Source organism: Dysgonomonas reticulitermitis (genome assembly GCF_054601275.1).
The window spans coordinates 173014-230684 of record NZ_BAAHWU010000002.1 but is presented as its reverse complement, the minus strand read 5'-3'; the positions used below and the strand labels follow the sequence as shown (position 1 = coordinate 230684).

General features: G+C 40.6%; 41 protein-coding genes and 2 pseudogenes (2 of these 43 only partly in view). 35 read left to right on the top strand and 8 right to left on the bottom strand.

Annotated elements, in window-relative coordinates:
• The 5 genes from ACYPZI_RS02015 to ACYPZI_RS01995 form a co-directional block, all read left to right on the top strand.
• On the top strand, nt 1-388 hold the final stretch of the coding sequence (locus ACYPZI_RS02015; protein WP_459598088.1) for an FAD-dependent oxidoreductase. The gene continues 1628 nt to the left of window position 1, outside the view; the window shows 388 of its 2016 coding nt (coding positions 1629-2016); the start codon falls outside the window, past its left edge; its stop codon occupies nt 386-388.
• 18 nt (nt 389-406) lie between these two features.
• The gene (locus tag ACYPZI_RS02010; RefSeq protein WP_459598086.1) at nt 407-1534 is read left to right on the top strand and encodes a glycoside hydrolase family 43 protein; all 1128 of its coding nucleotides are present in this window, start codon (nt 407-409) and stop codon (nt 1532-1534) included.
• Nucleotides 1535-1560: 26 nt separating this feature from the next.
• Nucleotides 1561-3510: a sialate O-acetylesterase gene (locus ACYPZI_RS02005; RefSeq protein WP_459598084.1), complete on the top strand. Its 1950-nt coding sequence runs from the start codon at nt 1561-1563 to the stop codon at nt 3508-3510.
• Between the two features lie 240 nt (nt 3511-3750).
• Nucleotides 3751-5937: a glycoside hydrolase family 3 N-terminal domain-containing protein gene (locus ACYPZI_RS02000; RefSeq protein ID WP_459598082.1), complete on the top strand. Its 2187-nt coding sequence runs from the start codon at nt 3751-3753 to the stop codon at nt 5935-5937.
• A 109-nt stretch (nt 5938-6046) separates the two neighbouring features.
• The gene (locus ACYPZI_RS01995; RefSeq protein ID WP_459598080.1) at nt 6047-8500 is read left to right on the top strand and encodes a glycoside hydrolase family 2 TIM barrel-domain containing protein; all 2454 of its coding nucleotides are present in this window, start codon (nt 6047-6049) and stop codon (nt 8498-8500) included.
• A 208-nt stretch (nt 8501-8708) separates the two neighbouring features.
• On the opposite strand, the pseudogene ACYPZI_RS01990 reads toward ACYPZI_RS01995, so the two are convergent.
• A pseudogene (locus tag ACYPZI_RS01990) lies at nt 8709-9691 on the bottom strand (IS66 family transposase); the annotation flags it as partial.
• 452 nt (nt 9692-10143) lie between these two features.
• On the opposite strand from ACYPZI_RS01990, the gene ACYPZI_RS01985 reads away from it, so the two are divergent.
• Nucleotides 10144-11388 carry a hypothetical protein gene (locus tag ACYPZI_RS01985; RefSeq protein ID WP_459598078.1) on the top strand — a complete coding sequence of 415 codons (1245 nt, stop codon included), beginning with the start codon at nt 10144-10146 and terminating at the stop codon, nt 11386-11388.
• A 324-nt stretch (nt 11389-11712) separates the two neighbouring features.
• Here the strand turns inward: ACYPZI_RS01985 and ACYPZI_RS01980 are convergent, their stop codons facing one another.
• Nucleotides 11713-15252 carry an SNF2-related protein gene (locus tag ACYPZI_RS01980; RefSeq protein ID WP_459598076.1) on the bottom strand — a complete coding sequence of 1180 codons (3540 nt, stop codon included), beginning with the start codon at nt 15250-15252 and terminating at the stop codon, nt 11713-11715.
• A 301-nt stretch (nt 15253-15553) separates the two neighbouring features.
• Between ACYPZI_RS01980 and ACYPZI_RS01975 the strand changes: the two are divergent.
• Nucleotides 15554-16004: pseudogene (locus ACYPZI_RS01975) on the top strand (DUF4372 domain-containing protein); the annotation flags it as partial.
• A 181-nt stretch (nt 16005-16185) separates the two neighbouring features.
• On the opposite strand, the gene ACYPZI_RS01970 reads toward ACYPZI_RS01975, so the two are convergent.
• The 4 genes from ACYPZI_RS01970 to traN form a co-directional block, all read right to left on the bottom strand.
• The gene (locus ACYPZI_RS01970; protein WP_459598074.1) at nt 16186-16578 is read right to left on the bottom strand and encodes a hypothetical protein; all 393 of its coding nucleotides are present in this window, start codon (nt 16576-16578) and stop codon (nt 16186-16188) included.
• A 135-nt stretch (nt 16579-16713) separates the two neighbouring features.
• Nucleotides 16714-17145: a TraQ conjugal transfer family protein gene (locus ACYPZI_RS01965; RefSeq protein WP_459598072.1), complete on the bottom strand. Its 432-nt coding sequence runs from the start codon at nt 17143-17145 to the stop codon at nt 16714-16716.
• Nucleotides 17146-17171: 26 nt separating this feature from the next.
• The gene (locus ACYPZI_RS01960; protein ID WP_459598070.1) at nt 17172-17747 is read right to left on the bottom strand and encodes a conjugal transfer protein TraO; all 576 of its coding nucleotides are present in this window, start codon (nt 17745-17747) and stop codon (nt 17172-17174) included.
• A 3-nt stretch (nt 17748-17750) separates the two neighbouring features.
• Nucleotides 17751-18737, bottom strand: a complete 987-nt coding sequence (traN, locus tag ACYPZI_RS01955; RefSeq protein WP_459598068.1) for a conjugative transposon protein TraN — start codon at nt 18735-18737, stop codon at nt 17751-17753.
• 462 nt (nt 18738-19199) lie between these two features.
• On the opposite strand from traN, the gene ACYPZI_RS01950 reads away from it, so the two are divergent.
• The 6 genes from ACYPZI_RS01950 (at nt 19200) to ACYPZI_RS01925 (ending at nt 24346) form a co-directional block, all read left to right on the top strand.
• A complete protein-coding gene (locus ACYPZI_RS01950; protein WP_459598066.1) occupies nt 19200-20294 on the top strand; it encodes an NAD(P)H-dependent flavin oxidoreductase in 1095 nt (364 codons plus the stop codon).
• A complete protein-coding gene (locus ACYPZI_RS01945; protein WP_459598064.1) occupies nt 20287-21324 on the top strand; it encodes a GTP pyrophosphokinase in 1038 nt (345 codons plus the stop codon). Before ACYPZI_RS01950 ends, ACYPZI_RS01945 begins: the two co-directional genes overlap by 8 nt.
• Before the next feature lie 71 nt (nt 21325-21395).
• Nucleotides 21396-21635: a hypothetical protein gene (locus ACYPZI_RS01940; protein WP_459598062.1), complete on the top strand. Its 240-nt coding sequence runs from the start codon at nt 21396-21398 to the stop codon at nt 21633-21635.
• 88 nt (nt 21636-21723) lie between these two features.
• Nucleotides 21724-22170 carry a cold-shock protein gene (locus ACYPZI_RS01935; protein ID WP_459598060.1) on the top strand — a complete coding sequence of 149 codons (447 nt, stop codon included), beginning with the start codon at nt 21724-21726 and terminating at the stop codon, nt 22168-22170.
• Nucleotides 22171-22197: 27 nt separating this feature from the next.
• Nucleotides 22198-22476, top strand: coding sequence for an RNA recognition motif domain-containing protein (locus ACYPZI_RS01930; protein WP_459598058.1), 279 nt, complete (start codon nt 22198-22200; stop codon nt 22474-22476).
• Nucleotides 22477-23011: 535 nt separating this feature from the next.
• Entirely contained in the window at nt 23012-24346 is a 1335-nt protein-coding gene (locus ACYPZI_RS01925) for a KamA family radical SAM protein (protein ID WP_459598056.1), read from the top strand.
• Between the two features lie 76 nt (nt 24347-24422).
• Here ACYPZI_RS01925 and ACYPZI_RS01920 read toward each other — a convergent pair whose 3' ends face one another.
• The gene (locus tag ACYPZI_RS01920; RefSeq protein ID WP_459598054.1) at nt 24423-27113 is read right to left on the bottom strand and encodes a DUF4118 domain-containing protein; all 2691 of its coding nucleotides are present in this window, start codon (nt 27111-27113) and stop codon (nt 24423-24425) included.
• Between the two features lie 317 nt (nt 27114-27430).
• Between ACYPZI_RS01920 and ACYPZI_RS01915 the strand changes: the two genes are divergently transcribed.
• The 22 genes from ACYPZI_RS01915 (at nt 27431) to ACYPZI_RS01810 (ending at nt 57050) form a co-directional block, all read left to right on the top strand.
• Complete coding sequence (locus tag ACYPZI_RS01915) at nt 27431-29104, top strand: ATP-binding cassette domain-containing protein (protein WP_459598052.1); 1674 nt, start codon at nt 27431-27433, stop codon at nt 29102-29104.
• Nucleotides 29097-30695 (top strand): ATP-binding cassette domain-containing protein, encoded by a 1599-nt coding sequence (locus ACYPZI_RS01910; protein WP_459598050.1) that lies wholly within the window; start codon nt 29097-29099, stop codon nt 30693-30695. Before ACYPZI_RS01915 ends, ACYPZI_RS01910 begins: the two co-directional genes overlap by 8 nt.
• Before the next feature lie 243 nt (nt 30696-30938).
• Nucleotides 30939-32015, top strand: coding sequence for an NAD(P)H-dependent flavin oxidoreductase (locus tag ACYPZI_RS01905; RefSeq protein WP_459598048.1), 1077 nt, complete (start codon nt 30939-30941; stop codon nt 32013-32015).
• Nucleotides 32016-32747, top strand: a complete 732-nt coding sequence (locus ACYPZI_RS01900; RefSeq protein ID WP_459598046.1) for a lysophospholipid acyltransferase family protein — start codon at nt 32016-32018, stop codon at nt 32745-32747.
• A 55-nt stretch (nt 32748-32802) separates the two neighbouring features.
• A complete protein-coding gene (locus tag ACYPZI_RS01895) occupies nt 32803-33924 on the top strand; it encodes a DEAD/DEAH box helicase (protein ID WP_459598044.1) in 1122 nt (373 codons plus the stop codon).
• A gap of 104 nt (nt 33925-34028) precedes the next feature.
• On the top strand, nt 34029-34481 hold the full coding sequence (locus ACYPZI_RS01890) for a cold-shock protein (RefSeq protein ID WP_459598042.1): 453 nt from the start codon (nt 34029-34031) through the stop codon (nt 34479-34481).
• A gap of 26 nt (nt 34482-34507) precedes the next feature.
• Complete coding sequence (locus ACYPZI_RS01885; protein WP_459598040.1) at nt 34508-34819, top strand: RNA recognition motif domain-containing protein; 312 nt, start codon at nt 34508-34510, stop codon at nt 34817-34819.
• A gap of 166 nt (nt 34820-34985) precedes the next feature.
• On the top strand, nt 34986-35906 hold the full coding sequence (locus ACYPZI_RS01880) for a Ppx/GppA phosphatase family protein (protein WP_459598039.1): 921 nt from the start codon (nt 34986-34988) through the stop codon (nt 35904-35906).
• Nucleotides 35907-35980: 74 nt separating this feature from the next.
• Complete coding sequence (locus ACYPZI_RS01875; RefSeq protein ID WP_459598038.1) at nt 35981-36784, top strand: UDP-2,3-diacylglucosamine diphosphatase; 804 nt, start codon at nt 35981-35983, stop codon at nt 36782-36784.
• Nucleotides 36781-37866 (top strand): glycosyltransferase family protein, encoded by a 1086-nt coding sequence (locus ACYPZI_RS01870; protein ID WP_459598037.1) that lies wholly within the window; start codon nt 36781-36783, stop codon nt 37864-37866. The genes ACYPZI_RS01875 and ACYPZI_RS01870 overlap by 4 nt, the downstream gene beginning before the upstream one ends.
• A 496-nt stretch (nt 37867-38362) precedes the next feature.
• Complete coding sequence (locus ACYPZI_RS01865; protein WP_459598036.1) at nt 38363-40234, top strand: FAD-dependent oxidoreductase; 1872 nt, start codon at nt 38363-38365, stop codon at nt 40232-40234.
• 8 nt (nt 40235-40242) lie between these two features.
• Nucleotides 40243-41352 (top strand): DUF4434 domain-containing protein, encoded by a 1110-nt coding sequence (locus ACYPZI_RS01860; RefSeq protein WP_459598035.1) that lies wholly within the window; start codon nt 40243-40245, stop codon nt 41350-41352.
• 11 nt (nt 41353-41363) lie between these two features.
• Nucleotides 41364-42764, top strand: coding sequence for a sugar porter family MFS transporter (locus ACYPZI_RS01855; RefSeq protein ID WP_459598034.1), 1401 nt, complete (start codon nt 41364-41366; stop codon nt 42762-42764).
• A 33-nt stretch (nt 42765-42797) separates the two neighbouring features.
• The gene (locus ACYPZI_RS01850) at nt 42798-44015 is read left to right on the top strand and encodes a n-acyl-d-glucosamine 2-epimerase (protein ID WP_459598033.1); all 1218 of its coding nucleotides are present in this window, start codon (nt 42798-42800) and stop codon (nt 44013-44015) included.
• A 10-nt stretch (nt 44016-44025) separates the two neighbouring features.
• Complete coding sequence (locus ACYPZI_RS01845; protein ID WP_459598032.1) at nt 44026-45126, top strand: DUF4434 domain-containing protein; 1101 nt, start codon at nt 44026-44028, stop codon at nt 45124-45126.
• 30 nt (nt 45127-45156) lie between these two features.
• Entirely contained in the window at nt 45157-48291 is a 3135-nt protein-coding gene (locus tag ACYPZI_RS01840) for a SusC/RagA family TonB-linked outer membrane protein (RefSeq protein ID WP_459598031.1), read from the top strand.
• Between the two features lie 12 nt (nt 48292-48303).
• Complete coding sequence (locus tag ACYPZI_RS01835; RefSeq protein WP_459598030.1) at nt 48304-49947, top strand: RagB/SusD family nutrient uptake outer membrane protein; 1644 nt, start codon at nt 48304-48306, stop codon at nt 49945-49947.
• Between the two features lie 22 nt (nt 49948-49969).
• Nucleotides 49970-51715, top strand: coding sequence for a DUF5018 domain-containing protein (locus ACYPZI_RS01830; protein ID WP_459598029.1), 1746 nt, complete (start codon nt 49970-49972; stop codon nt 51713-51715).
• Between the two features lie 19 nt (nt 51716-51734).
• The gene (locus tag ACYPZI_RS01825; protein ID WP_459598027.1) at nt 51735-53141 is read left to right on the top strand and encodes an alpha amylase family protein; all 1407 of its coding nucleotides are present in this window, start codon (nt 51735-51737) and stop codon (nt 53139-53141) included.
• Between the two features lie 20 nt (nt 53142-53161).
• Nucleotides 53162-54409: a phosphodiester glycosidase family protein gene (locus ACYPZI_RS01820; RefSeq protein ID WP_459598025.1), complete on the top strand. Its 1248-nt coding sequence runs from the start codon at nt 53162-53164 to the stop codon at nt 54407-54409.
• A gap of 142 nt (nt 54410-54551) precedes the next feature.
• The gene (locus ACYPZI_RS01815; protein WP_459598161.1) at nt 54552-55880 is read left to right on the top strand and encodes an alpha amylase family protein; all 1329 of its coding nucleotides are present in this window, start codon (nt 54552-54554) and stop codon (nt 55878-55880) included.
• A gap of 90 nt (nt 55881-55970) precedes the next feature.
• Nucleotides 55971-57050, top strand: coding sequence for an SGNH/GDSL hydrolase family protein (locus tag ACYPZI_RS01810; RefSeq protein WP_459598023.1), 1080 nt, complete (start codon nt 55971-55973; stop codon nt 57048-57050).
• Between the two features lie 32 nt (nt 57051-57082).
• Here ACYPZI_RS01810 and ACYPZI_RS01805 read toward each other — a convergent pair whose 3' ends face one another.
• Nucleotides 57083-57671, bottom strand: partial view of a LytR/AlgR family response regulator transcription factor gene (locus ACYPZI_RS01805; protein ID WP_459598021.1) — the 3' portion only. The gene runs 227 nt beyond the window's last position; only the last 589 of its 816 coding nucleotides appear in the window; its start codon lies off the right edge, out of view — the gene reads right to left on this strand; it ends in the stop codon at nt 57083-57085.

The following is a 57671-nucleotide window of genomic DNA, read 5'->3' as shown; positions in this document are numbered from 1 at the left end:
AACCGTAACCGGAGAATGGAAAAGGGAAGGATGGAAAGCCTATGGGCCTGATTTCTTATCAGACAATTCGAGAGATACCTATAAATCAGTAAAATATGAGCCGGAAATAGCCAAAGAAAATAACTATGAAATATATATTTATATTCCTAAAGTAGATAAAGCGGCAACCCATACTCAAGTAACTGTTTTTGATGGACAGGAACGACACGTAATAACAATTAAAGCATCTGATGTTGTTGTTATCGGCCAGACATCGGGAGAATGGGTAAACATCGGAAATTTCCACCTGCCTGATGGAAAAAACAGTTATGTGGAAATCTCGAACGAGGGAGCTGATGGCGTGGTTGTCGCCGATGCGGTTTTGTTCAGGCCTGCTAACGTAAAATAATCAGTAAGGTTAGGTATTATGAAAAATATTGTTTTGGTTATTATACAAGTATCGCTATTGTGTCTTGTCGCATCATGTAGGGAAAAGGAAGTAAGGACATTCTATCCCAAAGAAATATGGCCGGACAACAATGGCGTACACATCAACGCACACGGAGGTGGGTTATTGTACAACAACGGTATTTACTATTGGTTTGGAGAACATAAAATTGAAGGCGATGCCGGAAATAAAGCCTATATGGGCGTACATTGCTATTCGTCGGAAGACCTGAAAAACTGGAAAGATGAAGGAATAGCCTTGTCCGTCGATCCCGAAGGGTCGGGTAGCGACGTCGAGACAGGCTGTATACTCGAACGCCCTAAAGTCATTTATAACCCCGGTACAAAGAAATATGTCATGTGGTTTCATCTGGAATTGAAATCGGAAGGATATAAGGCTGCGCGTTCGGGTGTTGCTGTCAGCGATAAAGCAACAGGGCCGTACAGGTTTATCAGAAGCATACGCCCCAATGCGGGGCGCTGGCCTGTAAATGTGCAGGACTTACATAAATCCGATTATATACCGTCGATGGGAAAAAGCTATACCGGCTCGGGAATGCCTGCGCATACCGATTCGTTGAACATTCTCGGACGCGATTTTCAGGGAGGGCAGATGGCTCGCGATATGACATTGTTTGTTGACGACGACGGCAAAGTATATCACGTCTATTCGTCGGAAGAAAACAGTACGACACATATCGCGGAATTATCAGACGACTATCTTTCCCACACCGGAAAATATGTACGCGTCTTTATCGACAGGTATATGGAAGCCCCGTCTGTATTTAAACGCAATGGCAAATACTATTTCATCGGTTCGGGCTGTACAGGATGGGCTCCGAACGCCGCGCGCTCTGCCGTGGCCGAATCTATCTGGGGGCCTTGGTCTGAGCTTGGTAATCCATGCCGTGGCGAGAACGCAGAACTCACCTTTGAAGGACAAAGCACTTATGTGCAGAAGGTTGAGGGCAAGGATGACCTCTATATCTTCATGGCTGATATGTGGAAACCCGAAAACGCCATCGATGGCCGGTATATATGGCTGCCTATCGCTTTCGAAGATAATAAGCCTGTCCTGGATTGGCAGAGCGAATGGATACTAGAGTAAAATGGTTTATATAAAATATTTTAAAAATGACGTATAAAAATTTATTTCTTCTTTTATTATTTCTCATAAATATATTATCAACAAAAGCAGATGTGAAACTACCCGGTTTTTTCAATGACCATATGGTTTTGCAACGCAACGCCCCTGTGAAGATATGGGGAACAGCTGATAAGGGAGAAAATGTAGAAGTGCGGTTCAATGGGCAAGTACTGAAAGCCCACAGCGACAAAGAAGGACAATGGGAGGTCATACTCCTGCCTATGTCGCATGGCGGCCCATATACAATGACTGTGAAGGGAAAAAATAATGCCATCGAATTAGATGATATCCTTATAGGTGATATATGGTTGTGCAGCGGGCAGTCCAATATGGAATGGACTGTTAAGCAATCGGCCAATTCGGACGAAGAAATAGCGAATGCCAATTATCCGGAGATTCGCTCTTTAAGAGTGCCAAAAGGAATAAAGGCAAAACCATTGGGTGACTATTCGGCCAAATGGCAGGTTTGCTCACCGGCTACAGCCGGAGATTTTTCAGGAGTAGCCTATTTTTATGCACGCGAATTATATAAGGAACTCAATATTCCTATTGGTATTATAAATGCTTCGTGGGGAGGAACAGGCATTGAAACATGGATGAGCATAGAAGCCTTCGACACCCTGCCGGAAGGGGTTAAAAAGTATTATAACCCTGAAGTTGCCGCTAATCTGGAGAAATATATAAACCAGAATACCGGAAGTAAACAGGCTTTCCTCGACGCCATGAAAACCGATCCGGCAATAGACGGCGGCTGGTTCAAGCCCGATTTCAATGCCTCCGATTGGAGTCTGATAGACGTTCCGCGCGAATGGTCTACTACTCCATTATCGCTGATAGATGGCCATATATGGTTTAAGTACGATATCACATTGCCTGCCGGAGCAGCAGGGAAAGCAGCCGCGATATCGCTCGGAACAATTGATGATATTGAAATCACATGGATTAATGGGGTAGAAATAGGAAGCTCGAAAGGCTGGGACACGCCCCGCTATTACAAAATACCTCCGGGAGTATTGAAAGAAGGTAAAAACAATATAACCGTCCGCATCACCGATAATGGAGGAAGCGGCGGCATGTGGAGTCCTGCCGAAGATCTGTATATAGAACTACAAAGCGGAGCAAAAGAAAAATTTCTGTTGGCAGGAAAATGGATGTATAAAGGTTCGGTGACCAATGCGGAATACAATGTTTTGGACGTATCGCCGAATATGATTAATTCGTCTCTGTACAATACAATGATAAATCCGATCACCCCATTCCGCGTCAAAGGCGCAATATGGTATCAGGGAGAGAATAATGTAGGGGAAGCCTATAATTACCGCACTCTTTTCCCGGCGATGATAAACGACTGGCGCGGCAAATGGGGATACGAATTCCCATTCTACTGGGTACAACTTGCTAACTTGTACCCAGTAGACAAAACTCCGGTAGAAAGTTCCTGGGCAGAGCTTCGCGAAGCCCAGACAATGACTTTAAGCCTGCCAAAAACAGGTCAAGCTGTGATTTACGATATAGGCAATCCGAACGATATTCATCCGTTGAATAAGCAGGACGTTGGGCACAGGCTGGCACGCATAGCCTTTAATAGGGATTACGGACAGGCTTCGCTTATCTGTTCGGGGCCTACATTCAAGTCTGTCGAGTTCGTTGGCGATAAGGCTATTATCACAATGGAGACTTATGGCTCGCCGCTTGTATCACACAACAAATACGGTTATCTGGAAGGATTTATCATTGCCGGAGCTGACAAAAAATATGAGTGGGCAAAAGCCAGAATAGATGGTGACAAGATCGTAGTATACAATGATAAAGTAAAAAATCCTGTCGCCGTAAGATATGCATGGGGAAATAATCCCGGAGCTACTCTTTTCAACGAAGAAGGCCTGCCCGCTACACCTTTCAGAACAGACGATTGGAAAGGTGTTACTGAAAAATAATATGGATCGGCACTATATGAAGGTGTGTCAAAAGTAAAATTACACTATCAAAATATTACTTTCTTTTGTCATTCTGAGTGTAACGAAGAATCTTGACCTTCAAAAAGAGATCCTTCACTCCGTTCAGGATGACAACCAACGGTCACAGGAGCGTAGCGTATGTAAAAAGATAGTAAAAAATACTTTTGACACAGCCCTATATAAAAACATGTACTTATCCCCCAATAAAACAAAAAGTAAATGAAAAAATATATAATACTACAACTCTTTTGTTCCATCATTATATCCGTATCGGCTCAGAAAACATTTGAGCAAAAAGCCGATTCCATTATAGCCTTGATGACTTTGGACGAAAAAGTAGGACAACTAAATATGGTAACAGGAAACTGGGAAGCCACCGGGCCTGTATTACGCGGTTCGGACGACAAAGTCAAACTACTGAAAGAAGGAAAGATAGGCTCGATGCTAAATATTCGTGGGACAAAGCACACACGTGATATGCAGGCTCATGCCCTGAATTCGAGGTTGGGTATTCCCCTTCTTTTCGGATTAGACGTGATACATGGCTACCGTACTGTTTTCCCTATTCCGTTGGCTATTTCATCGAGTTTCGACCCTGAAGCGATAAAACTATCATCAAGGGTTGCCGCCCGTGAATCGGTAGTATCGGGTATTCACTGGACGTTTTCGCCAATGATTGATGTATCGCGCGACCCACGCTGGGGCAGGGTAATGGAAGGCCCCGGCGAAGATACATACTGGGCGTCCATCATGGCTAAAGCAATGGTTGAAGGCTATCAGCAGCCATTCGACGACGGGCTGGAACTGATGGCCTGCGCCAAGCATTTTGCCGCTTATGGGGCTGCTATCGGCGGACGCGATTATAATACGGTGGATATTTCGATGCAAACACTCCACAATGTTTATCTTCCACCATTCAAAGCGGCTGCCGAAAGTGGTATTGCCAGCTTTATGTGTGCCTTCAATGAGATAAACGGAGTGCCTGCTTCGGGCAATAAATACCTCTATGATATATTATATAATACATGGGGCTATAAAGGGTTTGTTGTTTCTGATTGGGCGTCTATTGGGGAGATGGTGGTGCACGGATATAGCAAAGACCGCGAAATGGCAGCAAAACAGGCTATTGAAGCGGGAGTGACAATCGATATGGAAAGTAATTGTTACTCAGTGTATTTGAAACAGCTTGTTGAAGAAGGAAAAGTATCGGAGCAGATATTGAACAACGAAGTAAGAAAAGTCCTTGTTCAGAAATACAAACTCGGGCTCTTCGATGATCCATATAAGTATTGTAATCCCGAAAAAGAAGCGAATGAAATACTGACGCCAGCCAACCGTGAGGCTGCAAGAGACGTCGCCCGTAAATCTATTATCTTACTCAAAAACGAAGGCTTACTTCCTGTCATAATGCCGAAAAAAATAGCTGTGATAGGGCCATATGCCGATGCAAAGCGCGATATGGACGGTAATTGGACTGTGGCAACAGATAAAGATGTGGCCGTTACCTTGCTCGAAGCGTTGAAAACAAGGTATCCGGGTAGCGAAATATCTTTTGCGAAAGGATTCGACAGTAAAGGAAACAACGACAGATCGGGATTTGAAGAAGCTATCGCCATTGCCGGTAAAGCTGATATTGTGTTGCTGACCCTGGGCGAACACTGGGGAATGAGTGGTGAAGCCCGTTCGCGTGGAGACATCCATCTGCCCGGAGTTCAGGAAGAACTTGCATGCAAAATATATGAAACCAATAAAAATACTATAACGTTGGTTATGGGCGGAAGGCCTATGATTTTTAAGCAGGTATCTGAAAAAGCCCCGGCAATATTATATACATGGTGGCTGGGCACAGAAGCCGGAAATGCTATGCTCGATGTCATTTGCGGCGAGTACAACCCGTCGGCGCGTGTGCCTATGTCTTTTCCCAAACATCTGGGACAGATACCAGTGTATTACAATCGTAAAAATTCCGGGCGTCCGTCTGTGGATGCGGAAGGCAATTATTCGAACCGTTATATAGATATCGACTATAAACCCCAGTATCCTTTTGCCTACGGGCTTTCGTACACTTCGTTCGAATATAGGGATATTACCGTATCGAAAGATAATGATCGCATATTAATAAAATTAAATATTTCAAATACAGGAGATTACGATGGAAAAGAACTGGTACAGGTTTATGTGCGTAAATTATGGGGAGAGTCGACCCGCCCAATCAAAGAACTTAAAGCTTGTGAAAATATTTTCCTTAAAAAAGGAGAAAACAAGGAAATAGCAATGAGTATTCCGTATACCGATTTGCGCTACTACGGACAAAACGGATGGGAAGATGGCATAGGCGATTATAAGATATTTGTAGGCAAGAATGCCGAAGAGATGATTTTTGATACGGAAATTCCGGTATATTGATTTGTTTAGTCGTATAATCCTGTCTTGCGATACAAGGTATTCTTACTGTAAGGCAGGATTCTTTATTCTAGTATTTTTTGTGTAATTTTAGTAGCTAAAAACAATAGATATGAAATATATAATCCCGATTTTCCTTCTTGTTTTTTCATACAGTACCCTCAATTCTCAAAATACAAGGTCTGAATTTCTTTTGGAAAAAGGCTGGAAATTCTCCAAAGGAGACTATCCCGATGCCATAAAAAGGGACTTTAATGATAAAAACTGGGAAACAGTAACCATTCCTCACGACTGGGCTATATACGGGCCTTTCGACCGAAAATACGACCTGCAAACAGTTGCTATTACCCAAAATGGTGAAAAAACCGCAACTTCAAAAACAGGAAGAACGGGAGGGCTGCCTTATATCGGAATAGGTTGGTACCGCAATAGTTTCGATATCAAAAATTTCGGAAAAGGGGAAAAGCGGGTGAAGCTACTGTTTGACGGGGCAATGAGCGAAGCCCGTATATATATCAATGGGCAGGAAGCAATATTCTGGCCTTTCGGCTACAACTCATTTCATTGTGATGTAACCGATTTTCTGAATGCCGACGGCAAAGGAAATACACTTTCCGTTCGTCTCGAAAACAAACCTGAGTCGTCCCGTTGGTACCCCGGTGCAGGGCTATACCGCAACGTACGTGTGATTATAACAGACAAAGTACATGTACCTATTTGGGGCACTTATGTTACAACTCCTTATGTCTCGAAAGAATACGCCTCCGTCAACCTTAAAACTGAGATAGAAAATAGCGCCGGACAAGATATCCGTGTAGTAACGGAAATATATGACGCAAACAATAATTTTATCGTTAAAAAAGACAATACGCAGAAAATCAATCACGGCAAGTCGTTCGAACAGAACTTTATAGTCGAAAAGCCTCAACTCTGGTCACCCGAATCGCCTTACCTGTACAATGCCGTTTCGAAAGTATATGTAGCAGACAATCAGGTGGATGAATATACTACTCGCTTCGGCATCAGGAAGATAAGGCTTGTCGCCGATAAAGGTTTCTTCCTGAATGGAGAAAGGCGCAAATTTCAGGGAGTATGTAATCATCACGATCTGGGGCCATTGGGTGCGGCGATTAATGTTGCAGCCTTAAGGCGTCAGTTAACCCTACTCAAAGACATGGGATGTGATGCCATACGTACATCACACAATATGCCTGCTCCCGAACTGGTGAGACTGTGTGACGAAATGGGTTTTATGATGATGATAGAACCTTTCGACGAATGGGATATCGCCAAATGTAAAAACGGTTATCATCGTTTCTTCAACAACTGGGCTGAAAAGGATATGGTAAACATGCTTCACAATTACCGCAACAATCCTTGTGTAGTGATGTGGAGCATCGGTAACGAGGTACCTACTCAATGCGATACTGAAGGATATAAGGTTGCTTTATTCTTACAAGGCATCTGTCATCGCGAAGACCCGACCCGACCCGTTACTTGCGGCATGGATCAGGTCTCCTGTGTACTGGACAATGGTTTTGCCGCCATGCTCGATGTTCCGGGGTTGAATTACCGGACACAGCGTTATATGGAATCATACGAAAAGTTACCACAGAATCTTGTGTTAGGCTCCGAAACCGCCTCAACTGTCAGTTCGCGTGGAGTATATAAATTTCCTGTAGAAAAAAGAGCCAGTTTCAAATATCCTGACCATCAATCGTCTTCATATGATCTGGAAAGTTGTTCATGGTCGAATATACCTGATGAAGATTTTGCATTAGCTGATGATTATGAGTGGACTATGGGGCAGTTTGTATGGACAGGTTTTGATTACTTAGGCGAGCCATCTCCTTACGATACCGATTCGTGGCCCAGCCATAGTTCGCTGTTCGGTATTATCGATCTGGCAAGTATTCCTAAAGACCGATACTACTTATACAGAAGTGTTTGGAATAAAAACGAAAACACACTGCATATTCTTCCCCATTGGACCTGGAAAGGGCGCGAAGGTCTGGCAACCCCTATATTTGTATATACTAATCACCCTAGCGCGGAACTGTTTATCAATGGGAAAAGCTACGGTAAACAAAGCAAGAACAATTCTACACTTGAGAGCCGTTATCGCCTGATGTGGATGGATGCCGTATACGAGCCCGGAGATGTGAAGGTAGTAGCTTATGATAAACAGGGTAATGCCGTACAGGAAAAAACAATCCATACAGCAGGAAAACCGCATCATATAGAACTGATACCCGACCGTACTAAATTGTCTGCAGATGGGAAAGACTTAGCCTACATCAATATCAGGGTTGTAGACAAAGACGGTAATTTGTGTCCTACGGACAATCGACTGATAAAATTTTCGGTGACAGGTAATGGGAGATATAAAGCAGCAGCAAACGGCGATGCAACTAGTCTCGATTTATTCCATCTTCCACAAATGCCGGTTTTCTATGGGCAGTTGACAGCTATTGTCCAGGCTGCTGAAGAATCAGGGAGTTTAATATTTGAAGCTAAAGCTCAAGGTGTGAAAAATGCAGTTATTGAAATAGATGTAAAACCATAAGTTATATGTAACGTAAGCATTCGGCGAATCCCGCCAAGTAACATTTAAAAAAATATATGGAAGCAGATTCCGTACCATACACTATACAAGGCATAGAGCTAGTTATTCGGTTATTTTAGCCTGGTACACGGTAAACAAAGCATGTTTTAGGGTTTCCAAGCCGGTTTTTTGTGTATTTTAGCCAGTAACCAGGTTTTGGAGGCTGGTTTTACAGACGGTTGACAGTTTTCAGGTTCTCGGGTAATAATTCTGCCAGGTCTTTTGTGTAGTCATTGTCATAATCATGGACATGATCCAGGAAGTAAATGAGCCATGTGCGGAAGTCTACTCCGGTGGCTTTGCAGCAACCCATAAACGAGTAGATAACAGCAGCGTCTTCTGCGGCGTCATCATTTCCACAGAACAGGTAGTTACGGCGACCAACGGCTACAGGACGTATGGAGTTTTCGGCTAAATTATTATCGGGCCTGTACCTGCCGTCAAGGTGATACCTGGACAGCTTGCCGAACCGTTGATATACGTATTTTATAGCTTTGCCGATAGGACTTGTCTTTAACACCTTCGGATATTCGGCTACGAGCCATTTCTCGAATCGCACAAGTATAGGGTAGGCAAGGCGCGAGCGGAGTTCCGCCCGTGCTTGATGGCTAAGGTTCGCGTCATCTGCTTGCCTTTCCACATCGTAAAGGAGCCGGATCTGTTTGAGAGCGTATTCGGCAGATGGTCAACATATTTGCCCACAGTCAGGTCTGCCGGCAGGCAGGAGGAAGCATAGCTTTTGGCTATCGGCAGAACCGGCATCACACCGGTTTTTATTTCTTTTGTATCTTTCCGCTTCGCTGTATGGCGTATGATCCGCTTCACATAGAACTTACCGGGTTCATGCATCAGGAGTTCCGTCACCTCTTCTCCGGGAAGCAGCGTCCATTCCCCTTCATTATAGCCTTGAGGATAGATGTGGACTTCTTCACGGGGAAGTTCAGCAGGCAGGGGCTTGCGCACAGGCTGTTTCTTATTGGCCACCCGGCGGGCCGTTATAGCTGCCCGGGCTGCTTTTATTTCTTTTTCGGCAGCTTGGGCTGCTTGCGCTTCACCCGGCAGTATATCAAAACCTTCGAAGTCAAGCCGGCGGTCATGGGCATCGGATTTAATAAATCGTTCGGATTTTTTTCCGTATAGTTGACGTTGGAGTTCGCATACCTGTTTTTCCAGGTTACCTATCCTTGCATCTTTTTTTGCGATTATTGCATCTTTTTCCGACAGTTGCCGCTCATAAGCATCCTTTATAGCAAGCCGTTCCAACTTTACTGAGGAAAATATTCAAAAAATGACATTAATTCTATACTCAAACTTCGTTTTAGTGCATTTATCAGTAAAAGGACTATCATTTGAAAACTCAATTGCCGCTTACGGATAAAGGCCTTAGCCGAAATAGTATACTTGTTCCTTTTCTGCGCATCGTTGCTTATATCTTCTAAAAAAAAAATTCAACTCATGTATTATTTTTACATTTGATTCGGTCATTGATCTTTCCATCTTTTTAATTACATTTTGGGTGATGTCTTAATGTAATTAGTTTCGATGATTTGTCAATGGCTTTTTGATGTTTTTCCCTTAAGTTGACGACATTGGCCGTCACCTATATGAGCTTTGCAGCCAGGCCGCCATACTATTGCATGATGCATTACCCGGAATCCAACAACCATATCCTGCATTTTAGCACGATGCTGCCTTATACAGACCTCCTGGTGAAGGTAAGGATACCTGTTATCCTGTTATCATTGCTGACATGGCTGGTTTCGTGGTCGTTTCTAAAACGTTACTACAAAACCAATACCGCCCTTTTTGTCACCGGTCTGTACCCGGTGATATTTATGTCCCTGTTTTACGGCTTCTCATCGAGGGGATACTACCTTGTCCTGCTTTTTCTAATCATCGCCCTTTATGCGGCATATAACATCATCCACGACGGCAACAGGAAGAAATACTGGCTGTTTTTTTTCGTAAGCAGTATCCTGGGCTTTTATGCGATGCCTTCGTTCCTGTACCCCTTTGTTACGCTGAATGTGATGCTGCTCATTTTTTACCCTAAGGGCGTTAAACGGCAATTGCTGTCCAGAGCATTCATCTCGGTGGCCGTCCTGCTGTTGTACAGCCCGGTCATCCTGCTGGAGGGCTTCGCATCCATAGGTAATAACGGCTATGTTACACCCAGATACAGGCTTGCGGTACTGAAGGAATTGTTTCCCTTTTTAGGAACGGTGCTACGTGATATTTCCGGTGTGGAGTGGTATGTTGTACTATCCGTATTGGTCTTGTCTCTGATAATGCCGGTTATAAGCAAAGATAAGCGGCGGTTGTCTATGACGGCTATCTGGCTGTTGGCACCGGTATTCCTGCTGACCGTACATTCGGTCATCCCTTTTTTCCGTACCTTTTCCTATTACGGGTTCATACTCGTATTTATTACCGGTATCTCCTTTGAGAAATATATCGGTAAACTAAACCTGCGGGTTTTAATCTGTCTGATGGTTATCGTCCAACTGGCCTGCTGCTTCCATTTCAACAGTAAAGTCAGGGCATACCTGCCTTATGACTATCCCTTGGATGAAATGGCGGATTTCGTCTTACGCGACGCGGATTCCTGTTTTTACGCGTCCCACTACGGAAAGGTGCAGTTCGCCTTCCGGCAGTTAAGGAAGAACCCGGACATGCCGGTTCCCAATGAACGGCTGATCCGTACCAGCCGGGTCGGGTACACCGGCGCGGATACTATCGATAACTGCAAGTATGTGCTTATCGACAGGGATTTGGACAAAACGTACAGGCGGATGCCGGCTTACCAAAACAAGTATCAGAATGTATATGTGAATGAGGAGGTAAAGTGACAGGATATTCCTACCGGTCAGTAGGTATTTCATCATCCACACAAAAGACTTCGGGCGTTAAACCGCTTTCCGGATACCGCCCGTAAATGGACGAAAGGAATGACACCGTCCTTTTTTTACATTGCTGTAAATATTTACTGCATCCTGTCACGTAAGTATTTAAAGAATCGTGGAGCGACCCGAGAGTTAAGAAACAGGAACCCCCAGAGTATATACAGCGAAAGATACCCAAAAAATAACAAGAATAAGGAAAAATATATTAGAACCTGTTTAAATAATAAAATATTCGTATAAAATTTAAACAGTTTCTCACTTACAAATGAACTATTTCAATTCGAATAAGTCTCTCAATTCGTTATTATTAAGGTTTCCTATCCAGTTTTCACCCGTAGCCACTGTCATATCAGCCAGCGCTTTTTTGTTCTGTATCATTTCGTTGATTCTCTCTTCGAATGTACCTTTGGTTATAAAGCGATGCACCATTACATTGCTTTTCTGTCCTATACGGTACGCCCTGTCGGTAGCTTGTGCCTCTACCGCCGGGTTCCACCACAAATCGTAGTGAATCACATGATTGGCGGCCGTAAGATTTAACCCCGTTCCGGCAGCTTTTAGCGAAAGAATAAATATCTTATCGACACGATTGTTCTGGAACCTATCAACCATTTCTTTACGTTGCTTCAATGTGCATCCTCCATGATAGAACATCGGTGTTTCGTTGTATCGTTCTTCAATAAATTTTTGAAGCATATTTCCCATCTCTGTAAATTGAGTGAAAATGAGCACCTTCTCTTTCGCCTCTAAGATTGAGTCAAGCTTTTCGAACAATAAATCGACCTTGCCCGATAGGGAAGCATCCAGCACTTTGTTTTTGAGAAATTGTGTGGGGTGATTGCAAATTTGCTTCAGAGCCAATATCATTTGCAGCACAAGCCCTTGTCTGATAAATAATGATTTATGATCTGTCGCGTCCATCCCTTCTATGGTATTCATTGCCTCCTGCAAGGTCTTGTGGTAGAGGCTTGCCTGCTCTTTAACCAAGTATCCGTAGCTGTCGATTTCTATTTTGTCGGGCAAGTCGCCAATTATTGTTTTATCCGATTTGAGTCTGCGCATCATGAACGGACTTGTCACCAATTTGAGTTTATTGGCAGCATCTATGTCATTTTGGTTTTGTATAGGGTTGCCATACACTTCCCGAAACTCAGACAGGTTACCCAGCAGTCCTTTGTTTGCAAAGTCCATTATGCTCCATAACTCGCTAAGGCGGTTTTCGACAGGCGTACCGCTCATAGCTATAAAGGTGTTCGCCCCAATGCTTTTGATGGCTTTACTTTGAGCCGTGTCTTGATTCTTTATATTTTGGGCTTCATCGATGATAATTGCCTGCCATTTCATTTTCTTCAACATGGCAGCATCACTGCGTGCTATGCCATAGGAGGTTAGTAGAACATCGAATTTATCTTTTTTATCTAATTGCCGCCCTATGCCGTGATACAACTGCACATTCATAGATGGTGCAAACTTCTCAAATTCTGCTATCCAGTTAGTCAATAGTCCTGTGGGAGCTACCACCAACGCTTTTTCTTTATCTAACACACCTTCGTCTTTGTATTTCAGGAGAGTTGCTATCACTTGCAAAGTTTTACCTAGTCCCATATCGTCGGCGATTACACAGCCAAAGCCAATTTGCGAATTGCGATACATCCATGCGAAGCCTCGTTGCTGATAAGGACGCAGAGTCGCGTTGAGTCCCGGAGGGAGTGGAACTGAAGGCTGCTCTGTCAGTTCGCGTATAAGTTCTTTAACTTCGTCGCTTAGAGATACTCTTGCCCCATTGTACTCGTTGCTGAGTGCAATACGGAGCATTTCGAGTGGTGAGAGGTTCTTAGTAGAGGAGAAATGTTTGTGTAATTTTTCTAAATCGCCAGGCGATACATAGATATAATTTGCCTTATACTTGATAAGCCCATCACTTTTTTGAACTAACCGGCCAAACTCTTCTTCGTCCATGAGCGTGTCTCCAATGGCTACCTGCCAGTTATAGTCGAGCAGATTATCCAAACGCATAAATCCTTTTTCGTTTTTGGGTTTCGATTTGATGCGTACACTGGCTTTTGGTTTCAATATCTCTTGCAAGGATTTCGGCAACAATATGTTAATATCCAAGAGGTGTAAGGCTGGAATAATTTGTATCAGAAAAGGCGCAAAATCTCTATTGTCAAGAATTATATCCGATTGTCCTTCATTGTTGATATATTCGTCAATATTGGGGATAAAAGAGCTGAGATGTGCCAGCGATTGCAATGCGTCGAAGCGGATTTTCTCATGTTGCTTTTGAGTTAAAATATCTCGCAGGGGGAGTTTTTTGTTAATCCCGTGCTTCTCTATTTCTATATTCAGGCGAAACGAATGGTCATTTAATTCGTCCACAATGATAGCGGGTTTATGATCACTCTGGGCAATATAGTAGCGTTGCAACCAAGAATTGATCCCGCCAGGAAGTGCTTTTTCACCCGGGTCTTGAAACGGATACGTTGAACCATCGAAGAACAAATTCAAAAAAATGTCTTTCGCTTTGTTCTCAGCCAGTAATTCTATCAACGTTGAAAGGAAAGGGGAGATCAGATTGATTGTATAATTTATAGAAATTTCATGATGTGCTGCATCAAGTGTATTTGCCAAAATACGTTGTGTTTGCTCCAATAGTAATTTTACGTCTTTGCTTATGGTAGCCGGCAGCCATCGCACCTGATATATTTTATTTTCGAGTTGTATTATCTGTGGAATAACAGCTCCTGTGGCTATCAGATTTACACTCAGTTGCAAAAGAGTTCGCAATGCTATCACTGAAGATTGGTAATCATCCATCAGATTGGTTGGTATTTGCCACAATGAATCTATCAATTGTTTAAGAGTCAGACCCGAAGCCTTGCTGTCTACTTGTATTTCCACAAGATTGTTTGCATCTATCTGAATCTTCAGCTCAGTATGTTTGCTTAATGCAAAACTTGTGTCTGACGGTTTTCTCTTAGAAAAAAAATTGGATAAAAAATTTTCTAAAGTTGTTTTCCCTTTCAGTACGCGTAGTGCGTTGCGTTCTGCTCTTATCAGCAGGACGGCATATTTGTCCTTAAAATTTCCTCCGTTTTGGTAGAATGCGGGAGAATCTGCCAGTAACTGTATGAGGGAATCGCTGATGGATTGTAGTGATACGTAATTAAGCGACCGATGATCATTATGGACAGCTGTTTGAGATTTTTCGCCAACTGTCGTTTTACTCTTCTTTTCGCTTGCAATACTAAGCAGTTCCTTGAAGGATAGTACTTTGGTGTTTTCGGGTCGAATATAGATATTTTCTTTTTCCAGCTCTGCGATAAGATCCACATTGTGCAACTGAAACACCAGGAAAGGGTTGTTATCTATTTCGGCACTTACTTTATAGACAACAGCGGCCAAATGTTTGCATGGCACAGCCCAGTCGGGGCAATTGCACACCATCTTGAAATCGGTCCATTGTCGAGGAAATACTTTCAGCCCCTTACTTTCGGCTATTGCCAGCACTTCGGGCTCAAGTTCCCTATTTAATAGTTTAGATATGATTACAGGCTTTTTTGCTATACCGCCAATCAGGTCTCTGGTTTCTTTCTCAAAAAAAGGGGGTATCACTATTGTCACGTCATAGGGTCTGGGACGACTTCCTGCCACCTTTGCATGTATCATATTTCCTTCGATAGTTAATTGCTCTACGGCTCCTTTTCTGGCATAGGAACTACCTCTTGGCAAGCGGTTGTCGTAGTCGATATGAGCTAATGAATTGAGCCATTGCTGCCCCCACCATGTTTTTCCGAACTGTTTTGACATATTATAATTTGATTGTGATTTCGTTTCCAAAATTACGTTATATTGATGAATATTCAGGATGTTGTCCTCAAAAATACTGTTTTTTTAGACAATGAATTTCATTCGCCTGTAATCTATCCGACTCCTAAGAATGTAGCCGGATTATTGGGCCGCGGTTTCCATTTTTTTGATTTTACTACATTACTGTCCCATTAAAATCTAAAATAGTTCTTTGAAATATTTGATATTTAGTTAGTTACAGAGGTTTTTCGAGCGAACGAACTTGAATTGGTAGCTTTGCAACAGATTAATCTGATTGCATATGTTCCAAGATAAATATGTTTTCGCTCAATTGACTTCGTTCCTGAATCGAAGTAAGTTCAATCGTATTGTAGCCAAGTATAATGGTGATAAATACGTGAAACACTTCACCTGTTGGAATCAACTGCTTGCTTTGATGTTCGGTCAACTCTCCAATCGTGTAAGTCTGCGAGATCTGGTTGTTGCTCTTGATGCTCACCACTCCAAATGTTATCACTTAGGAAATGGGTAAGAATGTTTCAAAATCATCCTTAGCAAGAGCCAACGGGGATAGAGACTATCACATTTTTGAAGAGTATGCTTACTATTTGGTAAACGAAGCCAGGCAAAAGCGCACTACAGATATCTTCAAACTTGGTGGAAATGTTTATGCTTTCGATTCAACAACCATTGATTTGTGTCTTGCTGTATTTTGGTGGGCAAAATTTCGCAAGATGAAAGGAGGTATTAAGGTGCAACCGTCATTCCCGTTTTTCGGATTTTCAACCGACATAGATAATTAATTTAAAGTTTTTTGAATAACGGATCTCAAAGTAAAAACTTATTTTCCCTTGAACCGCATGGGCAGCCGGGCAAAAATAAACAAATGTATTTTTGCCCGGTACCTGTAAAAGTGCGGTAAGGAAACCCGTATTACCATCTGGTGTTATGATGCACATTCAACCGGGCTATCTTTTCCAGCTTCTTCCAGTAGATACTCCAATATTCATTATCTTTATCCGGCTGGTTCATCGGATTGGTACTGTCGTTATAAAGCCAGAAGCGATGGATATTGCCTTGTTCATCCCTGTTGACAGCGCTCTCGTCATATTCCGTTATTTCCTGGATGAAACGGTTTGTTAAGCCGAAGAATAAAGAGAACAAGGGCAGTTCCCTGCTGTTTCCTTTCAGTGTACGGGCATCTGTCGATGTTTCCGTCGTATTGAAGCCCAACGATTTATACTCCCTGTTGAAAGCCATCCATTCCCCGTTCTCATTACGGGATAGACCATATGGAAGGTTTATTCTAAAAAAATCTGATAACATAATTTTTTAATTTTTGATTTTTAATATATTCTTATTCTATTTCTTCGTTCCACAGTTCTGCATCCGTTTTCGCAGTTGCCAGTGAATAAATTATAAATATCCAATTGAGGATATACGATACGATCATTATTGTCATCATGGCTGTTCCTCCTCCGAATTGTCATTATTAAAACTGAACCGGAGCGTGAAACTATTTCCCTCGCTGTCAAAGAAATATGTGTCAACGTTGCTCTGTTCGTCTGATCCGGAGGTGAAGTACAGCCTGAATGTTTCCCTGTCCAGTTCATAATAATCGTTTGGCAGGAATATGGTTCCATCGTCAAGGCTTAACGTACCCTTGCCATCAGCAAGGAAGTACCGGAGTTTATAGGTTGTATTTTGGTAATACCCGCTACGCTCTATCTGGCACCGGATTTCGGCTGTTTCACCTACTTTGAGTTTTTGGGGCACAGGAAGGTGAGTAACCTTGAATTCATAAGACTGCTTAAGATCAAGATCGCTGCTACAGGCACATGCGATACATGCAATCAGTATCGTGTATATTATATATGATGCTATTTTTCTCATATTTTTTGTTATTAAATTTCTAAGCGCTAATTGATAATGAACTTTACTCCCACGTTGAACTGGAAATGAAAATCAGAAACAGAAGATGACGGCAGGAAACGTTCCCGTGCTCCGACAATTAATACAAGCCTGTCTGTCAGGTAAGTTTCCGATTCAAGCGTGAGAGCACCTCCATATAAGAAATTATCCTCATTCTGTATGGTCGTACCATCCTTCAACAGTTCTTTCCCCCAATTAATCGTTTCGTAACCACCCAGAAGCGATACGCCAAACGATAAGAAGAATGTTTTGGACTTATCGGAAAGGAAATTGAAATAGTGCCCAGCTTCCCCGGTAAACTGTGATACAGGAATATACATATCCCCATACCGATGGTTCTTCTGTAAATATTCCCCTCCGAATACCCATCTGTTGCCGCTCTTGGTATAAGTCGCCAGTGCTGCACCCAGAGAGAATGCCTGCCCATCCTGTCTGCTTAATTTAAAGCCATCGACTGCCCCTGCTGTGACCTGTATGCCTTTCATACCCGGAAGGTAACGTTGGGCATGTGCCTGCCCGAAAAGGGCAAGGCACATTACTGTAATTAATATACTGATTCTCATGGCTTATCTTATTTTTAATTCGTTGATACGTTCGGCTCTGACCAGATCTTCATTTTCTATGACAAAGGACTGGTTTCTGCCTCCGTTTTGTTCATAGAGGTCGAATACGAGCTGCTTTCCGTTAGGTATGGTAATCTTTTCAATAGCCAGTACGGTTCGTTCTACAGCCTGCCCGTTTACACGCGTCACATAGTTATGGGCACGGACCGGGACAGCAAGCGTTTCCTGTACGGCAGTGCGTTTGGCCACTTTCTTATCTACAATCTTCAGGCGGATAAAATCGATATCATAGGGTACATTCGTGGAATTCTTTATCTGGGTATGCAAATACAACATACCGTCATAAGCATAAATACCTTTTAACAGGAATTGGATACCGAATTTTTTGCTGCCGATATGCTTATAAATGCGCTTATCATTGTCATAAATGGACTTCATGATCAGCCTGACCAGTTTAGGAGTTTCTTTACCCAATTCAGTCAGGTAGATATCCAGCGAATTATTCGGACGGTTGACCGCTTCCCCGTCATGGGTAAAGTCTTTGAGTTCGATATTCAGCTTCTGGGGTTCATCGGCATATTTGACGTTGAACGAATAAAAACTTCCTTCATCGGTGACTACCGAGAAATTCGTTTCAGTGGAGAAATCCCGGATTGCTGCTTTCACACGCAGGATATTATCCACTCCGTCCGCTTTTCCGGCTACGATATTGGCAGAACCCAGATCCACATAAACAATCGGGGCGGGGAATATCAGGTGTACGGTCTTGTCAAAAGTGACCTCGATGCCGTGTGGCGGAATCATCCGGTCATACATGATCTTGCGTGTAAGTCCGTAATATAAGTCTCCGCTGGAGGGACTGATTCCCGTTCTGATCCCGTCCGGCTCAGGGATCTCCTGTGCCTGTTTTTCTATTACAGGACTGTTTTCTTCTGTATTCTGTGCAAAAACCGGTATGGATAATACCGAACGCTTACTGTAAACCAACATTCAAAAAGCCTTAGGGCAGTACCAGCAAATAGGCTCGGTCTTTTTCAGCCAGACTACCTCCCTTTTCGTCTCCTTTATTGCCGCCCGTTCGGTTATAGAAGGAGATATGACTTTGGGTATTATGATGCCGAACAATGATGTATAGATGGCTAAACAGTTTGCAGGAAAAAGCGGATTGAGTGGAGTATTCAATCTGGTTGGAGATAATTATCGGGATTCCATTCATAGAGGCCGTTTTGGATAAAATATTGTAAAACAACAAATAAGTCGATTTATTTCCGTATCTTCACACATTGAGCAATCTAGTTTTTATTGTATCTATCTTCACAATGTTTTGCTCCGCGCTGGTTTGCGGATCTTCCCATCGTCAAAATCGACAACAAAATCAACTTTCTTGTTTATGCTATTAATCAGTTACGAGAATGTGTAATGCTTTTGTCGTAACACATTTTTATAAATAAGATGAAATCATTTTTTATAGGGAATCTGGAAGTTAAACTTCCGGTTGTCCAAGGCGGAATGGGTGTAGGAGTGTCTTTATCCGGCTTAGCATCGGCGGTAGCCAATGAGGGAGGTATAGGTGTTATATCATGTGCAGGTTTAGGTCTCATTCATAAAGGTCACGGAAATTTCATAAAGAGTAGTATTTGGGGACTGAAAGAAGAATTGCGTTTAGCCAGAGAAAAGACAAAAGGTATAATTGGCGTCAATATAATGGTAGCCTTATCTAATTTTGCAGATATGGCGCGTACCGCCATCGAAGAAAAAGCAGATATAATATTTGCAGGTGCAGGACTTCCGTTGGATTTACCATCGTATAAAACTGCCGATAGCAAAACTAAATTAGTGCCTATTGTTTCCTCAGCCCGTGCCGCAAAAATAATTTGTGAGAAATGGTATAATAACTACAGTTATTTGCCTGATGCGATAGTTGTAGAAGGCCCGAAAGCAGGAGGGCATTTAGGATTCAAAAAAGAGCAAATTGATGATAACCTGTATTCTCTGGAACAAATAATTCCAGAAGTTATAAAAACGGTAGCTTCATACGAAGAAATAAAAACGATCTCGGTTATTGCAGCAGGAGGGATATCCTCAGGAGGAGATATGTATCGTTTTATAGAAATGGGTGCATCAGCTGTACAAATGGGAACAATATTTGTTACTACAGACGAATGCGATGTTTCAGAAGCCTTCAAGCAGATCTATCTTACAGCTAAAGAAGACGACTTAATGATAATCAACAGTCCGGTAGGAATGCCGGGGCGTGCCATTAAAGGAGAATTTCTCAAACGTGTTGCCGAAGGATTAGAAGTTCCTAAGACCTGTCCTGTACATTGTATAAAAACCTGTGACTATACCAAGAGCCCCTATTGTATAATGAAGGCATTATTCAATGCGGCGAAAGGCGATATGAAAAAAGGGTATGCTTTTGCCGGAATAAATGCTCACCTGGCTCAGAAAATAAGTAGCGTTAAAGAAGTTGTGTGCAAATTGAAAGAAGAATTTGCTCTAGCCGAAAAAGTAGCATTATCAGCAATAGTTCTATCTCATGGATGATAATTTGATAGAAGAAACCGTCAAAAGATACATCAGGGAATATGATCGTTATAAAAAGCTGGCCGATATAGTTTTTGATATATGCCAGATCATAGTCGAAAAGAATCTGACGGTCAGGGCTACTGTTCAACACCGGGTAAAAAGCCCGACAAGCCTTGCCGAGAAACTAAGGAAAAGCATAAAATATGAATCAGTAAACAGTGTTTTTGAAGGAATTAGTGACCTTGCCGGCGTTCGTATTATAACTTATCAGGAAACAGACAGACCGAAAGTTGTAGAGGAAATTCTACGCATTTTCATAGGAAAGGGTAATGATAAAATCAGGATTGAACTTAAAGATAGAAATGGAAATGATGGTAAATATTATAAAGCGACTCACTGTCAGGTAGCTTTACCTTCCGAATATCTGACAGACAATTTCAATTTAAAAAATACAACATGCGAAATTCAGGTTTGCAGCCTGTTGTCGCATGTATATAATGAAATTGAACATGACTTGCAATATAAGCCACGAACAGGAAATTTATCGAAAGATGAAAAGATTTTGATCGATCAGTTAGGACTCATAACAAAATCGGGAGATATAACTATTCGACGGTTATTGGAAGCCACAAACGAAAGGTTGAAACTTCAGGAAGGAGAGTTCATCGATGTACATGATTTTGCCGTGAGGATGGGAGAACTTCTGAATCTTGGGGAACTATTTGCGAATAATGCGGGGCTGTTATATGATGAGTTTTTAAATCTGAAACTGGATTCTCCTGAAATAATCATTTCAGAGCTTCTCGATAAAGATGAAACACTGATTGCTGTCGCAAAATATGAATATGATAAACTGACGAAGTATATGGCACGTAAAAATATAAATATAACAATAGATCAAAATTCTTCTGATTTATTACTGTTGGTATTATTGAGAAAGAAGGTTATCACTATACTCAAAGATTATCCGGCTATAACAGAGAATGACCGGTCATCCCGGTTATTCCGGATTGCTAAAATATATAAGGATATGGTTTCTGAAAAATAGATGAAAAGATAACATTGAACAACTCTTTCGTATTTGTAAAAATAGAAAAGACAGATTAAAACAAAACAAAAATGGTAGCAAAACAAAGTTCTTCCCTAAATAGAAAAGAAGGCGAAATAACCCGTTCTGAAAGAACTTCGGCAACACAACAAGCCGAGTCGGTGTTGAAAAATGCAAAGGAGCGTGCCGGAAATGTTATTCATGTCGCAATTAGTGACAGGACTACAATTGAACTCCCGGCTCATTTATCACAGGAAGAGATAGATGCCCGCGTGGAGAAATATATAAAGTTGCATAAATCGAAGATATAAGAACCTGTCCTGAATATTTGCGGGGCGAATAGGATCAAGTCAGAAAAAACATACCCTTTAATCCAAAATAAAGATTTTAAGAATAAATATGGCGAGTACATTTAATAAAAAAGAAATAGAAAAAAAGAAGCAACAAAAAAGAAAAGAGAAACAGCAAAAACGGGAAGAAAGAAAAAATAATCCAGCCGATTCTTTTGAGGATATGATTGCTTATGTAGATGAAAACGGAGTTATAACCAGTACTCCTCCCGATCTCACGAATAAACGAAAAATCAAGATCGAAAGTATAGCTGTTTCTACACCCAGAAAAGAAGATATGGAAGATCCCATATTGAGTGGGCGTGTAGAATATTTTAATCACGATAAAGGATATGGTTTTATAAAACATACAGGAAGTACGGATAAATATTTTTTCCATGTGAGCGGTGCTCCGGCTTCTATTACAGAAGGAAATATGGTGACATTCGAATTGGAACGTGGTCAAAAAGGCATGAATGCCGTAAGAATTACTGTTGCCAATAAGGACGGCCAGTAATCAATAATAATTAATTTAAGAAAAAGAATGAACATTTATGTATCAAATCTAAACTTTAGCACAACAAGCGAGAGTTTACAGAAATTATTTGCAGCGTATGGTGAAGTTGAATCTGCAAAGATTATCACAGACAGGGAAAGCGGAAGATCTCGCGGATTCGGTTTTGTAGAAATGCCAAATGATACCGAAGGGCAAAATGCCATATCGGAATTACATGACACCGATTTTGAAGGAAAGACTATTGGCGTAAGCGTAGCACGTCCAAAGACCGAAAGCAGCGGCGGATATAATAGAAATCGCTATTAATCAAATAGTTTAGTTAACGGGTAGGAGACTTTTCTTACCCGTTTCCTGTTTTTGTAATCGGTATCCCGATTATTTTTTGTCTATTTATGTGAATCAGTAGTTGAAACGTTCGGTTATTTTTATCTATATAATCATTCATAGTAATATCTTTTATTCTTTAGCTCATTACTTCCGCGTCCTGTCGGGCTTGTCCTTCATTTTGCCTTGATGCAAAACGAAGCAAAAAATCCCGGCCTCGTCGTGCGTCAGCCGCGCCGTTAACTTCAAGTACGGGGCACCCACAGGACGAAAAAGGCGTTAAAAACAAAAACGTGTTTGAGCTTATCCGCTGATTCGTATACTACAAAACCCGGAGCGAGTTTTTTTGTTTAGCCTTTTTACATTACAGGAATAACTTTAACTGCTGATTGGCATTATTTACTGATTATGAATATTCAGCTGATGCCTTCCGTACGCTCGAAAACAACATAAAACAAATTCAATATGCCTGTACTTGGGTTATAAGTGAGTGCAGCTTAATAATTTAACTATAAACATGAATGAATCCCGTAATCAATTAAAAACGTACACATTACACAATTATCAATCTATACCTCAAATGGTTGGTATCCCTAAAGAGTTTGTCAGGGATATTGAAATCGTAGGAAGAGTATTACCGTTCAAAACCAATAATTATGTAATAGATGAACTGATAGATTGGGATAATATCGAAACAGATCCGATATTTACACTAAACTTTCCAAGAAAAGGCATGCTTGATAAAAAGCATTATGCGATGATTGAAAAATTATTGGATGGAAATGCCGAAAGATCCTTTCTTGACGAGAAGATACAAGAGATACGTATGTCGCTGAATCCCAATCCGGCAGGACAGGAGCATAATGTGCCATCTTTAGGAGAGATAAAATTGAAAGGTATCCAACACAAATATCCTGAAACGGTATTGTTCTTTCCCAGCCAGGGACAAACCTGTCATGCCTATTGCACCTTTTGTTTCCGGTGGCCTCAATTCTCAGGAATGAGTGGATTAAAATTTGCAATGAAAGAAGCGGACTTGTTGCTTAAGTACCTGCGGGTTCATAAAGAGGTGACAGATGTTCTCTTTACAGGTGGAGATCCGATGGTTATGAATGCAGCCATTCTCAGTAGTTACATCAAACCCTTGTTAACTTCCGATTTTGATCATATCCGTTCCATTCGTATCGGGACAAAGTCATTAGCCTACTGGCCATACAGATATCTGACCGATACCGATAGTGATGATGTTATTCGTTTATTTGAAGAAATTAACAAATCGGGGAAGAACTTATCGATTCAAGCACACTTTAATCATCCCAGAGAGTTATCTACCGGGGCTGTCGAGCAAGCCATTATGCGTATACGTAGTACCGGAGCGCAAATACGGACTCAGTCTCCACTGCTAAAGCATATCAATGATAAGCCTGAAATATGGGCTCAGATGTGGCGTAAACAAGTCGATTTGGGCTGTATCCCTTATTATATGTTTATAGCACGGGATACCGGGTCGAAGCAATACTTTGAACTTCCTCTGGAAAGATGCTGGAATATCTTCCGTAGGGCATATCAGCAGGTGAGCGGTCTATGCAGGACAGTAAGAGGACCGAGTATGAGTGATCATGCCGGAAAGATACAGGTGTTGGGTGTACAGGAAATCAAAGGCAAAAAGATATTTATACTTCGTTTTATTCAAGGACGTAATCCCAAGTGGGTCGATATTCCTTTTTTTGCCGAATATGATCCCAAAGCAACTTGGTTCAATCAGCTTAAACCGGCATTCGGTGAAGAAAAATTCTTCTTTGAAGAAGACCGTTATAAACTTATAGACACGAAACCTTTCTTGTTTGAATAACAAATAAAATTACAGGAAAAGATACAAATTTGATAATATTGTCGACAATTTTACTTGTTTAAATATACAACAATTGTCACGTTCTCCTGTAAGTGCTAGATGTATTTATGTAAGATATTTCTGTAGGTATTTTTATAGTGAAGCGCACACCTCCATTTTGCCTGTTTTCGACACTAATTGTTCCTTTATGGGCCTTCACAAATCCCTTAGTTATATATAAACCTAATCCTAAGCCTCCCGTAGTTTGGCTTCCTGCCCTATAGAATTTATTAAAGACTACAGGTAGGGCATCGGGAGGAAACCCTGGTCCACGATCCATTTCCTGTAAAATTAAATACCCGTTATCGTAAAAAGATTTCAGCTGGATTGTAGTTCCCGGATCAGAATACTTGCACGAATTGTAAATCAGATTATACAATACCTGTTCTATTAATCCGGAATCGAGTTTAACTAACGGCATTGTCTGAGGGACAACAGTATCCAGGCGGTAAGGTTTTAATTCGTTATGTAAATTATCCGTTACCCGGTTAAATAGGTTATTGATGTCGCACCAATCGATATGCAGGGCGATTTTCCCTCTTTCGAGCCGGTATATATTCAGTAAGTTCTCTACTAATCGGTTTAGCTTGCCTGATGCTGTTAATATTTCGGTATATAATTCATTTTTGGCTTTTTCGGGATACGAACCGGCTAAAAGAGTGTCTGATGTTTCCATAATTGTTGCAATAGGAATCTTCAGTTCGTGAGTGATGGAATTAAACAGTGTTTTGTATAACTTGTCCGATTCATCAAGCAAATTAGTTTTCTTTGCCTGTTGGGCAAAAGAATGGTGTTCCAGAGTATTCGATATCTGCGTCAGGAATGTATCCCAGAATAGTTGGGTTTCTCCGTTGAACTTTTTATTGGGCTTTATTACAACAATGCCGGGCTTGGTTTTAATCCCTTTTAGTGGGTAGAAAGAATATTCGCTTAATGACAATGTATTGGTAAATTTTCCTGCTTTTTTTGAATTTTTGAAAACCCATTGTGCAATACTATATTCCGATTCGCCAAAATCCCCTGGTTTGGGCATCAGTTGTTTCTTTGTTAATTTTCCGTTCCCATCCTGAAGCAGAAAATAGGATTCGACATTAAAATATTTGCTTATATCCTCTGTCGCCACTTCTATTATTTTCTTGGTATTTTCAGCCCTTGCCAATTGATTTGTCAGATGGAATAAAGCGTTTGTTTTCTCTTCTCTTTTTCGGGTCAGCCTTTCCTGCTTACGAACCTTGGATGTCAGAGTTCCTGTTACCAAAGCTACAACAAAGAACATACTGAATGCAAGCAAATCCTCGGGTTCGGTTATCTTTAATGTATATTGTGGCGGGATAAAGACGAAGTCCCATGCCAGAGCGCTTACAGCTGAAGCGACCATAACAGGTCCCAAGCGGAAAAACATAGAAAGGATAAGGACTGCAAATAGTAGAATAAATGAGATGGATTGATAACCCGTTTTACTCAAAATAGGTAAGCAGAACAAAACAGTTATTAGTACAGCCAGAATTGCATAAATGTAGTGCTTGTAGGATGATGAAAAGTCGGGATAAGAGACCAATTTTCTTTTATATTGTTTTGCTTCGAATCCGGGTTCTATAACATAAATATCAATCTCACCGCTTTCTTTCAGCAGGCGGGTGACAAAATTATCCCGCGAAAACAGAGATGAAAGGAAGCTTTGCTTACCCGACTTACCTATAATTATATGCGATATATTCTCTCTTCTGGCAACGTCCAATGTCGTCGAAACAAGATCGTCTCCGGAACTTATTATCACTTCGGCGCCAAATGTACGTGCCAGATCGATATTCTTAGCAAGTTGTTCTTGCTGCGTTTCATCCAATACCTGTGTGTTTTCTACATGGAGGGCAACGAGGTCAGCACCCATTGTATAAGATAAATTTTTTGCCCAGCGTATCAGTTTTGCCGATGATGTACTTGGTCCCACAAGAACAAGCAGGTGCAATCCCGATTTCCATGGTCCTTCTATCTGCTTTTGCTGCATATAGGATTTCAGCTGTTTATCGACCCTGTCGGCGACAAGACGGAGCGACATTTCGCGCAACGCGGTTATATTTCCTTTCCTGAAAAAATTTTGTACAGCTTCTTTCGATTGTGACAGAGCATATACTTTACCTTCTGCTAAACGGTCAAGAAGGACATTCGGAGTAATATCTATTAACTCTACATCGTCTGCTAATTCAAATATTTCATCGGGAATAGTCTCTCCCACAGTGATACCGGTTATTTGGGCAATAGTATCGTTTCGGCTCTCCAGCTGCTGTATATTTACAGTAGTATATACGTTGATCCCATTATCCAACAATTCTTGCACATCCTGATAACGTTTGGCATGGCGGCTCCCCATGACATTGGTATGAGCAAGTTCGTCTACCAAGACAAGATAAGGATGCCTTAATATAATAGCATCCGGATCCATTTCTTCAAGGCTTGTACCTCTGTATTCTATTTTTCTTCGGGGGATAACCTCAAGCCCTTCCAATAAAGCATTTGTTTCAGGACGGTCGTGGGATTCCACATAACCGACCACTATATCTACCCCTTTCGACAAATCCTGATGTGCCGTTTGTAGCATTGAATAGGTTTTGCCGACTCCGGAAGACATACCGAAGAAAATTTTCAGTTTTCCTCGCTTTCTGATTTCTTCTTCCTGATTTATCGAAGTCAAAAGCTTATCAGGATCGGGACGATTATCTTCTGTTTTCATTTCAATTTTTCTTATCCAAGTAATCTAAAATATTTACTGTCGCATGTCATCCTGACCGTAGGGAAGGATCTTGACCCCAAAAAGAGACACGAGATGCTTCGTTCCTCAGCATGACTCAAATACGACAATAAATCTTATCAATTACTCAACTCCAAATTTAGTATAAAAATATTTACTCTTGTATTCAAAATACCGAATTGAGGTAATTTAGTCTGGTTGTCTACTAAAATTGATTATTCCCTTGCATAAATAATTATCTTTGTAAGCAATAAAACAAAAACTGCTCAATTTATTTAATACTCTCTCATTTTCATGCAATGGAAATCCCCAATAATGTACAATCAATAAGCTCAAATCAGGAAAGTGCTTCCCGGTGGTTGGGTAAAAAGATGGCTGAAGCAAAGAATGCATACATCCCGGCTGCGATATTTACCATTTTAAGTGCAGGATGTTTCATCGTTTTTTGCTGGTATTTGTCAGGCTTCGCGGCTTCGTGGCTTAACGAAGGATTAGTTTTACTCAATGTATTGTTGTATGCGACGATATTTCTAACGGGCAGATATATCTTTGCTCATTTTGCGTCGTTGTTCAATTACAAAGCCGGGAATATTATTGTGTCAGGGATCAAAAGAAAGCTTTATCCGATATTACTTAGCAACAGCCGGGAAGACTCCGTCTCTAGTACTTTATTCGTTACCAGGGTAAGTGATGACCTGAAACCATTTTATGCTTTTTTTATTCCATATGCTATGGCATCGGTCTTGGTCAGTCTGATGATCTTGGTGGTTAGTTTTTGGATGGAAAAGTGGGTTGGTATAGTGCTGTTGATTTCGTTGCTGGTCATTCCTTTGCAGATGATTGTTATTGGTGTGGGCGCTGAGGCGCTTCACAAGAAACACATCAATCTTTTCGTGAAATATTCGGCAGTTTTCTATAACCGCCTCCAGACCATTGCTGAAATCGTTAATTTAGACAACTTCAAACCGCAATACCTGTTTTTGTCTAAAAAAAGCAGGGAATTAAACAAGGCGACTACCAATGTGATGAGGGTTGCGATTCTGTCATCGGCAGTGTTGGAACTTTTTGTCACGATCTGTATCGCGGCTATTGCTATTTATTTAGGAATGAGCCTTCTTGGAATTATGGTAGGACCTAATTACGGAAAAGGTTATGATTTTCGTATTGCACTGTTCTTGCTTACTCTTTCACCTTATTTTTTCTTTTATCTGCGGAAATTTGTGAGTGCCTACCATGACCGGAACAGAGCTTTGGCGTCGGCAAAATTACTGATGCCCATACTGAATGAAGATATCGACGCAGATTCGACCGGTGCAAACGAAGACCTTAGCACTTTTGAAATTAATGGTTTGAACTTTGCTTATCCCGGTTCACCGGTGAAAGTCCTGCACAATATAAATCTGAAATTCCCTGCAAGAGGCCTGGTGCTGGTTAAAGGTATTTCGGGCTCGGGAAAATCCACTTTGCTTAAAATTTGTGCCGGAAGCCTGTCTGTACAAGATAATATGATTTCGGTAAACAGGGAAGGTAATAAATGGTCGCGCCAATGGCTGAAAGCGAATTCATCGTACATGAACCAGTTCCCTTTCATTTTTGACGGAACATTGCGATACAATGTTTTTCTTGAAAAAGAAGCTGATCGGGGTGAACAATATCCTGAGTTTTTGGATAAGATCCTGGCCAAAAAGGAGGATGGTTGGCAAGCAGGATTGAGTCACAACGGTAAACAACTTTCAGGTGGAGAAAAACAATTAGTTACGCTTGCGCGCATGATGCTACATCCGAGACCGGTAGCAATTTTAGACGAGCCCACCGCGAATCTGGATACCGGTACTGTAGAAATTATTCTTCCGCAAATTATAAAATTGGCTGAAGATAGATTGGTTATTATTGCCTCACATGAGAAAATATTCGATACTGTCGCTGATATAACCGTAAACTTAAATTGGGGAGAACAAATGAGTTATGAATAAATTTATCGTAAAAAACATATTACAACCCTTAACAGGCAGATGGTTACGGGGTATTTCTCTGTTGTTGTTATGGACAGTGGCATTCATTGGCCTTCCTGCTATTTCTGGATGGTTTTTGGCAATTTGTAGTGTTGTGTTTGTTACTGCAAATTCTTTGTTTTCATATTTGATACCATCCGCTATCATCCGTTTATTCGCGATACTGCGTACAGTTACACGGTATTTCGAGCGGTTAGAGAATCACAAAACCACACTCGAAGCCCAGCAAAGCCTGCAATTGAAAATATTTCAATCAGTTGCCGGATTCCCTTATTTTAAAAAGCAGGTCAATAACAATTCGGCGTTGCTCGAAAACAGCACATATGGTATAGACCAGATATTGAACCATATTCTATTATGGCTCTTGCCGTTCACAGCATTGATACTTTCACTCAGTATCTATTTTTTCTTTCTGATTGTATTCTCACAGGTCATAGCCGTCGAATTTTTAATTTCGTCTGCTATTCTCCTGTTTATTGTGCCGCAATTAATTTTTCAAAAAAATAAAAAACTTTACGAAGAACTAAAAGTTTGCCGTGAAGAGAATAATCATGCGCTCATCCAAAGTTTCAGAGGCCGGATAGAAATTTCGAAATACGATCTGACGGGGAAAGCCATTGTCCAGTATGAGCAGAAATTGTTAGAGATCGAACGATTGGAAAACAAACTGCAAGCTAATTCATTTTGGTTGCAGCTGATAGCCGGACTCGGATTTAGTTATATTGCCATATTCTTGCTTTGGAATTCAGGTAATTACGAGATAGATACTCCGACAGCAATTGGACTATTTTTCGGTATCATGGCGCAAGCCGAATTGTCAGAAATGCTTTTCTCCGGAAAATCGGAAAAAAGTTCGGTGACACATCAGATTAGAGATATTGACGCGATTATTAAGCAAGGAGAAAAACCTGTTGAAACAGTTGAAGTTCATTCTTGTCTGGAAAACCTGAGTTTAAAGAATATATCTGCTAAAGTTCCCGAAACATCTGTGCGTACTAACGAAGTATCGTTAGAGATAAAGAAAGGGGACTGGATTGCGCTCTTTGGGGAAACAGGAAAGGGGAAAACCACTTTGTTGAACAGTCTTTTTTATCCGGAGTACCGATTGGATGGTTCATTTATATGGAATGGCAATACGGAATTGCCGCATTTGCCTGTACCTGAATGTATTTACGTTTCTCAAAAGGCTTATTTGCTGACAGGAACGCTGCGTGAAAACTTTGAGGGATACCCTGATGAAGCGATAGAGCAAGTATTGGATACAGTCGATTTGGCAAGTTGGCGTTTGTCACTTCCCGACGGTTTAGCGAGTTGGTTAGGTGAAAACGGTGAAACCTTGAGCGGCGGTCAGCGGAAGAAATTACTGTTGGCACAAGCGCTGCTAAAAAAACCGCAACTATTAGTTGTCGATGAACCTACAGCCGGCATCAGTTCCGAAAATGCAATTGCTATTTTTCAAAACATCAGACGTCAATATCCCGATATAACTATTCTGATGGCTACCCACTTGAAAGATTTTGAACGTGAGGTTGATAAAGTAGTAAGGATTTAATTATAAATTATTCTGTTTCTAACAAAATGTTGTAATACGGACTATAAATCAATTTGTTTTCGTACCTTTGTGCTTTAAACAATTGAGTTTGTATTGTATCTTTCTTCACAATGTTTCGTTTCGCCATTACATAGCGAATCTTCCCATCGTCAAAATCGACATCAAAATTAACTTTCTTGTTTATATTATATTAACAAGTCGCGAAAGTGTGTATCACAATATCGTGACACATTTTGCAATTTGATGAAATCATTTTTTATAGGTAATCTGGAAGTAAAACTTCCGGTAATTCAAGGGGGAATGGGCGTAGGTGTTTCTTTGTCCGGACTGGCTTCTGCCGTAGCCAATGAAGGCGGCATCGGAGTAATATCATGTGCCGGACTAGGTTTAATTTATCACAAGTCTCCGGGTGATTATTTATCCAAATGTATCATAGGCCTGAAAGAAGAAATAAAAAAAGCGAAGGAAAAGAGCAAGGGCATAATCGGCGTGAACATAATGGTTGCCCTGAGCAATTATGCAGATATGGTAAAAACATCGATAGCCGAAAAAGCCGATGTTATTTTTGCCGGAGCAGGACTTCCTTTCGATTTGCCTTCATACCTGACTAAGGATAGCCAAACAAAGCTTGTCCCTATCGTATCATCATCACGGGCAGCTAAAGTAATATGCGATAAGTGGAAAAACAATTATGGCTACTTACCTGATGCTATCGTTGTAGAAGGTCCTAAAGCCGGAGGACATTTGGGCTTTAAACTTAATCAGCTCGAAGATGAGCATTATTCTCTCGAACAACTTATCCCCGAAGTTGTAAGTATAGCTGATTTATACAGAGACGAAAAGAGTATACCGGTAATTGCGGCCGGAGGAATTTCGTCGGGAAAGGATATGCTCCGTTTTATCGAGATGGGAGCTTCCGGTGTACAAATGGGTACCATGTTTGTTACTACTACCGAATGTGATGCTTCCGATCGATTTAAAAATGTTTTTATTAATGCAAAGCAAGAAGACGTGAGGATTATACAGAGCCCTGTCGGAATGCCGGGAAGAGCTATCGACGGTGAATTTATTCAGAGTGTGGAAAAAGGTTTGGAAAGACCTAAAGCTTGTCCTTTTCATTGCATAAAGACCTGTGACTATACAAAAAGCCCTTATTGCATAGTTCAGGCGCTTTATCAGGCTGCCAGAGGTAATATGAAGAAAGGTTACGCTTTCACGGGAATCAATGTCCATTTGTCTCAGAAGATATCGAGCGTAAAAGAAGTGATCTCTAATCTGAAAGCTGAATTTTTGAATGCTAAACTCGGAGGAGGGCTGTAAATGCAAAAATTGGTAGCATATCCTCTTTCCATTATATATTATCTGTTATTTGGAAGCACCTTGGTTGTCTTTCATGTAATTCAGTGGCTATGCTTTAATCTATTTGGCTATAAGGCTCATAAAATAAGCGTAGATGTCTTATGCTTCTTTTTGGTGCTAAATACTTATGTTTTAGGCACGAGATATAAAATAAGGAATTTAAATAAGCTTCCGGTAGGGGTTCCCTTGATTATTGCGGCGAATCACCAAAGCTTGTATGATATTACAACTATTGGCTGGTTTATGCGGAAGGTACATCCTAAATTTATCAGTAAAGTTGAGCTGGGTAAAGGGATTCCCAGTATTTCATACAACCTGAATCACGGAGGTTCGGTACTTATCGACCGAAAAGACCCGAAACAATCTTTATCGGCCATAAAGGAAATAGCTCAATATGTTGAGACTCACAAACGCTCGGTAGTAATATTTCCCGAAGGTACAAGGAGTAAAACCGGAAAGCCAAAGCCATTTGCCGAAAATGGACTGAAGATACTTTGCAAGTATGCCCCATCAGCTTATATGGTTCCTGTGTCGATCAACAATTCATGGAAAATGACAAAATGGGGTTCTTTTCCTTTGGGTATAGGTAACAAGCTCGAATTTATAATTCATGATCCTATTCCCGTAAACAGCATGCCTTTTTCTGAAATCTTTGAAAAAACAGAACAGGCTGTAATTCAGGCTATCAATTGATAGCTAAATAGAAAAACGCTGTTACTGAATTTTGTAACAGTTTAATTATTAAAATATGACATTTAAAGAATTAAATATTATCGAGCCTATACAGAGGGCTCTGGACGAAAAGGGATATACAATCCCGACACCAATACAGCAGCAAGCCATTCTGCCTGCACTGGACAATCGCGATATATTAGGATTGGCACAAACCGGCACAGGTAAGACAGCCGCATTTTCATTGCCCATTATTCAACAACTTTATTTGAATAAAATTAATGGAAAGAAAAGAGAAATAAGAGCTTTGATATTGACGCCAACACGTGAGCTGGCTATTCAGATAAACGAGTGCCTGAACGAATATACCCGGTATACAGGAATCCGCCATTGTGTGATTTATGGAGGAGTAAAACAAGCTGCCCAGGTAAATGAACTTAAGGCAGGAATAGATATATTGGTTGCTACTCCGGGACGATTACTGGACTTGATGAACCAAGGATATGTCAGTTTGAATGCTGTCCGTCATTTTGTGTTAGACGAAGCCGACCGGATGCTGGACATGGGATTCATCCATGATATAAAACGCTTGCTACCGAAGTTGCCTAAAGAAAAGCAAACACTATTCTTTTCGGCCACTATGCCATCGGCTATAGCTTCATTATCCCGTTCCATTTTACGAAATCCTCTTAAGGTGGAAGTGACACCGACTTCTTCTGTAATAGATACAATAGAACAATATATCTATTTTGTAGAGAAACAGGAGAAGAAGGATTTGTTGATCAATGTACTGAAGAAAGATAAAAAACAATCGGTCTTGGTATTCTCCCGCACTAAACATGGGGCAGACAAGATTGCACGTATTTTGAGCAAAGCAGGTATCGGCAGTGAAGCAATACATGGAAATAAATCGCAAAATGCACGCCAGCGTGCGTTAAGCAATTTTAAATCGCATAAAACACGGGTACTTATTGCTACTGATATAGCAGCCAGAGGGATAGATGTCGATCAGCTGGAGTTAGTTATCAACTATGACCTGCCCGACGTACCCGAAACATACGTACACCGCATCGGTCGTACCGGACGAGCGGGTAATAGCGGGACAGCTCTGACATTCTGTTCGAAAGAAGAGAATACTATGCTTCGGGATATTCAAAAATTGACAGGGAAAAATCTTGTTGTATCTACTGCCGTCTGATAAGTTTCCGGCATTTTATAAACTCTAAAATTTGCCGCTCTTATATTTTAAAGGAATTAAAACGTGATTTATTAATTTAAAACAAATATATTTGACAAATAAATATGGCTAAATCAAACTCATTTAACAAAAGAGAAATAGAAAAAAATAAGCAACAGAAGAGAAAGGAAAAACAACAAAAAAGAGAGGAACGTAAAAATAACCCGACAGATTCGTTCGATGACATGATTGCTTATGTAGACGAGAATGGCGTTATCACCAGTACTCCTCCTGATTTGGGAAACAAAGAAAAGGTTGAGATAGAGGATATTGTTATCTCTACTCCTAAGAAAGAAGAAATAGAAGATCCTGTATTGAAGGGTCGCGTGGAATATTTTAATCCGGAAAAAGGTTATGGATTTATTAAACATACAGGCAGTATGGATAAATATTTTTTCCATGTCAGCAATGCTCCATCCTCTATTACAGAAGGAAATATGGTAACATTTGAATTGGAACGGGGTCAAAAAGGCATGAATGCCGTAAGGATCACACTAGCCAATAAGGATGCCCAATAATCAACAATAATTAATAAAGAAAACGAATGAACATTTATGTTTCAAATCTGAACTTTAGCACATCAAGCGAGAGTTTACAAGAATTATTTGCAGGATACGGTGAAGTAAGTTCTGCTAACATTATCAAGGACAGAGAAACCGGAAGATCCCGTGGTTTTGGTTTCGTAGAAATGCCTAACGACTCGGAAGGCCAAAAAGCTATTGACGAACTGAATGGTACCGATTTTGAAGGTAAGGCAATCAATGTAAATGTCGCTCGCCCTAAAACTGAAAGAAGCAGTGGGGGAGGTTACGGCAATCGTGGCGGAAACGGAGGATATAACAGAAATCGTTATTAATCGATATGATCTAAATTGAACGGGCAGGTGTGATCACTTGCCTGTTTTTTTATTTAACAAACCTTACATCTTTAACTATTAATTCATCTTAATGTAACAGTAGCTTAATCATATAGAAATATAAATCATTGAAATTTGAGCAATTATAAAATAATAGAAGATTTATATGAATAATAAACGGTTAGCAGCAATTGATATTGGTTCCAATTCAGTGCGTTTGCTCATTACAGATGTGATTGATTATAAGGGTAGCCCCTTCTTTAAGAAAGATATTTTCATACGTATTCCGTTAAAGTTGGGTGAAGATACATTTACAAACGGATGTGTTGGAGAAGTGAAATTGGATAAACTGGCTACTCTTCTGCATTCATTTAAAGGCATCATTAGCATTAACGATGTGGATGATTGGCGGGTATGTGCAACATCGGCGATTAGGGAGGCGAGTAATGTAGAGGAAGTTGTAGATTCGGTTTTTTCTAAAACAGGAATCGAAATAGATGTCATAAATACAGTAGAAGAAGCCCGGTTTATAATAATCAATAGCGTTGAGCAGAATATGGACGATGACCGTGCTTATCTTTTTACCGATGTAGGCGGTGGTTCCACAGACTTAATCTTGTTTTATCGGAAAAAGGAAATTGCAATAGAATCTTTTCGCGTTGGAACATTGCGTTTATCGGATGTGAGTGATGGAAAAGAGCAAGGCGAATGGCTGAGAATGAAAAATTGGATTTATCAGTATTGCCGCGAATTTACTAAAATATCTCTTATCGGATCGGGCGGTAATATTAATAAGATAGATTCCTTGCTTCGCAGGTGTGGACGTATAAGGAGAGAAGAGCTGGTATCTTTTGCCCGGACTCTCAAAGGAATGACTATCGAAGAGCGTGTCATTAAATACAATATGAATACCAATCGGGCAAATGTTATCCTTCCGGCTATAAGTATCTATCTTAAAATAATGAAAATGGCCCGGGCACTTACTGTAGAAACACCAATAATAGGGGTGTCGGACGGAATAATTAAAGACCTGTATCTGCGTAAAGTTGAAGCTTCAAATACAAAAAATAGAATATCTCAGGCTTAATCTATTCTTCATCGGAAAGACACGGCTTCGTCATAATATAGTTGTTGTTTTGAATATACAAAAATGATATGAAAATGACAAAAATGAAACATCACAGGACCATCGTACTCTCAGATATTCATCTGGGGTCTAAATGGTCGAAAGCGAAAGAAGTTACACGGTTCATGAAAGAAAATACATGTGACAACCTTATTCTCTGCGGAGATATTATAGATGGCTGGAACCTGATGCGGGGCAAAAAGAATAAATGGAAAAGAAGGCATACTAAATTCATAAAGCTTCTGCTGGATATTCAACATAAGACTAAAATTACATATTTGCGGGGCAATCATGATGATTTTCTGGATGCGGTATTACCTATGACTTTCCAGAATATAAAAATAGCCAAAGATTGTATTTATGAGAGCGGTGATAAACGCTTTTACATTCTTCACGGAGATGTATTTGATACAGTGACAAGTCGTTTTAGTTGGTTATCGAAAATAGGTGATGTTGGATATTCTCTTCTGTTATGGATAAACAAACTATACAATAATCGCCGGGTAAAGAAAGGCCTGCCGTATTATTCTCTGTCTAAAGAAATAAAAAATAAGGTTAAGGCATCTGTCTCATATATCAGCGATTACGAACACCATATTGTAGAAATAGCTCGTAAAAAGAAATGTGACGGGGTCATCTGCGGGCATATCCATCATCCTGAAATGCGCTATTATGACGATATATTATATCTTAATTCCGGAGACTGGGTAGAATCGTTGTCGGCGCTTACCGAAGATCATGAAGGAAATTGGAACCTGGTTTATTACCAGCAACAGGAAACGATAGAAGACAGACTAACTCCTGATATAAATACACAACTTATACCACAAGCCATATGAAGTATCTCTTTATAGTACAAGGTGATGGAAGAGGACACATGACTCAGGCTATCGCATTATCTGAAATGCTCCGTCGTAATAAGCACGAAGTTGTAGAAGTACTTATTGGAAAGAGCAAAACCAGAGAAATACCTGAATTTTTTTATAGACGGATCGGAGCAAAATGCAGACTATATGATACGCCGTCTTTTATATTCAAAAAGAATCAGAAACATATTCATCCTCTTAAAACATTGATATACAACATTAATCCTAAAAGGTTAAGAAGGTATAAGAAAAGTATTGAGCTGATTAATCGCCGTATTAAGAAAACATCTCCTGATGTGGTGGTCAATTTTTATGAAATACTTGCGGGACTATCACATTTGAGATTTAGCATAGAAGTGCCCTTTATCAATATCGGGCATCAGTTCTTAATTAAGCATCCCGACTATATACATGCTAAGGGAGACGGGCAGGGTATGATGCTTTTTCGCCTGCATACTCTTCTCTGCGGTATTGGCGCAACCAAAACATTGGCATTGTCGTTTTATCCGTTGAAAGATAATATACCTCACAGAATAGCAGTCGTCCCTCCTTTGTTGCGAAAAGAAGTGCTTGAACTTACACCTGGCAATGGTGATTATATTTTAGGGTATATGTTAAATCAGGGTTACGAAAACGAAGTCAGAGAGTGGCATCGGGATAATTCCGAAACTGAATTGAACTTCTTTTGGGACAAGAAAGATGTTGAACCCGAGACAGTCTTGAGAAAAGGCTTGACAATGCATCGATTGGACGATAAAAAATTTCTTCAATATATGGCTAATTGCAAAGGATACATTACTACAGCAGGCTTTGAGTCGATATGTGAAGCAATGTATCTGAACAAACCGGTGATGATGATACCTGTCCATGTAGAACAGGAAGTGAATGCCGCTGATGCCGAATCGGCGGGATGTGGCATAACCGGAGCAAGCTTCAACATAAGCAGGCTTATTCAATATATAGAATCATATAAAGGGGAAAATAATAAAAAATTTTGTGAATGGGTAAATCGTGGCGAAGAGTTATTTCTGAAACATTTGACAACACTTGTATAAATACCCCATATCTTTAGCACCCTCTTTCATATACAGAATAATTCTATCTTAAAATGTATTTAATAGAGTTTATATTTAATAAGAGATTATTCTATTTATTTACAGATGTTTATACATAGTTGATTTTTTAACCACAGAGTTGCACCGAGTTAAATATCACGGAGTTACACCGTGAACCATAACTCCGTGCAACTCTGTGGTTAATTTATTGTTTATGAAATCCATAAATCTTTATTCTATATAATATCTAATATTTATTTTTTGTTTGCATTCTTCTTGTCAATAATAATTTAAAAACAGCATATCTTTCTTTTTAAATTAATAATCTCTTCCAACTTATATTTTAAATTAATTTATTGCGATTTACTTGTAATTTAAATTAAAATAATATTCTTTAGTTTTGTTTTATAAAAAATATATTATATTTGTATGGATTTTATATGATAATATTTTAATTATATAAAAATCCCTTTTGTTCCCTTATTAATAAGCGCTCATGAATAGATATTTGTTAACTATATTCTTGTTTGTTGCTTTTCAGTCTTTTAGTTGCGCTTCCGTACCGGATGAAACAGACGTTCTGATTGTTGGTGGAAGTGCAAGTGGAACGGCATCAGGTATTCAGGCATCCAGGATGGGAGTAAGAACACTAATTGTCGAAGAAACCGGTTGGCTTGGTGGAATGTTAACCTCCGCTGGAGTTAGCGCTATTGATGGTAATTATAATCTGCCGGCAGGTATCTGGGGTGAGTTTAGAGATTCATTAGTAAGTCATTATGTATACTTGGACTCCTTAAAAACGGGGTGGGTTAGTAATGTCTTATTTGAACCTTCGGTTGGAAATAAAATATTTCAGCAAATCTGCTCGAAAGAAAAAAAACTTTTTATTTGGTATGACACCAAATTGATTTCCGTTGAAAGAAAAAATGGAAACTGGATCGCCGAACTGAACGTAAATGGAAAGATAAGAAAGATTAAGGCTTCTGTCCTTATTGATGCCACGGAATTGGGAGATGTTGCCAAACTATGCGGGGTTTCTTACGATATTGGGATGGAAAGCCGTCAGATAACAGGCGAATCTGTCGCTCCACTCGAAGCGAATAATATAATACAGGATCTGACCTGCGTTGCTATACTGAAGGACTATAAAAAAGACGTTTCCATTCCCCGCCCCGAAGGTTATGATTCTACATTATTCGCCTGCGCCTGTAAAAATATTTTGTGCCTGTCGCCTAAAGAGCCTGAACGGTTGTGGGGTAAGAATGAAATGATTACTTACGGTAAATTGCCGAATAATAAGTACATGATCAATTGGCCTATCGAAGGAAATGATTATTATCTCAATCTCATTGAAATGAATCCACTGGAAAGGGTAGAAGCTTTGAAAAAAGCGAAGAACTTTACAATGTGCTTTCTCTACTTCCTGCAAAAAGAATTGGGCTTTAATACTTTCGGTTTAGCCGATGACGAATATCCGACAGAAGATAAACTTCCTTTTATACCATATCATCGGGAATCGAGGCGGATACACGGAGAAGTTCGCTTTACATTGAATTATATAACAGAACCTTACAAACAAGAATATAACTTATATCGTACTAACGTTGCGGTAGGAGACTATCCTGTAGACCATCATCATGCACGTTATCATGGGTATGAACAACTTCCTGATCTTTATTTCTATCCTGTACCTTCATACGGACTTCCGTTAGGTACGCTTATTCCGAAGGGTGTAAAAGGACTGATTGTTGCCGAAAAATCTATATCTGTTTCAAATCTGGTAAACGGTACTACTCGTTTACAGCCCGTTGTCCTTCAAATCGGGCAAGCAGCAGGAGTTTTGGCGGCTCTGGCTATCAGAGGTAAATGTGATATACAAGATGTATCGGTAAGAGCTGTTCAACAAGAAATATTGGCTTCGGGTGGTTATTTGATGCCATACTTGGATGTGCCGAAAGAGAATATCCTCTTCCCTGTATACCAACGAATAGGAGCTACGGGTATCCTGAAAGGAACAGGTAAAAATGTAGGATGGTCGAATCAGACATGGCTAAGAGTTGATGAGCCTTTAATATTTTCAGAACTGGATGGTTTAGGAGATATTTATCCTGCAAGTAAAATTGAAAACTTCGAAGGCGATTCGCTGACTCTGGAATATGCTATTGATCTGATAGGAAATATAGTCCGGCAAGAGAATATTAAGTTTAACGAGGATATATATAAAGAGGCGGGAAAACTGTATGCAAAATATGGCATGGGTAATTTCAACATAAATGCGCCAATCAAAAGAGGAGCTTTTGCTGTATTGGTAGATGAGTTTTTAAATCCTTTTAAAAAGGAAGTAGATATATACGGAAATTTTAAATAAAATACTATATGGAAACAAACGATCGTAGGGATTTCCTTAAGAAAGCGGCCATAGCCGGAGCGTCGGTTGCGGCAATGCCCGTGGTTGCGGCTTGTGCAAACGGCACACAAAGTGGGGGAAATAAGCATCTTCTAAAGACTGATGAATCTATAGCAAGTACTTTGATTGTGCCTAAAAAAGCCGGACTTCAGATTTCAGGTACTTTCTTGGATGAAATATCCCATGATATACCTCATCAAAACTGGGGCGAAAAAGAATGGGACTTGGATTTTCGCTACATGAAAAGTATCGGCATAGACACCGTTATTATGATTCGTTCGGGATACCGGAAATTTATCACATATCCATCGGAATACCTGTTGAAGAAAGGGTGCTATATGCCTTCTGTCGATTTGGTGGATATGTACCTCAGATTAGCGGCCAAATACGATATGAAATTCTATTTTGGGCTTTACGATTCCGGAAAATATTGGGATACAGGTGATTTGTCTTACGAAATAGAGCATAATAAATATGTGATAGATGAAGTCTGGAAGAAGTACGGTGAGAAATATAAAAGCTTTGCAGGCTGGTATATAAGCGGAGAGATCAGCCGCAAGACCAAAGGAGCTATAAATGCTTTCTATTCGATGGGAAAACAGTGTAAAGATGTTTCCAACGGGCTGCCTACTTTTATTTCTCCGTGGATAGACGGCAAAAAAGCGGTAATGGCTGCCGGAGAACAGTTATCGAAAGCCGATTCGGTTTCGGTACAGGAACATGAGAAAGAGTGGGGTGAAATATTCGATGGGATAAAAGGAGCTGTGGATGCTTGTGCTTTTCAGGATGGACATATCGATTATGATGAACTGGACGCCTTTTTCGAGGTAAATAAAAAACTGGCTGATAAGTACGGATTGCAATGCTGGACAAATGCTGAAACATTTGACCGTGACATGCCGATCCGATTTCTCCCTATCAAATTCGATAAACTGCGCATGAAACTTGAAGCCGCTAAACGTGCCGGCTATGATAAAGCCATAACATTTGAGTTTTCGCACTTTATGAGTCCTCAATCTGCTTATCTACAGGCCGGATATTTATATGATAGATACAAAGAATATTTCGAAATAAAATAATACCTCAATATATGAATTCAAGTGTAAATATAGGTTACATAAGTTTTTTATCTGTCGTTGCTGCTTTGGGCGGATTCCTTTTCGGATATGATACTGCGGTAATTTCAGGAACCATCGCTCAGGTGTCGGCTCAATTTTCTCTCGATGCCTTATCGCAGGGCTGGTATGTGGGCTGTGCCCTTGCCGGTTCCATCTTCGGCGTATTATGCGCCGGCATACTCAGCGATAATTTCGGACGCAAGAAAACACTCATGGTAGCAGCCATATTGTTTTCGGTTTCTGCTGTTGGCTGTGCTGTATCGTCCGATTTCAATCATCTGGTTATTGCCCGCGTTCTCGGCGGAATAGGTATAGGAGTTGTGTCCATTGTTTCTCCGCTCTATATATCGGAAATATCGGTGGCTGAATATCGGGGTCGTTTGGTTTCTCTCTATCAGTTGGCTGTTACCGTAGGTTTTTTAGGAGCGTATCTGGTTAATTTCGCTTTATTGAATTACTCGGCAGGTGGTGCAGAACACCTGTCTAACCCTACTTTATATCATATCTTCCATAGCGAAGTTTGGCGAAGTATGCTCGGTATGGCCGTAATACCGGCTGTATTATTCTTCATTGTAATATTTTTTATACCGGAAAGTCCCAGATGGTTGATATTGAAGAAACACGATGTGAAGGCAAAATCGATATTGAACCATATTTATGGATCTACAGAATCTGCTATTTATGAAATGAATGAAACGAAAAGGGTTATTGGCTCCGAGACTAAATCAAACTGGCGGCTTCTGCTAAAACCGGGTATTACAAAGGCTGTCATTATAGGAGTGGCGATTGCTATATTAGGCCAATTTATGGGGGTCAACGCCGTGCTTTATTACGGTCCTTCCATTTTCGAGAGCAGTGGTTTGTCCGGCGGAGATTCACTTTTCTATCAGGTAATTGTTGGTCTGGTAAATATGTTGACTACTGTTCTGGCAATCTTCATCATTGATAAGATTGGGCGTAAAAAACTGGTATACTACGGTGTTTCGGGTATGATAGTTTCACTCCTTCTTATTGCATTTTATTTTGTAAAAGGTGCCGATTTGGGCATCTCTAATGTAATATTGTTAGTATTCTTTTTGGCTTACATTTTCTTCTGTGCTGTATCTATCTGTGCCGTCATTTGGGTACTGTTATCAGAAATGTATCCTATCAAAGTTCGTGGATTGGCCATGTCGATAGCCGGATTTTCCCTTTGGGTAGGAACATATCTCATAGGTCAGTTGACCCCTTGGTTATTAGAAAATCTGAAGCCTGAAGGAACCTTTATTCTCTTTGCTGTCATGTGTGTACCATACATGATTATTGTGTGGAAATTAGTTCCCGAAACAACAGGGAAATCATTAGAAGAAATAGAAAAATACTGGGAAACATAAATCTTGAAAAATACATTATAAAGGAATAATCTTATGGATTTAAAAAAATTAGAGGAGCTGTACAAAGTAGAGCTTCTGGACAATGTCTTGCCTTTTTGGCTCAAAAACTCTCAGGATAAAGAGTATGGTGGATATTTTTCATGCCTCGACAGGGACGGTTCGGTATTCGATACCGACAAGTTTATCTGGCTACAGGGGCGCGAGGTGTGGATGTTTTCCACTATGTACAACAATGTGGAAAAACGCCGGGACTGGTTGGACTGTGCTATTCAGGGAGGAGAATTCCTGAAGAAGTACGGCCATGACGGCGACTATAACTGGTATTTTTCTCTCGATCGCAAAGGTAATCCCTTGGTAGAGCCTTACAATATCTTTTCGTACACATTTGCTACAATGGCTTTCGGACAGTTGAATAAGGCTACGAGTAATGAGGAATACGCAGAAATAGCACGGAAGACTTTTGATATAATTCTTTCGAAAGTAAATAATCCGAAAGGCAAATGGAATAAGGCTTATCCGGGTACGCGCAATCTGAAAAATTTTGCACTGCCGATGATCCTCTGTAATCTGGCTCTCGAAATAGAGCATTTGTTGTCGGAAGATTTTTTGTTGGAATTAATGGAAAACTGTATTCACGAAGTTATGGATGTCTTTTGCCGTCCCGAACTTGGCGGTATTATCGTTGAAAATGTTACTACCGATGGTCAGTTGTCTGACACTTTCGATGGTCGTTTGATGAATCCCGGACATGCCATAGAAGCCATGTGGTTTATAATGGACTTGGGGAAACGTCTTAAGAGACCCGAATTAATAAATAAGGCGGTAGAGACTACATTGAAAATGGTTGAGTATGGTTGGGATAAAGAATACGGCGGTATTTTCTATTACATGGATCGTTTGGGGCGTCCGCCGCAACAACTGGAATGGGATCAGAAACTGTGGTGGGTACATATCGAAACGCTGATTTCGTTGCTGAAAGGATATAACCTTACAGGTTCAAAAGAATGTTTGAAATGGTTCGAGAAGATACATGATTATACATGGACGCATTTCAAAGATCAGGAATACCCTGAATGGTACGGTTATCTAAATCGACGAGGTGAAGTATTATTGACCTTAAAGGGTGGTAAGTGGAAAGGGTGTTTCCATGTTCCGCGCGGATTATACCAGTGCTGGAAGATATTAAAGGAAATAAATAGTGGAAAAGATGTAGGATTGGATAAGGAGAAAATGATATATACTAAAAATTAAACAAATCCGGATGAAAGAGCAGAATGAACGTAGAGATTTCTTGAAGAAGATGGCAATAACGACCGGGAGCTTATCTGTAGCTGGCGTTTTGAATTCTTATTCTTCGAATAACTATGTAAATGGAAAAGAAAGTCTTCCGGGGTCGGACGATAAATACAGGCTGATTCCTAAAGGCGCGGGCTTGCCTATTACCGGGACTTTTCTGGATGAGATTACCTGGGATATTCCATCCCAGAACTGGGGTTATGACAAATGGAACAAAGACTTTGCCGCAATGAAAAAGATGGGCATCGATACCGTTGTTCTCATTCGTGGAGCATTTGGCCGATATATGACTTTCCGTTCCGAAATGCTGATGAAATATGAAGGAAAGTATATGTATGAGCCGGCATTTGATCTTATGGGTATGTTCCTCGATTTGGCCGACAAATACGGAATGAAATTCTATTGCGGCATATTCGATACCGGAAGGTATTGGTTGACAGGAGATTTCAAAAAAGAGGTTGAGATCAATAAGCTTTTTCTGGATGAAATACAGGAAAAATACGGGCATCATAAATCATTCTACGGATGGTATTTGTCGCAGGAAGTGAGTCGCCGTACAGGAGGAATAGTAGAATCGTTTGCCGAAATAGGGCGGCATGCGAAAAATATTTCAGGTGATAAGCCATGCCTGATATCTCCTTATATACATGGATTGAAGACAGACCAGGTGATGTCGGGAGATGCAGTGACTACTATCGAACAACATATTAAAGATTGGACTGAAATTTTATCCGGGATTAAAGGCTCTGTTGATATTCTGGCTTTTCAGGATGGACAGGTCGATTATCACGAACTGAAAGACTATCTGGTAGTCAATAGAGAATTAGCCGGAAAATATGGAATGGATTGTTGGACAAATGTGGAATCATTCGATCGTGACATGCCGATTCGGTTTTTGCCCATCCGTTGGGACAAGCTGATTAAAAAGCTTATCCATTCGCAGGAAGCGCGGATGTCGAAAGCTCTTACATTTGAATTTTCTCATTTTATGAGCCCTAATTCTGCTTATACTCAAGCAGAGAACCTATATCGAATTTATTGTGAGCATTTTCAAATAAAGAAATAATTAACTAATGTTGACTTAAAATTTTTATAAATGGAAAACCGAAAAGTTATTAGCAGGAAGATGTTGCTTCCCCTGATAATGAAAATGTTTCTATTTTCATTATTCATTCTTCTAAGCTCCCATTCTTATGGGCAGAATACTGTAAAAGGGGTAGTTATTGATAGCAAGGGTGAGACTCTTCCCGGAGTGTCAGTCGTTGTTAAACAAAGTAAGCTTGGTACCATGACAAATGTGGATGGAGAATACTCCATACAGACAGGAGATAAGGATATACTCGTTTTTTCCTATCTCGGAATGGTTACTCAGGAAATTAAAGTAGATGGAAGAAAGCTTATAAATGTAACCTTACAGGAAAGTTCATCATCACTCGATGAGGTCGTTGTAGTTGGTTATGGTACACAGAAAAAGGTAAGTGTTACCGGCGCTGTGTCGCAGATCAGGGGAGATGAATTGCTAAAAGCGCCTACTGCAAGTATATCTAATTTGTTGGCCGGTAGAGTTCCCGGAGTTATTTCTTTACAACAATCGGGACAACCCGGATCGGATGCGGCCAGTCTTCTGATTCGTGGAGGAAGCACTAAATATGTAGTGGATGGAATTGCCCGTAATTTCTCAGAAATAGATCCGAATGATGTTGCGACTGTATCTGTGCTGAAAGATGCTTCCGCGGCGGCTGTATATGGATTGGATGCAAGTTCGGTAATTATTATTACGACTAAGCGTGGAACTACAGCTACTTCCAAAATTAATTTCACTGCGTCCTATGGTATCAGTACCAATACCGAAATGCTGAAATTGTTAGATGGGCCTCAATTTGCATACTGGTATAACAAAGCCCGCGAAATGGATGGCAACACTCCTGTTTTTTCTCAGGAACATGTGCGCAAGATGTTGGCAGGCGAAGGCGGTTGGGGAAATACCAACTGGTATGAAGAAACCTTTGGAACAGGAACAAATGCAAACTATAATGTAAATGCTTCCGGTGGTACGGAAAGTATCAAATATTTTGTATCTCTGGGGTATTTCGATCAAAAAGGAAATGTGAAGAACTTTGATTACGACCGTATTAATCTCCGGTCTAATATAGATGCCACTATAGCGAAAAACCTCACTTTAAGCTTTGATCTTAGCGGACGTATCGAAAACCGCTTGCGATCAACCTGGAGCACCGATCCTACAGTGGGAGGTAATGTCGCTCAACAGGCTGTTCGGGCTATGCCGTTCACACCTACCGAATGGAACGGTTTACCGGTGGCTACGCCTACGGCCAGTTCTATTGTCAGTCCATTGGCCAGTTCTTCTTTAGACGCCGGATATAGAAGGGATAAGTCTAATATCATACAAACCAGTATTTCATTAAACTATAATTTCCCTTTTCTGAAAGGCCTTGCCGCTCGTTTCATGGTATCATACGATTATGAGGATGCTATGGCTAAACAATTTACGATTCCTTATTATGTAAACAAAGCTAATTTTCCGGGTTCTCCTGATGGAGATATTTCATATACAAAAACACAGTTTCCGAGTACGGGAGACGCCGGGCTGACGGAAGGCGCTACAAGGAGTACCACAATTACAACCAATACCAGCCTTAGGTACGAAAATAAATTTGGTTTGCACAATATTTCGGCTTTAGCGTTGATCGAGACTATTAAGACCGATGGAAATGGTTTTAGCGCGACAGGTTTTGGGTTCGATATCTTGTCGATGGATGAATTAAGCGAAAACACCAAAGCAGATAGAAGAGTAATTGGTGGTTCAAGTAGTCAGGCTCGTTTAGCTGGTTATTTAGGACGCATAAATTATGATTTCAATAGTAAATATTTATTGGAATTAACTGCCCGTTACGATGGCTCACATTGGTTTGGAGGTAAAAATATTGCTGGTAAACGATGGATATTGACTCCTGCTACTTCTTTAGGATGGCGTATGTCGGAAGAAAGTTGGTTTAAAAATCTTTCGTTGCCTGTGGATAATCTCAAATTACGTATGGGAGTCGGCGAAACAGCTTTGTCCGACGGATTACGTGACTATTTCTTTTTAAATACTCTTTCTTCTGTAAAAAATGTTGCTGTACTCGGTAATGGGACTGTAATCAACGGATTAAACACGTCTCAGCTGGCAAATATCAACCTGACATGGGGTAAGGCGTTACAATACAATGCCGGTTTTGACCTTAATATGTGGAATGGATTATTCGGTATGGAATTTGATGTCTTCTACAAATATCTTTACGATATGCCTCTACGAGTAGGGGCTTCTTATCCCGATTCATTTGGCGGGTATTATTTTGGTATGGCTAATGTAGGTAAACAAGATCATAAAGGGTTTGAACTTTTGTTGAGCCACACAAACAAGATCAAAGATTTTTCTTATAAAGTAGAACTGACCGGGACTTATACCAAGCGCCGTTGGCTAAGTTTTCCTGATGCGGTTAATACACCGGATTATTTAAAACTAACAGGAAAAGAGGTAGGAGCATTAGAGGGTTTTGTCGCTTTAGGTTTATACCAAAGTAAAGAAGAGATTATCAATTCGGCTGTATTACCAAGTGGCAGGCCACGTCCGGGCGACATCAAATATCTCGATAGAAACGGTGATGGGCAGATTACATACGAACAAGACCGCGGATATGTAGGCAAATCGGCATATCCCGATTTTACAGGCGGTATAAAGTTTTATGGCGAATGGAGAGGTTTAGATATTTCGTTCTTATGGCAAGGCGCTTTAGGCCGCGATGTAGCCTTGACAGGTGTTTACCCGGGAGTAGGTATGGATAACAGTTTATTTACAAAAACGTTCTATCATTCATCCAATACACCTCTTTATCTGGTAGAAAACTCATGGACGCCTGACAATCCCAATGCTATATTTCCGCGTTTGAGTATCGACCTTCCGGGAAATAACAATGCTTATTCTTCCGATCTCTGGTACAGGAGCGGAGATTACCTCCGTCTGAAAAGTTTGCAGATAGGTTATAATATTCCCGCGAAAGTATTACGGCCTGTAGGTATCGGTCAGCTACGAGTTTATGTGGAAGGACAAAATCTTCTTACGTTTTCTGACTTGACGAAATACAATATCGACCCTGAACAACCGGGAGTATCCAACGGATATTATCCTCAACAGAGGGTATTCGCAGGGGGGATTAAATTAACCTTTTAAATGACTGAAATTATGAAAAAAATAATATATCCGATAATCGCTTTCTTGATGATTTTTACCTCCGGATGTGACGATTTTATCGATGTGACACCTACCGATCGGATTTCTGACAAATTGGTATGGCAAGATGTGAATACGGCAACATTGTACTGCAATACTTTTTTGGCGTATATCGACCGCTATGGGATGTTTGCAAGTCCGTCTCAATTCAATGGGAACTTGACCGAGGGCTTGACCGAAACCTTTAAATACGGTTCGACAGTGTCAGGAAGCCGGGCAGGTGACGCGAATATGGTTGTATTCAATCCCGAAAGGATCGGACCTGATCAGAACCTGTTAAATGTGTGGGGTGTAACCTATGAACGCATCCGCAGAATAAACGAATTCTTGGTAGGATTATACAATCTTTCTACTTTCGATGAAAATACCAATACTCTCTTCGAAGGGCAAGCGCGTTTCATGCGGGCTTATTTGTATTTCCAACTGGCTAAACGCCACGGAGGGGTGATTCTATATACTGATATGAACCTCGTGAAAGATAAAAATCGCTCGTCAGCTACAGAAACTTGGGATCTGATAGAAGCAGACCTTGATTTTGCCGCGACAGTTTTACCGATAGAATGGGATGCCGCTAATAAAGGAAGAGTAACCAAAGGTGCGGTTTATGCATTCAAATCAAGAGCTATGTTGTATGCCGAACGTTGGCAATCCGCTAAAGATGCTGCCGATGCGGTGTTTAGTTTAAATAAATATTCGTTGACTGCTAAATATGAAGATTCTTGGAATGGGAATAATTCAGAATCGATACTCGAATATAACTATCTGGTTACAGGGCCGAATCATAATTTCGACGCTGCTTATGCTACATACGGCGAAGCTGTCGATGTAGGTGGAGCCGGAGCTCCTACTCAAGAAATGGTAGAAGCTTACGAAAAAAGCGATGGTACAAAAGTAGACTGGACTACATGGCATACCGAAACAGGTACAAGCCTTCGTCCTCCTTACGAGAATCTTGAGCCGCGTTTTCAGGCGACTATTATATACAATGGTTGTAAATGGCAAGGCAAAACAATGGAAAATTCTGTAAATGGTACAAATGGCGCCTACTTGGAATATGGGACAGAAACCTATCCAAAAGGCAAGACTACAACAGGATATTACCTGCGTAAACTGAGAGACGAAAAATTGACCGATATAACTACTTATTTAAGTTCGCAAACATTAGTCGAAATTCGTTTAGCTGAAGTTTATTTGAACCGCGCGGAAGCTCTTTATCGTCTGAATAAGCCAAGCGATGCCTTGAAAGATGTAAAAGCCGTGCGCGACAGGGTGAGCCTTCCTACAGCTACAAGTCTATCCGGGAATGATTTATTTGAAGCGATACAACAGGAACGTAAGATCGAATTATCTTACGAAGGTCATCTATATTGGGACATGCGCCGCTGGCGTCTGGCTGATAAAAACTATCCGGAAGGCTATAACAATTATCGTGTGCATGGTATGAAAATTTCGGGTACAGCAGGGAGTTATACATATCAGTATGTAGACTGCGATAAACAAAACCGTAAGTTCCTGACTAAAACATATGTGCTTCCGGTTCCTAATACTGAACTCAATAACAACTCTGCCATTGAGCAATATGATGAATGGAAATAAATAAACTTTTAAATCAAAGGATATGAAAAATAAACTCAATATTTTCATTGTAGGAGCTATCCTGTTTCTTTTCGGATGTCAAACACCCGATGATCTGGTACCTTCTACAGCAAATAACGGCATAAATAGTATTTCGGCATTCTTTACAGATGCCGATGGCAATATTCTTGACGAAAATAATGGCAAATTTACCGCAACTATCACCGAAGGTAATTCTGATATAGTTATTCCTGTTTCTTATTATTATCCGGCGAACAGTGATAATGAGGTGACACAGGATATGTTAACCAAAATGCGTATCAGCGCTAATCTGGATGATAATGTGAATGTATCGCCCGCGTTGTTGTATCTGGATCTGAGTTCAGGTAAATCACATACCTTTACGGTTGTCGATCAAATGAAAAGGGTGCGTGAATATACTATACGAGGCGAAATAGTGAAGAGTAAAGCCTGTGCGATTGAAGAATTTAATTTGCCGGGATTCTCTATTTCCGGAATAGTAAATGAAACTACGAAGACAATCTCGTTGGTTTCGGCTGAAGACTTATCATCCCAGCTTGCTGAATTTAGGCTGTCGCCTCATGCAACTATTAGCCCTGATCCAAGTACTACAGCTCTCAACTACAACGAAGACCAGACGTTTACGGTTACAGCGCATGACGGAACAACCAAAGCGACCTATACTGTGAAGAAAGCCGTACCGTCCAAGTTACCGGGCGGAATACGTCCGGGTAGTGCGAAAATCTTGTTTGAGAAAAAGCTGATCGCGGATTTAGGCGCGCCGGCTAATAATCACGGAGGTTTGGCCGCGACTAGGAATTATGTGGTGATCAGTACGCGCTCGAATCAGAATATCGTAATCGATTCAAAAACCGGAGCTTTGTTAAGCCCGTTAGATGTTTCGTTTACAGGCGGCGGTTTGTATGATATGTACAATACAGCCGATGACGCGGGCCATATACTTATTGGTAATCTGGCGCAAAATGCAGGAACGTTCAAGGTCTGGAAGTTAAATTCTTTATTGGGAACACCTGAACTCTTTATAGACTGGACGGCAAACACAACATTAGCGGTCGGGCGTAAGATTTCTGTTCAGGGAAATATCGACGGTGATGCGATTATTACCGCTCCATTACATAATGGTACAGGTGCCCAGTTCGCCCGTTGGAGAGTGACAGGTGGCGTTTTGCAGTCGCAAACACCTGATATTGTTACTGTCAGCGGTCTGACATGGACAACCAATGTCGATGTCGTTTCCACTTCGGCTTCAGATGTAAATGCCGACTACTTTGTCGCAAGATATTCTGATCACATCTCCGGTGAAAACGGAAATATATATCCTATGCTGAACTGGGTAAATGGCAGCAACAATACAGTGAGGAAGTCATTGGTGAATGTAAACAGTAACTTCGTCTCTAATGCAGTGGCTTATACGGTATTCAATAAGATTCCTTATACGCTGGTTAATTATGTCAACGGATTTTCTTGGGGACAAGCCGATATGATATATCTGGTGAATGCTGCCAGTGTGGATTCCTTTACAGCCGAATATAACTCGTGGGGTGGACCGTGGGGCGCTGGAGGCGCTGTTGAATGGGCGTGCGAATTGCATAAATACGGAGCTTTGAACGGGTCCGGTGTCGCAAATGGCAATTCTACCGGCGATGTAGCATTCGTTCAATCGGCTGATGGGTTCTTCTTATATGTATACTTCATGTTTACAAACGGTTATATAGTAGGTGTGCAGTTCGACTGCGTTGATATGTAAAACAGGAAATAAATCAGATATGAATTTTCGTTTGAATAAAATATTTTTTATTTCTTTTCTTTGTGTTGTGCCATTCCTGATGGCACAATGCAAGGATAAAGAAAGTGGTGTTCCTCCTTGGGAATGGGAGGATCCGGAGACACCCGATCCGGGGACAAGCGATGGCTCTAAACCACGTTTCATCTGGATTGATGCCTCTGCCAATTTTCCTGATTTTGCCAATAGCCGCGATAATATTCGTCGCGACCTGACATTGGCCAAGAATGCCGGATTTACTCATATCATAGTAGATGTGCGTCCGCCTTCGGGCGATGTCCTGTTCTCTACGACTAAAGTTGATCAGGTGAAGTGGCTTGGCGCATGGGTAAACGGAGTGTACAGTAAGGTTAACCGTACGGCTACATGGGATTATCTGAATGCATTTATCGAAATAGGGCATGAATTGGAACTGAAAGTGTTTGCAGGATTCAATACTATGGCAGGGGGCAATAAGACCTCGTTGGGTGGAGAAGGTATGCTGTTTCGGGATGCGACGAAGAAAGCTTGGGCAACGCAATTGCTTACGACTTCGGGTATTCGCAATGCAATGGATGTAGGGAGAGATGGCGCTCGTTTCTTCAATCCGGCGAATGTAGAAGTACAGAGTTATCTATTGGGAATGCTTGAAGATTTGGCAGCTTATCAGAATCTGGATGGTATCATTCTCGATCGTGCCCGATTCGATGAATTGGACAGCGATTTTTCGAATGAAAGCCGTACCCAGTTTGAGTCCTATCTGGGTAAAAGTGTTTCATTCCCTGACGATGTTATGCGTGCGGATATAAAAACAGCCAGCCTTCCTGCTTCATTGCCTCCTTATTTCAAACAATGGCTCGAATTCAGGGTGAAGGTAATTCATGATTTTATGGAAAAAGCACGTACCCGGGTAAAGGCTAAAAATCCTGATATAACCTTTGGCGTATATGTTGGTGGATGGTATTCCGACTATTACGGTGTAGGTGTAAACTGGGCTAGTCCAAACTACAATACTGCTGCTGATTATTCACTATGGGCCGGCAGTAACTATCAGAAATATGGTTTTGCCGACTTGATGGATGTAACGCTCATAGGCGCGTATGCCGCGCCAACCTCTATTTATGGTACAAGCGAATGGACCGTGCAGGGTTTTTGTTCGAGGGCAAAAAAACTGATAAAAGGAGAATCGCTCGTTGTCGGAGGCCCCGATGTAGGTAACTATGGATGGGGCGGTGGAGGAGATTTCTCCGACGCGGTTATCTACGATGGTGTTACAAACTCGGTAGATGCTGCTATAAACGCAAGTGACGGTTATTTCCTGTTTGATATGATTCACTTGAAACTGATGCCTGAAAAGTGGAAACGTGTTAAAACCGGTATTGATAACTATTTAAAACCGGTAAAAAAATAATGACTTAAATTCATAATCATATGAAAAAGATTTTTAATTTTTTATTAGCAGGTCTTCTTTTAATTTTTACTGGTGCATGTGGTGAGGATAATAATTCAACGATTGATTTATCTGACCATATAGAATCGGTAAGTATTCTTAATAAGGTGGCCGGAAATATAACAATAGATAATTTTATCCATCAGGTTTCGGTAGAATTGGTAGAAGACCAGGTATTATCTGATGTACAAATAAAATTGGAGCTAAAAGATGGTGTTACAATGGTTAGTCCATCTTCCGCAGAGGCTACTTACGATCTGACTGCATCTCCTAAGTTCACGATAAAGGTAGGAGGCAAAGAATATTCTTATACTATAAAAGTGAAGGAGATAGAAGAGCCGGTTGGCCCATACAAAGGTTGGCCGCAATCTACCGACTTTGGTGACTTGCCTAAAGGTATCCGCGTTTACAAATCTCCGGCTCAATTGCAAGGGAAAAATGCAGTAGCATACATCGCTGTAGCTAAAGTAAACACCGGCAGGACATTTGATGTTGTTTTAAGTGGCACTATCGTAGAAGGGAAAAAACTATCAGGGGCTAAAACGCCTGCGGAATTTTATGCGGAGGGTAATTATCCTGTAATTATAAACGGAGGTTATTTCACATATCAAAGTGGATATTATAACCTGAGTTTAGTCTGTCGCAATGGTTCTGTTGTGATCGGCGCACAACAAGATGTATGGCCGGGAGATGGGAATTATTACCTTCCTGCACGTGGCATATTCAGTCATATACAAGGGAATGAATATAAAGCCGAATGGGCTCTTACACCCAATACATCGACCTATGCTTATTCAAGTCCGGTAGCAAAACCGACTCAACCGGCAGTATTTCCATCTTTAGACGGTGCGCGGACATATACGGCACAGACAGGTATTGGAGCAGGACCGGTATTGATAAAAAACGGAGTGGTTGTAAATACTTACGAGAACGAGATGTTTAAAGAAACTACCGATGTGGGAGCCACTATCAATAATCCGCGTACGGCTATCGGTTCTACAGGCGACGGCAGGCTCATATTGTTTGTTTGCGAAGGTCGCAACATGACAGCCAATACCCCGGGATTTACTTTGGCGGAAACAGCCAAAATATTGCGGGATCTGGGTTGTGTAGAAGCACTCAATTTAGATGGTGGAGGTTCAAGCTGCATGTTGATAAATGGCAAGGAAACCATTAAGCCATCGGATGGTGAGCAAAGGCTTATAACTTCTGCGGTTGTTCTGAAATAGAGAATAATTGATTGTATAAACCTATCATAAATCCAGTATTCCCTTTGAAAGGGAATACTGAATTTGTAGAAAAAATTACTGTCTATTGATACGAAATTTATTGAAGAAAACTGTAAAATAAGATAACGATATTATGTTTAGATTGACAAAGTATATATTTTGTATTGCCGCAAGCTTACTATTGACTTTGCCGGCTGCTTGCAAGAAAAGGGTAGAAATAAAAGAAAAACCTGCAAAAGTAGCTTTGATGTGGTTCGATGCCGAAGCCAATTTTGCACGATTCAGCAGTAAAGACTCTATTGATTTTTATTTGGAGAAGATAGGCAAATTAGGTTTTACTCATGCCGTAGTAGATATCCGTCCGATAACAGGCGAGGTACTTTATGACAGCCAATATGCTCCTCGTATGGAAGAGTGGCATGGAGCAAAAAGAGGTAAATTCGATTATTTGGGCCATTTTATAGAAAAGGCTCATACTCTGGGAATAGAAGTACACGCGTCTCTTAATGTATTTGTCGCTGGGCATAATTATTTCGATAGGGGACTGATCTATTCCGGTCATCCCGAATGGGCTTCTATGGTTTATCATCCTGAAAAGGGAATTATACCCATTACTGAAGAAAAGAATAAGTATTCGGCAATGGTAAATCCAATGAATGAAGATTTCAGGAAGCACATTATTAATATATTGAAAGAAGTTACTGCCAAATATCCGAAGCTTGATGGCTTTATACTCGACAGAGTCAGATATGACGGGATAAGTACGGATTTTTCTGCTCTTTCAAAATCTTTATTTGAAAAGTATATAGGAAAAACTGTTGAGAATTTTCCTGACGATATATTCAAATGGAAGAAAGGCGACGACGGAAAATACTACCGTGAGAATGGACAATATTTCTTGAAATGGATAGAATGGCGGACAAAAAATATTTATGACTTTATGAAATTGGCACGAGATGAGGTGAAATCAGTGAATCCGAATATTTCCTTTGGCACATATACCGGGGCTTGGTATCCTTCTTATTACGAGGTGGGTGTTAATTTTGCCAGCAATACGTATAATCCTGATAAATACTTTGATTGGGCGACACCTGGCTATAAGAAATATGGCTATGCGGAGCTTTTAGACCTCTATACTACAGGAAATTACTATACGGATATATCGACGGCCGATTATCGTTCGCATAACAAAAGTGTATGGAACGAAACTGATAGTCAGGCTCAATCGGGTGAATGGTATAGCGTAGAAGGATCTTGTAATCATTTGCGTACGATTTTGGGAGGAAAAGAGTTTAGTGGAGGCATTCTTGTTGATCAGTTTTATAAAAAGCCGGAAGATCTTACTCGTTCGATAGAAATGAATCTGGTTAAATCAGATGGAGTTATGCTCTTTGACATCGTGCATATCATAACAAAGGATTTGTGGAAGGAAGTTGAGCAGGGAATGAGAAAAGGGGGGATGATAAAATAATAAATGGGTGGTTGATTATTTTTTTAACAACTTACTAATTACTATCTTTGATATGGTTAGTAGGTTGTTATGATTAAATACCTTAGAGCAATGAAAAATAAATTTCTATTATCGGTATGTGCGTTTGTTGTGTGTCTGTCTGTAAATGCACAGTTAGTATATTATGATGGCAGCCTGTTTCCCTTATTCGGTAAAATATCGGAGCAGACCGAAACTCGTTACGAAAGGTTACCGGCTTTTCTTAAAACGATGACAAGGCCACCTGTTTGGGAACTTGGGAAAAACACAGCCGGACTATACATGAGATTTGTATCGAACAGTACTTCTATAGGTTTGAAATGGACTCTGACTGAAAACAGGAGTATGAACCATATGACCCCGACAGGAATTAAGGGCTTCGATCTCTATTGTCTGCAAAATGATAAATGGGAATTTGTCAATTCAGCGCGCCCTAATTCGAATGATAAGAAAAATAGCGCTACTATTATCTCGAATATGACCAGTGATGCAAAAGAATTTCTCTTGTATTTTCCATTATATGATGGTGTGGAAAATCTTCAGATCGGAATAGATTCTACGGCTACGATTTCACAACCTCAAAAACAATTACCAAAGACAGAAAAGCCTGTTATCTGCTATGGTACCAGTATTTTGCAAGGTGGCTGTGCTTCCCGTGCGGGAATGGCGCATACCAATATTTTATCCCGATGGTTTAATAGAGAATTTATTAATCTGGGCTTCAGTGGTAATGGACAATTGGACTATGAAATAGCGGAAATTATCGCAGGACACGATGCTTCTTTGATTATTCTCGACTTTATGCCAAATGTAAATATTGAGCAGATAGAGCAGAAAATGAAGAATTTCTATGACATTATACGTAAGAAATCTCCTCAAATACCAATACTTTTCATTGAAAACCCTGTATTCCCGCACGGAAAATTCGATGGCTATATGCAAAATACTGTAGTCGCGAAGAACGAAGCTTTGCATAAAGTCTTTAGCGATCTGTTAACAGCAGGAGAGAAAAATATAGAACTTATTTCATCTGCCGGAATGATCGGCATAGATGATGAAGCCACTGTCGACGGCACCCATTTTACGGATTTGGGCTTTATGCGCTATGCAGAATATCTATACCCTTATATTCAAAAGTATTTGAAGCCTTAAAAGTTTCTTAATCCTATTGAATATCGGGCTATTTATAATCCCAAAGTATCTCTCAATATCTTGTAACCGGTTAAACTGATTTTAACCTGAATCCCATTTTTCAGCTTCAATAGTTGGTTCTGCTTATTGTAAAGTTCTATTTGGGCAATAAATTCTACGTTTACAATACTCGACCGGTGCACGCGGACAAACTTATCGGATGGTAATACCACTTCAAGCGACTTCATAGTCTGTTCTTTCAGGAATTTGCCTTTTCCGGTATGTATCATAACATAGTCGCCTTCTGCTGTTATGCAGATTATTTCGGGTATCATGATAACATCTATTTTCTGCCCGTTCTTTACGACGATGCGCTCAATTGGTTCAATCGCTTTCTCCTCATTCTTTTCCGGCAGGACGTTTGCAGCCTCCTCTTTCCTCCCGTCTTCTTCCGGTTTGTTACCGTTTTCATGAATACTTTCCGGATATATAAGAATTATCAGGCAGTAGATCAGCATCGCGATCACGATTCGTATAGGGAGGGTTGGAAGCAGTTCTTCCCATTCTCCTGCCGGAAATGATATATACAGGACAATATATTCTATACCTAGCCAACCGGTAACAAACAACAATCCCAGTGCA

Coding starts and splice junctions, on each gene's coding strand:
- ACYPZI_RS02010 (WP_459598086.1), top strand. CDS start 407: ATGAAAAATATTGTTTTGGTTATTATACAAGTATCGCTATTGTGTCTT.
- ACYPZI_RS02005 (WP_459598084.1), top strand. CDS start 1,561: ATGACGTATAAAAATTTATTTCTTCTTTTATTATTTCTCATAAATATA.
- ACYPZI_RS02000 (WP_459598082.1), top strand. CDS start 3,751: ATGAAAAAATATATAATACTACAACTCTTTTGTTCCATCATTATATCC.
- ACYPZI_RS01995 (WP_459598080.1), top strand. CDS start 6,047: ATGAAATATATAATCCCGATTTTCCTTCTTGTTTTTTCATACAGTACC.
- ACYPZI_RS01985 (WP_459598078.1), top strand. CDS start 10,144: ATGAGCTTTGCAGCCAGGCCGCCATACTATTGCATGATGCATTACCCG.
- ACYPZI_RS01980 (WP_459598076.1), bottom strand. CDS start 15,252: ATGTCAAAACAGTTCGGAAAAACATGGTGGGGGCAGCAATGGCTCAAT.
- ACYPZI_RS01970 (WP_459598074.1), bottom strand. CDS start 16,578: ATGTTATCAGATTTTTTTAGAATAAACCTTCCATATGGTCTATCCCGT.
- ACYPZI_RS01965 (WP_459598072.1), bottom strand. CDS start 17,145: ATGAGAAAAATAGCATCATATATAATATACACGATACTGATTGCATGT.
- ACYPZI_RS01960 (WP_459598070.1), bottom strand. CDS start 17,747: ATGAGAATCAGTATATTAATTACAGTAATGTGCCTTGCCCTTTTCGGG.
- traN (WP_459598068.1), bottom strand. CDS start 18,737: ATGTTGGTTTACAGTAAGCGTTCGGTATTATCCATACCGGTTTTTGCA.
- ACYPZI_RS01950 (WP_459598066.1), top strand. CDS start 19,200: ATGAAATCATTTTTTATAGGGAATCTGGAAGTTAAACTTCCGGTTGTC.
- ACYPZI_RS01945 (WP_459598064.1), top strand. CDS start 20,287: ATGGATGATAATTTGATAGAAGAAACCGTCAAAAGATACATCAGGGAA.
- ACYPZI_RS01940 (WP_459598062.1), top strand. CDS start 21,396: ATGGTAGCAAAACAAAGTTCTTCCCTAAATAGAAAAGAAGGCGAAATA.
- ACYPZI_RS01935 (WP_459598060.1), top strand. CDS start 21,724: ATGGCGAGTACATTTAATAAAAAAGAAATAGAAAAAAAGAAGCAACAA.
- ACYPZI_RS01930 (WP_459598058.1), top strand. CDS start 22,198: ATGAACATTTATGTATCAAATCTAAACTTTAGCACAACAAGCGAGAGT.
- ACYPZI_RS01925 (WP_459598056.1), top strand. CDS start 23,012: ATGAATGAATCCCGTAATCAATTAAAAACGTACACATTACACAATTAT.
- ACYPZI_RS01920 (WP_459598054.1), bottom strand. CDS start 27,113: ATGAAAACAGAAGATAATCGTCCCGATCCTGATAAGCTTTTGACTTCG.
- ACYPZI_RS01915 (WP_459598052.1), top strand. CDS start 27,431: ATGGAAATCCCCAATAATGTACAATCAATAAGCTCAAATCAGGAAAGT.
- ACYPZI_RS01910 (WP_459598050.1), top strand. CDS start 29,097: ATGAATAAATTTATCGTAAAAAACATATTACAACCCTTAACAGGCAGA.
- ACYPZI_RS01905 (WP_459598048.1), top strand. CDS start 30,939: ATGAAATCATTTTTTATAGGTAATCTGGAAGTAAAACTTCCGGTAATT.
- ACYPZI_RS01900 (WP_459598046.1), top strand. CDS start 32,016: ATGCAAAAATTGGTAGCATATCCTCTTTCCATTATATATTATCTGTTA.
- ACYPZI_RS01895 (WP_459598044.1), top strand. CDS start 32,803: ATGACATTTAAAGAATTAAATATTATCGAGCCTATACAGAGGGCTCTG.
- ACYPZI_RS01890 (WP_459598042.1), top strand. CDS start 34,029: ATGGCTAAATCAAACTCATTTAACAAAAGAGAAATAGAAAAAAATAAG.
- ACYPZI_RS01885 (WP_459598040.1), top strand. CDS start 34,508: ATGAACATTTATGTTTCAAATCTGAACTTTAGCACATCAAGCGAGAGT.
- ACYPZI_RS01880 (WP_459598039.1), top strand. CDS start 34,986: ATGAATAATAAACGGTTAGCAGCAATTGATATTGGTTCCAATTCAGTG.
- ACYPZI_RS01875 (WP_459598038.1), top strand. CDS start 35,981: ATGACAAAAATGAAACATCACAGGACCATCGTACTCTCAGATATTCAT.
- ACYPZI_RS01870 (WP_459598037.1), top strand. CDS start 36,781: ATGAAGTATCTCTTTATAGTACAAGGTGATGGAAGAGGACACATGACT.
- ACYPZI_RS01865 (WP_459598036.1), top strand. CDS start 38,363: ATGAATAGATATTTGTTAACTATATTCTTGTTTGTTGCTTTTCAGTCT.
- ACYPZI_RS01860 (WP_459598035.1), top strand. CDS start 40,243: ATGGAAACAAACGATCGTAGGGATTTCCTTAAGAAAGCGGCCATAGCC.
- ACYPZI_RS01855 (WP_459598034.1), top strand. CDS start 41,364: ATGAATTCAAGTGTAAATATAGGTTACATAAGTTTTTTATCTGTCGTT.
- ACYPZI_RS01850 (WP_459598033.1), top strand. CDS start 42,798: ATGGATTTAAAAAAATTAGAGGAGCTGTACAAAGTAGAGCTTCTGGAC.
- ACYPZI_RS01845 (WP_459598032.1), top strand. CDS start 44,026: ATGAAAGAGCAGAATGAACGTAGAGATTTCTTGAAGAAGATGGCAATA.
- ACYPZI_RS01840 (WP_459598031.1), top strand. CDS start 45,157: ATGGAAAACCGAAAAGTTATTAGCAGGAAGATGTTGCTTCCCCTGATA.
- ACYPZI_RS01835 (WP_459598030.1), top strand. CDS start 48,304: ATGAAAAAAATAATATATCCGATAATCGCTTTCTTGATGATTTTTACC.
- ACYPZI_RS01830 (WP_459598029.1), top strand. CDS start 49,970: ATGAAAAATAAACTCAATATTTTCATTGTAGGAGCTATCCTGTTTCTT.
- ACYPZI_RS01825 (WP_459598027.1), top strand. CDS start 51,735: ATGAATTTTCGTTTGAATAAAATATTTTTTATTTCTTTTCTTTGTGTT.
- ACYPZI_RS01820 (WP_459598025.1), top strand. CDS start 53,162: ATGAAAAAGATTTTTAATTTTTTATTAGCAGGTCTTCTTTTAATTTTT.
- ACYPZI_RS01810 (WP_459598023.1), top strand. CDS start 55,971: ATGAAAAATAAATTTCTATTATCGGTATGTGCGTTTGTTGTGTGTCTG.